Genomic DNA, 57671 nt, shown 5'->3' on the forward strand with positions numbered 1-57671 from the left:
CGAGCCGGGCCCGCGGGACGATCAGCCGGGTGAGCGCGGCGCAGGTCTGGCCGTTGTTGAGCAGGCAGCCGCGCAGCGAGGCCGCCACGGCCTGCTCGAGGTCGGCGTCGTCGAGCACCACGCTCGCGGACTTGCCGCCGAGCTCGAGGGTCACCCGGGTGATGCCGGGCGCGGCCAGCTCGGCGATCCGGGCGCCGGTGCGGGTGGACCCGGTGAAGCTGACGATCCCGACCCGCGGGTCGGTCACCAGTGCCTCGCCGGCCTCCGGACCCGTGCCGACGACCAGGTTGGCGACCCCGGCCGGTACGCCGGCCTCGGCCAGCATCTCGAAGAAGGCGATGCTGGTCAGCGGCGCCACCTCCGAGGGTTTCAGCACCGCCGTGCAGCCGGCGGCGAGGGCCGGGACGAGCTTGGTGGCGAGCTGGTAGAGCGGGTAGTTCCATGCGGTGATCGCGCCCGCGACCCCGATCGGTTCCTTGAGCACCAGGGAGGTGCCGACCCGCTCCTCGAAGGCGAAGGACTCGAGGGTGGAGGCGACGTCGCGGATCGTCGCCGCGACCAGGTGGCCGTGCACGGTGCTGGCCATCCGGGCCGGGGTCCCGACCTCCAGCGCGGCGACCGAGCCGAGCTCCTCGGCGCGCTTGGTCACCAGGTCGGCGGTGGTGCGCAGCACCTCGGCGCGGTCGGCCACGCTCGTCGCGGCCCAGCCCGGCCACGCCGCGTCGGCCGCCGCACAGGCCCGGTCCACGTCCGGGGCCCCGGCGCCACGGAAGCGCGCCAGCACGCTCCCGTCGGCGGCGTTGCCCACCTCGAGCTCCGCGCCGCCGCCCTCCGCCCATGCCCCGTCGACGTACGTCGCCCGCACCTGCTGCATCCGGTCCCCTCACCTCTCGTCGCGTGACACCTCTTGCCATGTCGCAATATGTCATCTAGGAATAGTTCAACCTAATACATTCACGTTGGTCAAGGGGCATGCGATGGAGACCAGGGACCGGATCCACCTCGACGGCGAGTGGGTCGAGACCCACGGCACCGAGCGTCTGGAGCTGGTGGACCCCCGCTCGGGCGAGGTGCACGCGGTCGTGCGCCTCGCGGACGCCCAGGACGTGGATCGCGCGGTCGCGGGCGCGCGCCGGGTCCTCGACGAAGGGCCGGAGTGGCCGGTCGCCGCACGGGTCGCGGCACTGCGTGCGCTGCACGACCGGATCGCCGAGCGCGCCGAGGTCTTCGCCGAGACCATCTCCGCGGAGATGGGCTCGCCGGACGCCTTCGCCCGGCAGGTCCAGGTCGGCATGCCACTGGCGACCCTGGCCACCACCGTCGACGTGCTTGAGGGCTACGCCTTCGACGAGGCGCTCGGTGACTCCACCATCGCGCGCGAGCCGGTGGGGGTGGTCGCGGCCATCACGCCGTGGAACTTCCCGCTCCACCAGGCGCTGGCCAAGGTGGGCGCCGCCTTGGCCGCCGGATGCCCGGTGGTGTTCAAGCCCGCCGAGACCACGCCGCTCACGGCCTACCTGCTGGTCGAGGCGGCACGGGACGCCGGCGTACCGCCCGGGTGGCTGCAGCTGCTCCCGGGGCGCGGCGACGTGGTCGGCGCCGCGCTCGCCGAGCATCCCGGTGTCGACATGGTGTCGTTCACCGGTTCCACGGCGGTCGGACGGGCGATCCAGCGGGCCGCGGCCGGCACCGTCAAGCGCGTCGCGCTGGAGCTCGGCGGCAAGTCCCCCAGCGTCCTGCTCGACGACCTCGATGCCGAGGCGTTCGCCGTCGCGGTGCGCACCAGCGTGGGCTTCTGCCTGATGAACACCGGCCAGACCTGCGCGGCGTGGACCCGGCTGGTCGTGCCGGAGGAGCGCTACGACGAGGCGGTGGCGGTTGCCACCGCGACCGCCGCGGCGTTCGTGCCGGGCGAGAACCTCGGCCCGCTGGCCTCCGGCATCCAGTGGGACCGGGTGCTGGCCCACCTGGCACGCGCCGTCGAGGAGGGCGCGGAGGTCGTCCACGGCGATCCCGCCCCGGTCCGGCCGGAGCGCGGTTTCCACCTCGGGCCGGTCGTCCTCGGCCGGGTCACCCCGGAGATGGCGGTCGGCCGCGAGGAGGTCTTCGGCCCCGTGCTGGCCGTGCAGGCCCACCGCGGCGACGACGACGCCGTGCGGCTCGCCAACGCCACCGACTACGGGCTCTCGGCCGGAGTCTTCGCTGCCGACCCCGACCGCGCCTTCGCCGTCGCCCGCCGGATCCGCTCGGGGACCGTGCACGTGAACGGCATCAACAGCAACCGGCTCGCGCCGTTCGGCGGCTACAAGCAGTCCGGCCTCGGCCGCGAGTACGGCCGCTTCGGCCTCGAGGAGTTCCTCGAGGTCAAGTCGATCCAGCCGCCACCGCGCGGCTGACCGCCCACCACCCCGGAGGATCCCTTGGCCCTCGACGCCGCCACCACCGCCCTTCTCCAGCAGCTCGCCGCCGCCGGCGGGCCGCCCATGCACGAGGTCTCCCCCGCCGCCGCCCGCGCGCGGATGGCGGGCCTCGCCGCGCTCTACCCGCCCGGCCCGGAGCCGGCGCGCGCCGAGGACGTGTCGGTGCCGACGCGTGCGGGCTCGCTGCCCGTCCGCGTCCTGGCGCCCGCGTCCCCGCGCGGCGTCCTGCTCTACCTGCACGGAGGCGGGTGGGTCGTGGGCTCGCCCGCGGAGCACGAGACCCTCGGGCGCGAGCTCGCCCAGCGCACCGGGTGCACGGTCGTGCTCGGCAGCTACCGGCTGGCACCGGAGAGCCCGTGGCCGGCCGCCGTCGAGGACGCCTGGGACCTGCTGGCCTGGGTGGACACGAACCGCGCCGACCTCGCCGGTCCCGGCGCGCCGCTGGTCGTCGCCGGGGACAGCGCCGGGGGCAACCTCGCCACGATCGTGGCCCGGCACGCGCGTGACAGCGGGGGCCCGTCGATCGCCGCGCAGGTCCTGGTCTACCCGGTCGTCGACCACGACTTCGACAACGGCTCCTACACCGACCCGGCCAACCAGCTCGCGCTCAACCGCGACACCCTGCGCTGGTTCTGGGACCACTACGTCCCCGAGGAGCACCGCGACCACCCCGACGTCTCGCCGGCCCGGGCCGCGGACCTGGCGGGACTGCCGCCCGCCGTCGTGCTGAGCGCGGAGCACGACGTGCTGCGCGACGAGGGCGAGGCGTACGCCGAGGCCCTGCGCGCGGCCGGCGTACCGGCCTCGTGCCGGCGTTTCGAGGGGCAGATGCACGGCTTCTTCACGATGGTCGGCCTGCTCCCCGCCTCCACCGAGGCGCTGGACCACGTCGCCACCGAGCTCGACCGGCACCTCGCCGGGACCCGCCCCGCCCAACCCACCGAGGAGCCCGCATGAGCGCCGCCGATCCCCTCGAGACCGACCCCACCCGCGTCGACGCGGTCGTCGTCGGTGCCGGCTTCGCCGGCCTCTACGCGCTGCACCGCCTGCGCGGACAGGGCCTGTCGGTGCGTGTCGTCGAGGCGGGCTCAGACGTCGGCGGGACCTGGTACTGGAACCGCTACCCGGGCGCCCGCTGCGACATCGAGAGCGTCTTCTACTCCTACAGCTTCGACGCCGACCTGGCCCGGGAGTGGGAGTGGTCGGAGCGCTACGCCGCGCAGCCCGAGATCCTCGCCTACCTCCAGCACGTCCCGGACCGCTTCGACCTGCGTCGCGACATCACCCTGGACACCCGCGTGGTCTCGGCCCACCTCGACGAGCCGGCCGGCCGCTGGACGGTCACGACGGACGCCGGCGAGCGCCTCTCGGCGACCTATCTCGTGCTCGCGGTGGGGCTGCTCTCCAGCACCAACCTGCCTCAGATCGAGGGCCGCGGGGAGTTCGCCGGACGCACGTTCCACACCGGCGCGTGGCCGCACGAGCCGGTCGACTTCAGCGGACGCCGTGTCGGCGTCATCGGCACCGGCTCCTCCGGCATCCAGCTGATCCCGCTGGTGGCCGACCAGGCCGAGCACCTGACGGTCTTCCAGCGCACGCCCAACTTCAGCCTCCCCGCCAAGAACGGCGCGCCGGACCCCGAGACGGTGGCGCGGCTGCGCGAGGACCACGAGAGCGTGAAGCAGGAGCTGCGCACCTCGTCGTACGGCATCCTGCTCGAGCCGCCGACCCAGAGCGCCCTGGAGGTGCCCGAGGAGGAGCGCGAGGAGAAGTACCGCCGGCGCTGGGAGGAGGGCACGCTCACCGGGATCCTGCAGGCCTACAACGACCTGGTCCGCAACGAGGAGTCCAACCACACCGCCGCGGAGTTCGTGCGCCGCAAGATCGCGGAGTTGGTGCACGACCCGCAGGTGGCCGAGGACCTCACCCCGCGCGGCTACGCCTACGGCACCAAGCGGCCCTGCCTGGACACCGGCTACTACGCGACGTTCAACCGTGACGACGTCACGCTGGTGAACCTGCGCCGCACCCCCATCGAGCGGATCACCCGCACCGGGGTGGTCGTGGACGGCGTGGAGCACGAGCTCGACGACCTCGTCTACGCCACCGGGTACGACGCGATGACCGGCCCGCTGCTGGCCATCGACATCCGCGGGCGCGACGGGGGCAGCCTGCGCGAGGCGTGGAGCGACGGCCCGCACAGCTATCTGGGGGTCGCGGTGTCCGGCTTCCCGAACATGTTCACGCTCACCGGGCCCGGCAGCCCCTCGGCGCTGAGCAACGCGGTCGTCTCGATCGAGCAGCACGTCGAGTGGGTGGCCGACCTGATCGCGCACCTGCGCGCGCAGGGCACGCCGCTGGTGGAGGCCGACGAGGGCGCGCAGAAGGAGTGGACCGAGCACGTGCAGCTCGCCGGGAACGCCACGCTCTACCCGCGCACCGACTCCTGGTACATGGGCGCCAACGTCCCGGGCAAGCCGCGGGTGTTCCTGCCCTACATCGGCGGGGTGGGCAACTACCGGGCCCACTGCGACCGCGTCGCCCGCGACGGCTACCCCGGGCTGCTGATCGGCTGATCGCACGGCGCACGCGACAAGCGCCCGCCCCGTCACCGGGGCGGGCGCTTCGACGTGTGCGGCGGGCTCAGCCCAACCAGGCCTCGTCGAGCAGGACGATGGAGTTGGCGGCGCCCTTGACGCCGTGCACCTCGTCGCTCCAGGCGGTCAGCTCGGCCATCGGCATCCAGGCCAGGAACGGCACGCTGTCGTTCCAGGCCTTCTGGATCTTCACGACCGCGGCCTTCTGGGCCTCCTCGTCGGCGGCCCCCTGGAACTCCTCCAGCGCGGCGTCCATCTCGGGCGTGGTCGGCATGCCGTAGGTCTGGGTGCCGGTGCTGTGCAGGGAGGCGTAGAGCTTGGAGAACGGGTCGCCCTCTCGGTAGTTGATCCCCCAGCCGGCCAGGTCGTAGTCACGCTCCGCGGCCAGGCGGGTGATGAGGTCGGTCACGGTCGGGACCATCTCGATCTCGACCTCGAAGCCCACTGCCTCCAGGCTCGCCTTGACGACCTGCGCGGTGTCGCGGGCCGCCGAGGTCTGGGCGTCGAGGTAGGTGATCGCGCCGTCGTAACCGTCAGCCTTGGCCTCCTCGAGCAGCTCGCGCGCGGCGTCCTGGTCGGGCTCGATACCGGTCATCTCCTCGGAGTACCAGCGGGAGTACTCCGGGAAGAGCAGCGTGCTGGCCATGCCGTGCCCGTCGTACACGCGCTGGCGCACCAGGTCGGGAGCGAGCGCCAGCTGGATCGCCTGGCGCACGCGGACGTCGGCGCCCGGTCGGCCCTCCATGCCATTGATCAGCGCGGTGTCGCTGACCGCGACCAGGTTGGAGTAGCCACGGGTGCCATCCTCGAGGACGGCATCCACCACGTCAGGGTCGCGGAAGAACGCCAGGTCGAGGCTTCCGTTGTTGAAGGAGTCCTCGACCGTGGCCTGATCGCCAAGGTAGACGAAGCGGACCTCGTCGAGGTGGGCCCGGCCGTTCCAGTAGTCCTCGTTGGCCTCGACCAGCACCTCCTCGGCGGGACGCTGGTGGACGAGGGTGAACGGGCCGGCGCCGACGGGCTTGAAGCCCTCGCCGACCGGGCCGGAGGACTTGGCCACGATCATGCCGGGACCCGAGGCGAGCATCGCCGGGAACATGGCCCACGGCTTGTTGAGCGAGTAGACGAGCGTGCGCTGGTCGGCGACCTCGATGCCGGCGACGTTGTCGTTCCACAGCGCCGCCTCCGGCGCCGGCGCCGCGGCGTACCGCTCCTGGCTGGCCTTGACCGCCGCGGCGTCCAGCGGCGTGCCGTCGGAGAAGCTCACCCCGTCGCGCAGGGTCAGCGTCCACTCGGTGTTGTCACCGTTGGCCTCGATCGCCTCCGCGAGCTGCGGGACGAACTCCCGGGTGTCGGTGTCGTAGCGCAGCAGCACGTCATAGAGGGCCGCCATCTCGGCGCCGCCCGTGGTCACCGCGGCGATGGAGACCGCCGGGTCGAGGCTGCGGGGCTCGGAGTACAACGCATAGCTGATCTGGCCCCCGGTCTTCGGTTCGCCACCGGCGTCCTCCCCGCCGACCATGCCCTCGGTGTACTCGAACCGACCCCCGGCCTCGGTGTCACCACCGCCGCCGTCGTCCGAGCTGTCGCTCGCACAGCCAGCCACCAGTGCCAGGGCCGCCACCAGCACCACTGCGGGCCGCAGCGCGTTCCTGCGTCGCTTCATCGCATCCTCCTGGTCGAGCAGCCCCATCTGGAAGGGGTCGCCAGATCTTGGACCATATCGATTAGGAATAGTGCGGGCAAGCATGTAGCGACTAGTTACTCCATCTGCGAGCGGAGGTCAGCGCGGCCCCGGCCGGTCGCCGCGCACCAACTGGCCCGGGAGCTCACCGGTCGCCTCACCGTCGGTGTAGGTCTCCACTCCGGAGACGAACGTGTGGCGGTAGCCGTCGGCGCGCTGCAGCAGACGCCGCCCACCGGCGGGCAGGTCGTGGTGCATCTCGGGCTTGTGCAGGTGCATGCCGTCGAGGTCGACCACGAGCAGGTCGGCCTTGTGCCCGGGCGTGAGCAGGCCGCGGTCCAGCAGCCCGACAGCCTCGGCGGTGGCCCTGGCCTGCCGCGCCACCATCATCTCGACCGGGAAGGTGCCACGGTCGCGCACCCAGTGCTGGAGCAGCGTGGTCGGGAACGAGCCGTCACAGATGGTGCCGACGTGGGCCCCGCCGTCGGAGAGCCCGGGGATCGTGAACTCGTGGCCGAGCATCTCGGCGCAGCCGTCGAGGGACCCGTCGACGTAGTTGGTGAACGGCAGGTAGAACATGCCGCGTCCCCCGTCGGACACCAGGATCTCGTAGGCCAGCTCCAACGGGCTGATCCCGCGCGCGGCCGCCCGGTTGGCGATCGTCGAGGCCGGGTCCGGCTCGTAGTCCGGCGGATCGGTGAGCTCGAACATGATCTCGAAGCGGTCCAGCAGCGCGCCGCCGATGATGTTCTCGGCGTCCACGATGCCGAGTCGGAGGATCTCCTCGCGCAGCGCCGGCTCCTGCATCGCCCGGGCCTGCTCGGCGATCGGCAGGTGCGAGATCCGCAGCCAGGCGGGGTTCGCCGCGAACGGGTTGAGGGTGCAGTCCAGGCCCATGAGGATGCCGATGCCGCGCGCCGCCACCTGGGCACGCAGTCGCAGCCCGTCGGCGTTGGCCCGCTCGAGGAACGCCAGCGCCTTGCGGAACCGGTCGGGGTAGGACGGGCTCTGTCCCAGCGAGAACGACATCGGCCGGCCGGCGGCCGACGCCATCGAGGCGATCAGGTCGAAGTCGGTCTCGATGGTGTCGTCGTCCCAGTCGGTCACCAGCTGCAGCACGCCGCGCCCGGTCTGTCCGACCGCACGGGAGATCGCGACCAGCTCCTCGCGCCCGGCGGCGTACGACGGGGTCAGCTCGCCGGCCCGGGTCTTGTGGTTGAGCGTCCGCGAGGTGGTGAAGCCGAGCGCCCCGGCCTCGATCGCCTCGGCGGCCAGCTTGGCCATCAGCGCGACCTCCTCGTCGGTGGCCAGCGCGTGGGCGGCCGCCCGGTCGCCCATCGCCCGCACCCGCAGCGCGGCGTGCGGCACCTGGGCGGCGAAGTCGAGGTCGTGGGGCCGCCGCTCCAACGCATCGAGGTACTCGGGGAAGGACTGCCAGTCCCACGCCAGCCCCTCGGTGAGCGCGACGCCGGGGATGTCCTCCACGCCCTCCATGAGCGCGATCAGCCGACCGTGGTCGGCGGGCACGGCGGGCGCGAAGCCGACGCCGCAGTTGCCCATCACCACGGTGGTCACGCCGTGCCACGACGAGGGCTGGAGCCGGCTGTCCCAGGTGGCCTGCCCGTCGTAGTGGGTGTGCACGTCGACGAAGCCGGGCATCACCAGCGCGCCGTCGGCGTCCACCTCACGGTGCCCGCGGCCGGAGACCCGCCCCACCTCGACCACCACGCCGTCGCGCACCGCGACGTCGGCGGTGAACGGCTGCGAGCCGGTCCCGTCGACGACGGTGCCGCCGCGTACCACCAGGTCGTGCTCGTTGCCCGTCATCCCTCGTCCTCCGGTCGGTAGCGCAGCAGCGTGACGCCGCTGTCGGGGTCGTCGTGGAACACCGGCGCGACGCGCATGCCGACCCGCAGGTCGGCCGGGTCGACGTCGACCAGCTCGGTGCTCACCCGTGGGCCCTCGTCCCACTCCACGACGGCGAGCAGCTGCGGCACCGCGTCGGCCCAGGGCGGGGCGGTCGGGCGCTGCGCCACCGTGAAGGTGTGCAGGGTCCCGCGGCCCGAGATCTCACGCCACTCCAGGTCGTCGGCGAGCGTGCCCGGCGCCAGGAGACGGGGGTAGAACACCCACTGCTGCCCGGAAGGCGAGAACTGGATCCGGATCCGGTGCTCGCGCAGGGCGTCCCAGTAGGGCTGGGAGACCGGCGTCGGCTCGGGCAGCGGGCGCGGCTCGGCCGGCGCGGTCCCGGCGGGTGTCTGGGTCATCGCTCACTCCCCCTGCAGGAGCAGGGCGACCTGCTCGCTCATGATGCCGCCGTTGCCGGTGACGAACGCCGTGTGGCAGTCCGCGACCTGGGCCTGGTCCGCGCGTCCCATCACCTGGCGCGCGGCGTCGACGACGTGGTGCATGCCGCCGGCCATGCCGGCCTGGCCGAAGGACAGCTGGCCGCCGGCGGTGTTGACCGGCAGGTCGCCGCGGAAGGTGAGGTCGTGCTCGGTCACCCACTGCATGCCCTTGCCCTTGGGGCAGAACCCGGCATCCTCCAGGCTCATCAGCACCGTGATCGTGTAGCAGTCGTAGATCGAGGCCATGTCGACGTCGGCGCGCTCGAGCCCGGCCATCGCGAACGCCCGATCCGCGGCACGGGCGATCGGGGTGCGCACCAGGTCCTCGGCGTACGTCGGGGTCTTGAACGCCACGTGCTCGCCGAAGCCCGTGATCCGCACCGGGCGGTTGCGCGAGCGCCGGGCGAGGTCGGCGTTGGCCACCAGCACCGCGGCACCGCCCTGCACCCGCATCACCACCTCGAGCATGTGGATCGGGTCGGCGATGACCGGGCTGGCGAGCACGTCCTCGACGGTGAGCGGCTTGCCGTGGAAGACAGCACCCGGGTGAGCCGCGGCGTTGGTCCGCTGATCGACTGCGATCTTGGCGGTGGCACGCGGGTCGTAGCCGAACTCGGCGGCGTAGCGCTGCGCGATCTGCGCGTACGGCGCGTTCTGCCCGACGTTGCCGTAGGGGATCTCGAACTCGGCCTGGGGCGAGCCGTACTTGCCGCTGGACGCGCCGTACCAGGGCGGGGTCGCGGGGGCCCCCGCGCGCGTCGAGCGCGGCAGGATCATCGAGCCCGGGACGACGCACAGCACCGCGTCGCAGATGCCGAGCTCGACCGCGGCCGCCGCACGCCAGACCATGCCCGCGGACGTCGCGCCGCCGAGGTCGACGCGCTCGCCGAAGTCGAGCGGCAGGCCGAGGTACTCCGAGAGCGTCGCGGGCGCGAACATGTCGGACTCCTGCACCCCGTGGGTGACCAGGCCGTTGACCACCGACGCGGGCAGCCCGGCGTCGTCGAGCACCATCCGGGCCAGCCGGGCGTACTGGTCGAGGCTGAACATCGCGGGACCGCTCTGCTTCTTCTCCGCGGGCAGCTCGGCGATGCCGACGATCGCGGCCTCGCCGCGCAGCCCGCTCACGCGCCACTCCCGCGCAGCGGCAGGGACACGGTGGCACTGCCCGGCATCAAGACGTCCTCGCCGCGGCGACCGGCGAGCTCGAGCTCGACGAGGCCGCGGCCGTCCTCGACCCGGGTCGCGGTGACCCGACCGCCGAACGTGAGCGTCTGGCCGGGGAACGCGACGGCCCGGTTCTGCGCGGCGAACCTCACCAGCCGCCCGGCGCCGCCGATCCAGTCGGTGACCGCGCGGGCCAGGAGCGCGGACTGCAACGGCCCCTGGACCAGCACGTCGTCGTAGCCCTCGCGCTCGCGTGCCCAGTCCTTGTCGTAGTGGATGCGGTGCCCGTTGTAGGTCGCGGCGCTGAAGAAGAACATCTGGGTCTCGTCGACCACGACCTCCAGGGCCGGGACCTCGTCGCCCACGGCGACGTCCTCGACGTGCAGCTGACCTGCACCCGCTCCGGTGCTCGGGCTGTCGCTCACGCTGGTGCTCACTCCTGTGCTCCTCACGGGCGCGCGATCATCGAGGTGGTGGCCTCGGCCACCAGCTCGTTGCGCTGGTCGGTGTAGGTCGTGCGCCAGGTGACGAGCACGAACGGGCCGCTGCGACCCTGCTTCTGCACGATCGACTCCACCCGGCGCTCCATCGTCACGACGTCGCCGTGCCCGCAGTAGCGGTGGAACGTCGTGCTCTCCCCGCCGGCCATCCGCCGCGGGGCGTCCGGGAACGCCAGGTCGCCGGACGAGGCCCCGGAGGAGCCGTCGGCTCGCAGCCGCTCGAGCGGGGTGACACCCAGGACGGCGTACTGGAGGTAGAGCGGGGGTGCGACCACGTCGTCGTAGCCGTGCGCGCGGGCATGGTCGGCGTCGAACCACAGCGGGTTGTCCTCCCCCACCGCGACCGCCCACCGCTGCCAGTCGCGGCGCACGACCTCGCCGCTCGCGCGGGCCACCACCTGGCCCACCTGGGCCGCGGCCTCGGGCGGGACCAGGTCCGGCACCTGCCCGGGCTTCTCCGTCTGCTGGGTCATGCGTGTCCTCTCAGGCCAGCTGGTGGTCGGTCACCAGACCGCGGGCCACCAGGTCGTCGTACTCCTCCCGGGACCAGCCCAGGACGCTCAGGTAGACGTGCTCGTTGTCCTCGCCGAAGCCCGGCACGGGCCGGCCGAAGGCGAGGTCCAGGTCGTCGCTGCGCCAGGGGTGGCCCGGATAGCGGTGGGTGCCGATCGCCGGGTGGCTGCGCTCGCGCCACCAGCCACGGGCCTCGAGGTGGGCGTCGGTGAGCAGCTGCGGCTCGCTGACCACCTCCGCCGCGGGCACGCCGACACCCTGGAGGGTCGCGACCACGTCGTCGGCCTCGCGACCGGCGCACCAGTCGGCGAGGGCCGCGCGGATGTCCGCGCTTCGGCTGCGGCGCAGCTCGCCGTCGGCCTCTGCGTCCGGCAGCCGCGGGTCCTCCCCGAGCCCGGGAACGGTGCGCAGGGCCCGCCAGTCGCGGTCGTCGCGGACCGTCACGGCGACCCAGCGGTCGTCCCCGGCCACGCGTACGACGTCCTGCACGGCCCACGGGTCGGCGTTGCCGAGCACCGCCGGGTCGCGGTGGTTGAGCTGGTGGTCGAGGAAGAGCTCGCCCACCTCCGCCATGACGTTCTCGGCCTGGGCGAACTCCACCAGGCCGCCGCGACCGGTGGTCTCGCGATCCCACAGCGCGGCCAGGACCGCGAACCCGACGCCGGCCGGAGCCGCCTCGTCCATGTGGTAGTTCTCGCCGGCCGAGTCGGGGTCCTCGCCCTCGTAGCCGTCCATCGCCGCGATGCCGACCAGGCTGTTGAAGTTCGGCCCGTAGCCCAGGTAGTCGCTCATCGGCCCGCTCATGCCGAGCGGCGGCATCCGGACCACCACCAGGCGCGGGTTCACCTCGAGCAGCCGCTCGTGGCCCAGCCCGAGCTTCTCCAGCACGCCGTTGGAGTTGTTCTCCACCAGCACGTCGCTGACCCGCACCAGGTCGAGGAACGCACGGTGGCCCTCGGCGGTGTCGAGGTTCATGCAGGCCGACAGCTTGTTGCGCGCGTGCCAGTTGAACAGCGCCGAGCGGTCGTAGGGGCGGGCGCCGGGATCCTTGTCGGGGTAGGTGCCGCCGTGGTAGCCGGTCTTCTCGAAGGACGCCTTGGTGACCTTCGCCGAGACCTGGCGGCTCAGCCGGTCGTTGCCCTCCACCCGGATCACCTCCGCGCCGAGGTCGCCCAGCAGCGCGGTCGCCCCGGGCCCGGACCACACGACCGTCAGGTCGATGACGCGGATGCCGGACAGGGGCAGGTCGGACAGGGGCAGATCGGCACGCGTGCTCATGCGAGCACCTCCTGGGTGGGCGCGGTGTCGCCAGCCTCGGCGCGCACCTCGGCGCCGTGCTGGTCCAGCAGCGGAGCAGGCGTGCGCAGGGCGTAGCCGCGCTCCATCCGCCACGGCGGGCCGGCGTACTCCAATCGGCCGGCCCGGGGGTGGTCGGCGGCGACGAACGCGCCGCGCTCGCGGAAGTGCGGGTGGGCCAGCACCTCGGAGACGGAGAGGTAGGCGGTCACCGGGATCCGCGCCGCCTCGGCCGCCTCCATCACCGCGATCTTCGGCCGCACCGCGATCCATCCCGCGACGTGGGCCAGGAACTCCTCGCGGTCCTCGCCGGCCACGGTCTGGCGGTCCAGGAACCGCTCGCGGAACGCGGGGTCCTCGGCGCCGACGAGGTGGACGAAGCGGTTCCAGAAGGCCTGGTTGGTCACGTAGACCATCACGAAGCCGTCGGCCGCCCGGAACGGCCCGGTGAAGGTGGCGCCGTGCCGGTGCGGGCTGCGCGCACCGCGGGGGGCAGTGATCCCGGAGTAGGACGCGGAGAGCAGGTACGACGCGCGCCGGTCGGCGCCCGCGAGCAGCACCTCCTGGCCGGAGACGTCGAGGGTCGCGCCGCGACCGGTGCGTCGGGCGCCGAGCACCGCGGCGAGCGTGGCCTGCCCGGCGCTGCGACCGACCGTGTAGTGCTCGAGCAGCCCGGGCTTGCGCAGCGGCGCGCGGTCCGCCTGCCCGGTGGCGTGCATGGGGCCACCGGCCGCCTGGAGCACCAGGCCGCTGGCCTCGTGGTCGCGCCGCGGACCGGTCTGGCCGAACGCGCTGATCCGGGTGAGCACCAGGCGGGGGTTGGCCGCGCGCAGGACGTCGGGCCCAAGGCCGAGCCGCTCGAGGTGGCCGGGGCGGAACGACTCCACGACCGCGTGGGCGTCGCGCACCAGGCCGAGCAGCAGCTCGCGGTCGACGGGATCGTGCAGGTCCAGGGCGACCGATCGCTTGTTGGTGTTGAGGTGCAGAAAGAGCGCGCTGCGCTCGGGGTCGGGACGGTCGTCGGGGAACGGGCCCCAGCGCCGGGTGAGGCTGCCCTCCCCGGGCTTCTCGACCTTGACGACGTCGGCACCGAAGTCGGCGAAGAGCTTGGTGGCGTATTCGCCCGCCACCCAGCGCGAGAGGTCGAGCACCCGCACCCCGGAGAGCACCTGCTTCGCTGGGTCGACCCCTGTCGTGTCAGCCACGGGTGATCTCCTCCTCCAGCCAGCGGGCGGCGACGTCCGGCCCGCCGCCGAGCGCCCCGAGCAGCCGGGCCCGCTCCGACCACAGGTGCAGGTCGGTCTCCACGACGTAGCCCATGCCGCCGTGCAGCTGGTGGCCATCGAGCGTCGCGCGTCGGTACGCCGTGGCGGCGTGCAGCACCGCGACCGCCGTCTCCCGGACGGCCGGTCGGCCGCGGCCGTGCCAGAAGACCGCGCTCCGGGCGGCCAGCCGGGCCGCCTGGACCGCGATGTGCACGTCGGCCACGAGGTGCTGGGCCGCCTGGAAGGACGCGATGGCCCGGCCGAACTGCTCACGGCCCCGGACGTGACCCACGGTGCGCTCGAGCACCGCGTCCGCGCCGGCGGCCATGTCGACGCATTGCAGCGCCCGGACGAGCAGCGCGACGCGGCGCACCCCGTCCGCGGCGAGGCCGACCCCCTCGGGCCCGGTCAGCACGTCCGCCGCCGGCACCACGACGTGGTCGAGGTCCAGCTGCTGAAGCCGGTCGGCGTCGCTGGTCGGCAGCGCGGTTCGCGTGATCCCCGGGGCCCGCGGATCGAGCAGCACCCCGACCAGCCGGTCCGGCTCGCCGTACGACGCGAGGGTGGCGGTGGCCAGCACCCGGTGGGCGAGGTCGGCGTCGAGGACGTGGTCGAGGCGACCGCTCACCGCGACCCGGTCCCCGCCGATCGGCTCCGCGCGCAGCGTCGGGCGCACGTCGGCGGCGTCGTAGGGGCTCCCCAGCGCCACGGCGCCGCGCAGCTCACCACGGCACAGCGGGGCGAGCACACGTGCCTGCTGCTCCGCACTGCCCAGGGCGGCGACCGCGAGGCCGAGGTGGAGGGTGCTGAGCACGACCGTGGGGCACAGCGCGCGCCCGGCCTCGGCGTACACGACGGCCAGGTCGTCGAGCGTGCCACCGGCGCCGCCGACGTCCTCGGCGAACGGCAGCGCGAGCACCTCCGCGGCGACCAGCGACTCCCACAGCTTCTCCGGGACCCGGTCTCCGCCGGGCTCGCGCAGCGCGCGGACCAGGTCGGGCGGGCAGTGGGTGGCGAACAGCTCACGGAGGCTGGCGGCGAGGTCACGCTCCTGCGTGGTGCGGACGAGCTTCACGGTTTCCTCTCTCAGCGACCGTAGGACGGCATGGCGTGCCCGCGCTGGGCGATGACGTCGCGCAGCACCTCGTTGGTGCCGGCGCCGAAGCGCAGGAGCGGGGCGATGCGGTAGAGCCGCTCGAAGCGGCCGTCGTCGGGGGCGGCCGTGGTGCGGTGGCCGAGCAGGCCGTCGGGGCCGAGCAGGTCGAGCGCGACCTCGGCGATGCGCTGGCGCAGCTCGCTGGTGAAGACCTTCTCGACGCTCACCTCGATGCTCGGGATGATGCCCTCGTCGAGCAGCGAGGCGGCCTCGAAGCCCATCAGGGTGGCCACCTCGACGTCGGCGTCCAGCAACGCGAGCCGGCGGCGTACGGCGGGGTCGTGCGCCGGCACCGCGCCGTCACGCCGGGGGCGGCGGGCGAGCTCGAGGAGGTCGTCGACCGCGCGGCGCAGGTCGCCGGCGTTGGTGAGGGCGCCGCGCTCGAGGTCCAGCGCGCCGGTGATGTAGAGCCAGCCCTTGTTGACCTCGCCGATCAGGTGGGAGGCGGGCACCCGGACGTCGTCGAAGAACGCCTCGTTGGTGCGGTAGCCCGACCAGGCGGTGAGCGGGCGGATGGTGACCCCCGGGTGGTCGATCGGCACGATGATCACGGAGATGCCGCGGTGCTTGGGGGCGTCGGGGTCGGTGCGGACGCACAGCCACTCGTGGGTGGAGCGCTGGGCACCGCTGTTCCAGGTCTTGGCGCCGTTGATCACCCACTCGCCGTCCTCCATGGTCCCCTCGAGCACCGCGCGGGTGCGCAGGCTCGCCAGGTCGGTGCCGGCGCCGGGCTCGGAGTAGCCCACGGCGCAGACCATCTCGCCGCGCGCGATCGGCGGCAGGAACTCCGCCTTGTTGCGCTCGGTGCCGTGGCGCATGATCATCGGCGCCACCGAGGTGACGGTGAGGTCGGGGCCCGGGACGCCCCAGTACTCGAACTCGCTGACCAGCAGGTGCTGGTAGATCGGGCCCAGGCCGAGACCACCGTGCTCGACCGGCCAGTTCAGGCCGAACCAGCCCTTCTCGCCGATCTTGCGGCGGAACGCCATGAGCTCGCCGTCGCGCTTCTCCAGGTCGTGCTCGGCCAGCTCGGCTCGCAGCGCCGGGGTGACGTGCTCGCGCAGGAACGCCCGGACCTCCTCCTGCCACGCACGCTGCTCGGTGTCGAGCTCGAAGTCCACCGGCGGGCCACCCTTCGTCCATTTGATCCGAACTATTCCTGTTCGGCATATGCAGTCAACGACATCGCCGGGGTGGTGTCAACGGCGGTCTCACGCCGGGTGGCGACGGACCGCAGTGGTCGACGGCTCTGGTCGCCGACGGGCCTCAGCCGGCGTCGGGGGCGAACGGTCGTGGCGCCGGCGGCAGGTCGCTCACCCTGCCGGTCCACCGCGGGGCCCGTCGCTCGCGGAAGGCGCGCACGCCCTCGCGGACGTCGTCGTGGCCCATCAGCCGGCGGTGCCAGGCGGTCTCGAGGCGCTCGACCTCCGCGGCGTCGAGGTCGAAGGCGGCCCAGAGCAGCTGCTTGCTCGCGGCCACGGACTGCGGCGCGGTGTGGGTGGCCACGTCGCGGGCCCAGGCGAGGGCGGCGGGGAGCACCTCCTCGGCGGGCAGCACGCGGCTGCCGAGCCCGAGATCCAGCGCCCGGTGCCCGTCGAAGGTCGCCCCGGAGAGCAGCACCTCCGCGGCACGGGAGACCCCGATCATCCGGGGCAGCACCCAGTGCGACCACGCGTCGCCGAGCAGGCCGCGGCGCGCCTGCACCACGCCGTACGACGCGTCGGCAGCGAGGAAGCGCACGTCGCACTGCAGCGCCAGAGTGAGCCCGATCCCCAGCGCGTGGCCGTTGACCGCGGCGATCACCGGTTTGCGCACCGCGAACGCCGGGAAGCGCACCCCGGCAGCGCTGAAGCCGGCGTCGGTGCCGGCGAAGGTGGACTCCCCCGCGCTCAGGTCGGCGCCGGCGCAGAACGCGGGCGGGGTGCCGGTGAGCACGACCGCGCGGATCTCGTCGTCGGCGTCGCAGCGCTCATACGCCGCGGCCAGCTCGCGGCCGGTCGCGGCGTCGAACGCGTTGCGCTTCTCGGGCGCGTGCAGGGTGAGCGTGGCGACCCCGTCGGCGACATCGACCAGGACGCTGCTCGCGCTCACGGCAGGTAGCCCGTGTGCACGACCGGCTCGGGACGGGCCGACGGCCGGGCCAGGCGGAGCCCGGCCAGCAGGGCGTTGCGCAGCTCGCGCGGGTCGATCACCTCGTCGTACGTCGCGGACGCAGCCAGGCGCCACGGCCCGGCTGCCTCGTTGGCGAGCAGGGCCTCGCGGGTCTCGGCGTCCGCACCCGACGTGGCGCCGCCGACCGCGGCCGGGATGCCGCCGAGCATCGCGCCGGGGAAGGCCAGCGAGAGCGTCTGGCCGCCGAAGGCGTTCTGGCCCATCACCGAGCTGCCGAACCCGAAGGCCTTGCGCACCGTGACGTGCAGCTTGGGCACCTCGGCGCGGTGCTGGGCGGCGAACATCCGCGCCGCGGCGCGCAGGATGCCGGCCTTCTCCGAGGCGCTGCCCGCGAGCACGCCGGGGTTGTCGGCCAGCTGGAGCAGCGGGAGGTGGAACGCGGCCGCGCGCTCGACGAAGCGCGCGCCCTTCTCGGCGGCCGCGACGTCGATCGCCCCGGCCAGCACCTCGGGCTGGTTGGCGACCACGGCGACCGGGCGGCCGCCGAGGCGTCCCAGCGCGGTGATCAGCGACCGGCCATGGCGGGCGCCGATCTCCAGCAGCGACCCGGCGTCGAGCAGCTCCTCGAGCAGCAGGTGCATGTCGTAGGGCCGGCGCGGATTGGGCGGGACCACGTCGAGCACCCGCTCCAGCAGCCGCTCGCCGGTGTCCGGCCCGGAGGTCGTGGGCGGGTTCTCCCAGGCGTTGGCGGGCAGGTAGGACAGCCAGCGGCGCACTGCGCGCAGCGCCGCGTGCACGTCGGGCGCCACCTCGTGCACGACCCCGCTGGCCTCGGCGTGCACCGCGGCGCCGCCGAGCTCCTCCTTGGTGACCACCTCGCCGAGCGAGGCCTTCACCAGCGGCGGGCCGGCGGTGAACAGCGAGCCGTCGCCCTCGACCAGCACGACATGGTCGGCCAGCGGAGCGGCGAGGGCACCGTGCCCGGCGGACGGTCCGGTCACGACGACAGCGGTGGGGACCAGCCCGGCCAGCTCGACCAGGGCCTGCAGGTCGTTCGGAGCGGGGCGGTGCACGGCGAGCGCGTTGGTCGCCCGGTGCCCGGCCCCCTCGAGCACCAGCACCAGCGGCACCCGCTCCTGGCGGGCCAGCGCGGCGAGGCGGGCGCGCTTGGTGGCCCCCGCCGTACCGATCGAGCCACCGGCGACCGTGAAGTCCTCGACCCCGACCAGCACCGGGCGCCCGTCGATGAGTCCGGAGCCGGCGACGAACGCGTCCGCCGGGGTGGAGCCGTCCCCGGCGAGGGTGCCGAGCTCGGCGAAGGTGTCGGGGTCGAGCAGCGCCGCGACCCGGGCCCGGGCGTCCAGGCGCCCCGCACGGCGTACCCGCTCGAGCTTGTCCGGGCCACCCATCGACCGCGCGGCCGTACGCCGCCGCGCCAGGTCCGCCAGCAGCGGCTCCCACTCGTCGCGGTGCCCGGACGGGCTCATGACACCCGCACCTCGCGTCGCATCACCTTGCCGGTGGCGTTGCGCGGCAGCGCCTCGGAGGTCAGCGTCCAGCGGGTGGGGACCTTGTAGCGCGCGATCAGCGACTGCACGTGCTCGCGCAGGTCCTCGGCGGTGGTCGCCGAGCCCTCGTCGAGCACGACGACGGCGGCCACCTCCTCGCCCCAGTCGGGGTGCTCCACGCCGAGCACGATGCTCTCGCGGACCTCGGGGTGGGCGTCGAGGGCGTTCTCGACCTCGGCCGGGTAGACGTTCTCCCCGCCGCGCAGGATCAGGTCGGAGCGGCGGCTGGAGATGTGCAGCTGTCCGTCGTGCATCGTGCCGAGGTCGCCGGTGCGGAAGAACCCGTCGGGGGCGGTGACCGCGGCCGTGGCCTCGGGGTCGTGCCAGTAGCCGGTCATCACCAGCGGGCCGCGCAGGCAGACCTCGCCCTCGACGCCGTCGGGCACCCGGCGGTTCTCGGCGTCGCGGACCTCGACCTCCATGGTCGGCACCGGCCGGCCGACGGTCTCGGGGTCGGCGACCAGGTCGGCGGCGCTGGCCAGGGTCGCGGCGCTCGAGGACTCGGTGAGCCCGTACGTCGTGCCGAGCGAGCGGCCGGCGACCGGCAGCACCTCGCGCACCCGCTGCTTGAGCGCCGGCGCGGAGGGCGCGCTGTTGACGGTGAAGGTGCGCAGCGAGGACAGGTCGTAGCCGTCGAGGCCGTGCCTGTCGGCGTGCTCGATCAGGCGGCTGGCCATGGTCGGCACCGCGCCCCAGTTGGTGACCTTCTCGGCCTCGACGAGGCGCAGCACCCGGTCGATGTCGAACTTGCCGAGGTGGATGACCGCGGTGTCGCCGACGGCCAGGCGGATCACCGCGATGTTGTGCAGCGCCGCGATGTGGAACAGCGGGGTCGCGAGCAGCCAGCGGCGCGGTGGCGGCGCCATGCCGAGCTCGGCGGCGACCGCGTCGTTGAGCAGGTGGAACCAGACCGCGGCCACCACGTTGCGGTGCGAGTGAGTGGCGCCCTTGGGCCGACCGGTGGTGCCGCTGGTGAACAGCACGACGGCCGGGTCGTCCTCGGTGACCAGCGTGTCGAGGTCGGCGGGCAGCGTCGCCCCGGCGTACCGCTCGATGAGGGCCGGCAGGTCCTCCTCGATCGAGACCACCGGCAGGCCCGGGTCGCCGACCAGCGCACGGCGCGGCGCGTCCGCGACCAGCACGGTCGGCTCGGTGCGCTCGAGTCCGTAGCGGATCTCCGGTCCCGCCCACAGCGAGTTCATGCCCACCACGACCGCGCCCAGGGCCTGCGCGGCCCAGAACGTCACGATCCACTCCGGGGAGTTCGCGGCGCAGATCGCGACCCGGTCGCCGCGCCCGACGCCGTGCTCGGTGCGCAGCGCGGCCGCGAGCGCGGCGACGGCGTCGAGGTGCTCGGCGAAGCTCATCCGGGAGCGCTCGGTGACGAGGTACTCCGCGTCCCCGTGCCGCGCGGAGTCGAGCAGCAGCCGGCCGAGGCTTCGCTGGCGGTTCGCGAAGACCTGGAGCTGCTGGCCACGGACCTCCTCGAGGCGGATCTCGAAGGGCTGGCCGGGCGCGGTGAGCCGGGCGAGGGCGTCGTCTCGGGTGATCATCGGCGCCGGCTCCGCTCACTGGTGGTGTGCGGCGTGCGGACGGCGTCCGCGATGACGGGGGTACGCATGAGGGCTCCTCGGGACGGCTCGGACGCTCGGACGCTAGCCGCGACCCGCGTCACACGGCGAGGGCTTCCCGCTCACCGAAAACGCCTGGCGCTCCTCCGTCCGCGGGCGGTGCTCCCGAGTCTGACGGCGGGCGCCGACACCGGCCCTCAGCGCGAGGGCGCGAACAGCGCCACCGCGACCTCGACCTCCTCGGGGCCGGCGGAGAGGCCGGCGACCTCGGCGACGCCCTCGAAGGACACCAGGCTCCCCGCCGGGAGCGGGCGCCCGTCCGCGATCATCGCGCCGGCGAGGACCACGGCGTACCCCGCCTGCCCAGCCGGGAGGTCGACGAGACACAGCGGCTCGCCGGGTGCCAGGCGTACGCCGTAGGCCCGCGCACCACGGCCGCTGCCGCCCAGCTCTACCAGTCCCGCGCCGACGGCTACCCGCTCGTCGAGGAGGACGGTGAAGTGCTCTCCGCAGCCCGCCAGCCGGCGTCGCTTCTCCCGCTCCTCGGGCATGTAGTTGATGCCAGTGGTCGGGTCGCGGCGCAGGGTCAGGTAGGAGATCCCGACCTCCGGGTCCGTGCAGATCGGACCGTAGGAGGCGTAGGCATCGGTGTAGTGCACGACGCCCGGCACGGCGCGGTCGCGCCCGATCGTCCCCGCACCGCCGACCACGACCTGGAACTGGTCGACCTCGTGGAAGTGCGCGCGCAGCTCGCCCGCCTGCTGCTCGACCAGGTAGGCCTGCTCCCCCGACTGCTTCGCGGCGTGGCTGCCGAGGTAGTCGCGCATGAGGTAGCCCGCCCCGTCGGGGCCGTAGGTCACGGACTGGATCTCGCTGGGTGTGATCGTGCGCATGTGCCTGTGTGCCACACCGTCGCACCGCCCTGTCGGCGGTTCCCGTCCAGCGGAACCGGCACGCCCTTGGCTGATGGCGGTGCTCCGCAGTCAGCCCGTGGCTGCGGAGCACCGCCATCACGCAAGGACCGGTGTGCGGGCAGGTAGCGTTCCGGCCGTGAGTCAACCAAGCAGTGTCGCGCCCATCGACGTGCGCGTCGCGGCGGGGACCGGGGCGATCGTGCTGCTCGGGCTGGCAGCGCTCGTCGCCGTCACCTCCGCCGCCCCGGACGCCGGCGTGGTCGCGCCGGTGCCGTCGACGACGGCGTGGGTGCTGGGCGCGGTGACGCTGCTGCTCCAGGCAGCCGCGCTCCTGTGGCGTCGTACGGCGCCGCGCGCGACCCTCCTCGCGACTGCGCTCGGCATGCTCCTGTGTGGCGTCTGGGGGCTCGGCGACGCGATCGGCCTGGCCCAGCCGGCCGTCCTGATCGCGGCGTACACCCTCGGGGTCGAGCGGCCGCTGTCGCGCGACACCGTGCCCACCTTCGCCCTCGCGGCGCTGCTCACCGGCGCCGGGACGACCGTCGCCGGGCTGTTTGGCGGCGAGGAGCTGGCGGCCGCGGTGGGGTTCGGGATGCTGCAGGGCGTCTCGACGGTCGGGGTCCCGCTCGTCGTCGCGATCGTGGTCTCGACGCGGCGCGAGATCCGGCAGGCGCGCGCCAGCCGCACCGAGGCGCTCGAGCGCGAGCACGGGGCGCTCGTGCAGGCGGCCGTCGCCCGCGAGCGCACCGCGATGGCCCGCGAGCTGCACGACATCGCCGCCCACCACCTCTCCGGCATCGCGGTGATGACCGCCGCGATCGGCACCCAGATCGACTCCGACCCGGCCGGCGCCAAGGCCGCGGTCGCGCAGGTGCGCCAGCAGAGCACTGCCGTGCTGCGCGACCTGCGCAGCCTGGTCGGGCTGCTGCGTGAGGACGACCAGGAGGGAGGTCCCGACCGGGTGCGCCCGGAGTCGCTCGCCGGCATCGCCGCGCTGGTCGAGGACGTCACCGGCGCCGGTCGCGACGTCGGGCTGACAGTCCTCTCCGGCGGCCGGCCGCTCGGCGACGGGGTCGGGCCGCTCGCCCAGCTCGCGGCGTACCGGATGGCCCAGGAGGCGCTCGCCAACGCCGCTCGCCACGCCCCCGGGGCCCGCGCCGAGGTCGTCATCGACGACCGTGACCCCGACGCCGTCGAGGTGACCGTCCACAACGAGCGACCCACCGCGGCTCCGCCACCGGAGGGACGCGACGGGTTCGGCATCCTCGGTATGCGCGAGCGGGCCGAGCTCACCGGCGCCAGCCTGGCCGTCGGGCCCACGACCGACGGCGGCTGGCAGGTCGCCCTGGAGATACCGCGCGACCACCGCCTCGAGGGAAGCACGAGGGAACACGCATGATCCGGGTCGTGGTCGCCGATGACCAGCCGCTGGTGCGCGCCGGCCTGCGCACCCTGCTGGGCGCCGAGCCCGACCTCGAGGTGGTCGCGGTCGCCGCCGACGGGCGCGAGGCGGTCGAGGCCGCCCGGACCCTGCGCCCCGACGTGGTCTGCATGGACATCCGGATGCCCGGGCAGGACGGCATCAGCGCCACCCGCGAGCTGTGCGGCCCCGGCGTCGAGGACCCGATCCCGGTGCTGGTGCTCACGACGTTCGACATCGACGACTATCTCTTCGGCGCCCTCGAGGCCGGCGCGTCCGGGTTCCTGCTCAAGGACGCCGAGCCCGAGGTGCTGGTCGCCGCCGTGCGCACCGTCGCCCGCGGCAACGGCACGCTCGACGACGCGCTCACCAAGCGGGTCCTGCGCGAGGTGGTCACCCGTCGCGAGATCGTCCCGGTCACCGCCGGCCGCGCCTCCGAGCTGCTCACCGCCCGCGAGCACGACATCCTGCTGCTGCTCGCCCAGGGGCTGTCCAACGACGAGATCGCCGCCCAGCTGGTGCTCGAGACCTCCACGGTGAAGTCGCACCTGGCCCGGATGATGCCCAAGCTCGGCGTACGCTCCCGCCTCCAGGCCGCGGTCTGGGCCTACCAGAACAAGGTCGTCGCGGTCCCGGACTGAGCCGGGCGGGGCCGCTTACATCGAAGGATGCAACCTCGAGATCTCCCTCTCAGGCCGCTCGCGGCCGGCCGCCGGAATTCCTAGGTTCATGGGTGTCCCCATTCCGCGACCGAGGGAAGCCCGATGACCGTCCCCACGCCCACCCGCACCGTCCAGCCGCCGCTCCCCGGCGCCTCCACCACCGCCGCGCTGCGGCTCCTCGACGTGCACAAGCAGTACGCCGGGGCGCCGGAGCCCGTCCATGCCCTGCGCGGCGTCTCCCTCACCCTGGAGACCGGCTCGTTCACCGCCGTCATGGGGCCCTCGGGCTCCGGGAAGTCCACCCTGCTGCACTGCGCGGCCGGCCTCGACATCCCCACGAGCGGCCGGGTCCTCGTCGGCGAGCGCGACATCAGCGTGCTCTCCCCCGACGACCTCACCCGGTTCCGCCGCGACCAGGTCGGCTTCGTCTTCCAGTCCTACAACCTCATCCCGCACCTCAGCGTCGCCGACAACGTCCGGCTGCCGATGATCCTGGCCGGGCGTGAACCCGACCCGGCCTGGCAGGACGAGCTGCTCCGCGCCGTGGGTCTGGACGGCATGGCGCAGCGACGGCCCGGTGAGCTCTCCGGTGGCCAGGCCCAGCGGGTCGCGATCGCACGGGCGCTGTTCTCACGCCCGACAGTGGTCTTCGCCGACGAGCCGACCGGCGCCCTGGACGCGCGCACCGGCGCCGCGGTCCTGGCGCTGCTGCGCGAGACCGCCCAGCGGCTCGGGCAGACGGTCGTCATGGTGACCCACGACGCCCAGGTCGCCGCGACCGCGGAGCAGGTGCTGTTCCTGTCCGACGGTCGACTCGTCGACCGCTTGAGCGACCCGACCGCGCAGAGCGTCGCGGACCGCATGCTGGGCCTGGAACGGTGAGCGCGATGTGGCCCCTCGCCCGCTCCGGCGCCCGCGCGCACGTCCCCAGCCTGGTCGCGCCGTTCCTGGTCCTCGCCCTCGCGGCGGTCCTGGTCTCGGGCACCGGCGTCCTCGTCGAGTCCGGCCTGCGCTCCCCCGGCGAGGCCGAGTTCCTGGTCGCGCTCGCGCTCTCCTTCGCCGGCACCGCGCTGCTCCTCGTGGTCTTCGTGGTCTCCGCGACCGTCTCCCTCGCGCTGCAGCAGCGTCAGCGGGACTTCGCACTGCTGCGTGCGGTCGGTGCCACGCGCAGCCAGGTCCGCGGCCTGGTCGCTCGCGAGGTCGGCCTGGTGGCGGTGATCGCCACGCCGATCGGCGCGGTCGCCGGGCTCCTCGGCGTACGCGCCCTGACCCCGCAGCTGCGCGACGCCGGCATGGTCGAGCCCGGCTTCGCGATGTCCCTCTCGCCGCTGCCGGTGCTCGCCGCCGTGCTGTTCCTGCTGCCGGTGAGCTACCTCGCCGCTCGGGTCGCGACCCGAGGCACCCTGCGCGCCTCGCCCACCGCCGCCGTCACCCAGAGCGTGGTCGAGCCCACCGGCATCGGGCGCACCCGGCGTACCGCCGCCGTGGTCGTGGCCGCGCTGGGCCTCGCGTCGGCGCTCAGCCCGGCGATCGTGCCCGGGGCCCTCGGCAGCGCCACCGCCGCCGTCTCCGCCTTCCTGCTCATCGGCGCGGCGGCGCTCGCGGGACCGGCGCTGGTCGAGTGGCTGGTGCAGCGCACCGGGGTCCGGCACGGCGGCGCAGCCACCCAGCTCGCGCTCACCAACTCCCGCGGCTTCGCGCGGCGGCTCACGACGGTCGTCGTACCCCTCGCGCTCGCGCTCGGGGTCGGCACCGTGCAGGCCACGCTCGACGACACCCTTGCGGCCGCCGGGGCTCGCGAGCTGGAGGACGGGCTGCACGCCGACCTGATCGTCACCGGCACCGACCTCGACGCGGATCGGCTCGCCGCCATCGCCGCCGTCCCCGGCGTCGAGGTGACCACGCCGCTCGCCTCCGTGCCCGTCCAGGTGCGCACCGACGACGAGGGCGAGTGGCTCGGCTCGCTCGCCTGGGAGCCGACCCAGATGCGGACCCTGCCCGCCGGCGACGTCGAGGAGACCTTCGACCCGCAGGTGAGCGACGGGACCCTGGCCGACCTGGAACGCGAGGACACCATCGCGATCAGCCGCGACGCCCGACTCGAGACCGGCAAGGGGATGGGCGAGCGGATCGCGTTGCGCTGGGACGGCGGCGACCTGACCTGGGCCACCGTCGTGGCGGTCTACGACCGCGGCCTGGGCTTCGGCGGCTACCTCGTCGGTCAGGGCACGCCGGCCGCCCACGGCCTCGACGTCGCCCCCGACACCGTCCTGCTGCGCACCAGCGACCCCGCCGCGCGCGCCGCGGTCGCCGACCTGGGCCTCAGCGTCACCGACGAGGAGCAGTACGTCGCCGCCGCGGGCGCCGCGAGCGACGAGGCGCGCGACCTCTCCACCCTGCTCCTGCTCCTGCTGCTGGTGTTCGTCGCCGTGGCGGCCGCCAACGCGCTGGTCCTGGCGACGGCCGGGCGCCGCGCGGAGCTGCTGCTGCTCTGGCGCACCGGCGCCACCCGGCGCCAGCTGGTGACGATGGCCGGCGTCGAGGCCCTGCTCATCGGGTTGGTCGCGTGGCTGGTCGGCACCGCGACCGTCGTCCCGGCCGTCATCGGTGCCAGCGTGGGGCTGCTCGGACTCGCCGTGCCGCCGCTCGCCCTCACGACGTACGCCGCGCTGAGCGCCGCGGTGCTGCTCATCCCGCTGCTGACGGTCGTGCCGGTGGTGGCCCGCATCGCGCTCGCCCGGCAGGAGCCCGCGCTCGCCTGAGTGCCGTGGCTCAGGCCTCGAGCCGCTCCGGGTGGTCGACGAGCAGAGCCGCGACCGCCCGGGCGGCGCCCGGGGTCGCGGAATCGCCCGGTCGGAGCCGCCTCGCGAGGTCCCCGGAGTACGCCACTTCGAGGGCCTCCGCGAGCGCGTCCGCGTGCTCGCCCGCGACCGGTTCGGCGAGGTGGCGCAGCCGGCGGCGCAGCGACTCGGTCTCCATGCGCAGCGCCTCGGCGAGGACCGGCGGCGGGTCGGCGTACGCGGCTGCGGTCCCGAGGAAGGCGCACCACCGCGCTCCGCTCGCCCGGGCGCGGAACTCCTCCAGGGCGTCGAAGATCGCCAGCAGCCGGCCCCGGCCGTCCGTCGCTCGCTCGATCGCTGTGTCCCACACCTCCAGCCACTCGCGGTGGCGACGCTGGAGTGCCGCGGCGACCAGCGCGTCCCGGCTCCCGTAGGCGCGATACAGCGTCGCCGGCGACACCCCCGCCCGCTGGAGGATCCGGTCGACCGGCGCCTGCGTGTCGCCGGCCGCGAAGACCAGCTCGTCGGTCGCGTCGAGGAGCCGGGTCCGGGTGGTCTCGCGGGTGCCCATGCCCCGGACTATAGGCTCGCCAAGTGAAACGATCGTTATCGTTATCTGCTGTCCCCGTGGCGGACGAGCCGACCGGGCGGCGGTCCGGACGCGAGCTTGCCCTGGTCGTCGCCGGGACCTGCCTGATCGCGGGCACCTACGGGCTGGTCCGGCTCGCCTACGGGCTGTTCCTGCCCGACATCTCGGCCTCGCTCCCGCTCGGCTCGGCGCTGGCCGGGTACGTCTCCTCCGGTGCTTCCGCGGCGTACTGCGCGGGCGCGCTGGTCGGGCTGCTGGCGGGCGACCGGCCGCGCCCCCTCGTGCTCGCGGCCCTGGCAACCGCGGCCCTCGGCGCGCTCGGGATGGCGCTCGCGCCCGGCCTGTGGCTGTTTGTGCCGGCGGCGGTCCTCGCCTCCGCCGGTGCCGGCTTCGCTTCCCCCGGACTGGTGGGAGTGGTGGCGCGCAACATCGCCGCTGAGCGGGTGGCTCGAGCCCAGGCCACCGTCAACGCCGGCACCGGACCGGGCCTGGTCGCCGCCGGACTGCTCGCGCTGCTCGTCTCGCAGTGGCGCCTGGGGTTCACGATCAGCGCCGTGCTCACCGCCGTGGCCGGGCTTTGCGTCCTGGCACTGGACCGCCCGACGTCCGGAGGGGCCCCGCGCCGTACCTCGGGAGATCGGCGGTGGCTGCTGACGCTGCGCCGCCCGGCCCTCGGCGCACTGCTGCTCGGCGCGGCGTCGAGCACCGTGTGGACCTACGGACGCACCCACCTGGTCGACTCCGGGGCCAGCGAGTCCGCGTCCGTCGTCGCCTGGATCGCCCTGGGCGTGGGCGGCAGCGCAACGGTGCTGACCACCCGCCGGCTCGGCTCACTGCCGGCCCGGCGCGCCTGGTGGCTGACGACGGCGAGCGCCGCGGTGGCCACGGCGGCGCTTTTCGCCCCCGACCGTCTCGCTGTCGCCGTCGCCGCGTGCGCGCTCTTCGGATGGGGGTTCGTCGCGGCGAGCTCGGCGCTGATCGCCTGGGTCGCCGAGCTGGCTCCCGACCACGCCGCCCCGGGCACGTCGGCGGTCTTCATCGCCCTCGTGGTCGGCCAGGCGATCGGCTCCGCGGTCACCGGCGGGCTCAGCGCCACTCTCGGCCTTCCGGGTACGTTCCTGCTGGCCGCCGGCGCCACCGTGCTCGCCGCCGGGTGCGGGTGGGATCTGCGCGTCGGTCGACGCGATCCCGTCGGGGTGGCGCGCTGAGCGCCACGAGGTCGCCTTCGGGGTGCGCACAACTGCGCAATTGCTGGAAAAAACACCGCTGCCGCTGCGAACACGGTGTTTTTCCCAGCAATTGCGCCGAAAGACACCTCCTCGAGGCACCCCCCCCCGAGGCCGGGAGCGCGGGCTCGCCGGCGAGCGCGTGCTCACCCCTTGGCGACGACCTGACGCCGGTCGCCCGGCAGCTTGGTGACCAGCGTGAGGGCGACGGAGACCAGCGCGATGATGCCGATCGTGGTGTAGCCGAGGGTGTAGTTCGGGTCGTCGCCGTCGCCGAACAGCGCCGAGATGAGGATCGGGCCGAGCACGCCGCCGAGGCTCCAGCCGATGAGCATCAGCCCGTAGATCCCGCCGGCGTTCTTGACGCCGAAGAAGTCCCCCGCGGTGGCGGGCATCGTGCCGAAGCCGCCGCCGTAGCAGAGGTAGATCACCGCGGCCAGCACGAACCACAGCGCCTGGTTGCTCGCGTGCGGCAGCACGATCAGGCACACGCCCTGCAGCGCCAGCATCGCCGCGAACGCCGGCATCCGCCCGGTGTAGTCCGAGGCGGCCGCCCAGACGATGCGGCCACCGCCGTTGAAGATCGCCAGCACGCCGACGACCGTCGCCGCTGCCGCGCCGCTGTATCCCGCGATGCCCTCCGCGCTCCCGGCCGCCTGGGAGATGAGCGCGATGCCGGCGGCGACGTTCAGCGTCAGGATCGCGGTCAGCAGGTACCACTGCGGGGTGCGCAGCGCTTCCTTCTCGCTGTAGTCCTTGGCCGCCTCAGCGCTGGCGGCACCGGTCTCCTGCTCGTGCCCGGGCACGACGTACCCCTCCGGCGGGTTGCGGAAGAACGACGCGCCGACCAGCGACATCACCAGGTAGGCGAGCCCCAGCCAGAGGAACGCCTTGGAGGGCTGGTCCTCGTCCATGCCGATCAGCCAGCTCGCGACCGGGGACGTCAGCACCGCGCCGAAGCCGAAGCCGCCGACCGCGAGCCCGGTGATCAGGCCCTTCTTGTCGGGGAACCACTTCTGCAGCATCGCGATCGGCACGATGTAGGCGACACCAAGACCGAAACCGCTGATCACGCCATAGCTCAGCACCAGCAGCCACAGGTCCTCGGAGCCGCGGGAGAACGACGCCAGCATGATGCCGACCGCGTAGATCACGCCACCGGCGAGCGCCACGACGCGCGGCCCGCGGCGGTCCTGCATCCGCCCACCGAGGTAGCTGCCGATGAAGATCATCGCGATCGTCACCGTGAACGGCAGCGAGGACTCGACCTTGGACAGCTGCCACGGCTCGGCGTCCTGGTAGGCCTTCGCGAAGACCGACCAGGCATAGACCGCGCCGATGGAGAACTGCAGCAGGAGCCCGGCACCGACCAGCACCCATCTGCTGGCCGACGGGGTCTGCGCACTGCTGTCGGCGCTCTTCGTGGCCGCTGGATCGTGGATCTCGCTCATGACGGACCTCCCGCTCGCTCGTCGTCGCAGTACCCCGGCCGCGGGGATCCGAACCCGCTGCACGCCGGCCCATCCCGCCGGGTACCGCTCGACCATGGACGAGAAGGACACGGCCGCCGCCCTGCTCGAGCGGCACGGCAGGACGTACGCCGAGGACGCGGGGATCAACCTCGCCGACGAGCCGGCCCCGCTGTGGCAGCTGCTCGTGCTCAGCCTCCTGCTGTCCGCGCGGATCCGCTCCGAGATCGCCGTCGCCGCCGCGCGCGAGCTCTTCGCAGCCGGGTGCACGACTCCCCCGCGCACGCGCGACACCCCGCGATCGCGGCTCATCGCCGCCCTCGGCCGAGCCGGGTACCGCCGCTACGACGAGCGCACGGCGACCCAGCTCGCCGAGCTCGCCAACACCGTCCTGGACCGGTACGCCGGGGACCTGCGGCGCCTGCACGAGCAGAGCGACGACCTCGGGCGGGACCTGCAGCAGTTCAAGGGGATCGGCCCCGCGGGCGCGGCGATCTTCTGCCGCGAGGTGCAGGGCGTCTGGCCCGACCTCGCACCGTACGTCGACGAGCTGACCGCCAAGGGAGCAGCCCGGCTCGGGCTGCCGACCTCCCCCGAGGCGTTGGCCGGTCTGGTCGAGCGCCGGGACCTGTCCCGGCTGGTCGCGGGTTGCGTGCGGGCCGCGCGCGACAAGAAGATCGTCGACGACGTGCGGGGGGCCGGTCGGGAGCAGCAGGACAGCTGAGGAGCTCGACAGGCTCGACCAACGAAGGCGGCTCGACCATCGGGTGGGCGGTCAGCGCTCCCGGCGTTCGCGCTCCTCGCGGTCGCGGCGGGCGTCGTCGGCGAGGTCGCGGCGGATGCCCTCGGCGCGGCTGCGCTCGAAGAGCAGGATCGCCGCCACGACACCGGCGGTGAGCAGGATCGTCAGGATCAGTCCGAACAGGGTCATGGTCAGTGGCTGGCCTTGCCGCCCTTGCGGCCGGCCTCCTTCTTCTGCGCGGTCGTGCCGCCCTGCTTGCTGTTGCCGCCCTTGCCGGACTGTTCGCCCCCGTGCTTGGAGGAGTCCTCGGCGTTGGCGATCTTCGCGGCGCGCTCCTTCGACATGCCCTTGTCCTTGAGCGCCTCGTACTGCTTCTCGTTCTTGATGTTTCCCGAGCTCCCCGAACTGCCGGCCATCTCTGCTCACCTCCGCGTCGATGCAGGTACGGCGCTCGCGGTACCCGGCCGCCCCTCGCACAATGCGCGACAGCGTCGGCGCCCGCGGCTACCGTGCAGGGACCGCGAAGGGAGTCCGGCATGACCGATCGGCCCGTGCTTGTGCTCAACGCCGGCTCCTCCTCGCTGAAGTACCAGGTGCTGCGTCCCAGGACCGGCGAGTCGCTGCTCGGCGGCCACCTCGAGCGGCTGCACCACGACGACTTCGGCGCCGCTTTGGTCCGCGTCGCCGAGGAGCTCGAAGGCGCCGGCCTGGGCGTCGACAACCTCGCGGCCGTCGGACACCGCGTGGTCCACGGCGGCTCCCGCTTCGTGGTGCCGACGCTGGTCGACGACGCCGTCCTGGCGGGCCTCGAGGAGCTCGTGCCGCTGGCGCCACTGCACAACCCACCGGCCATCGAGGGGATGCGCCACTCGCGCGAGGTTTACCCCGCCCTCGCCCAGGTCGCCGTCTTCGACACCGCCTACTTCGCCGACCTGCCCGTCGAGGCAGCGACGTACGCCCTCGACCGGGAGCTCGCGGCGAGCCACGGCATCCGGCGCTACGGCGCGCACGGCATCAGCCACCACTACGTCGCCGGCGAGGTCGCGGCCTTCCTCGGCCGCCCGCTCGCCGAGCTCGACCAGATCGTGCTGCACCTCGGCAACGGCGCCTCGGCCACCGCGATCCGGGGCGGGCGCCCGGTGGAGACCTCGATGGGGATGACCCCGCTCGAGGGGCTGGTGATGGGCACCCGCGGCGGTGACCTGGACCCCGGCGTGCTGCTGCACCTGCTGCGCGTCGGCGGCCTCGACGTGGATGAGCTCGACGACCTGCTGCACCACCGCTCCGGCCTGCGCGGGATGTGCGGCCTGCAGGACTTCCGCGACCTCGAGCCGGCCCTCGACGCCGGCGACGAGGCGGCCACGACCGCGTATGCCGTCTACTGCCACCGGCTGCGCAAGTACCTCGGCGCCTACCTCGCCGTGCTCGGCGGCGCCGACGTCATCACCTTCACCGCGGGTGCCGGTGAGCACGTCCCCCGGCTGCGCGCGGACGTGCTCACCGGCCTCGAGCGCCTCGGGATCCGCCTCGACCCCGTCCTCAACTCCGCCGCCGTGGGCCCCGCCCGGATCTCCGATGATGACTCCGAGGTGGCAGTGCTCGTCGTCCCCACCCACGAGGAGCTCTCGATCGCGCGACAGGTCGTCGAGGTGCTGGCGGGCTGACTCCCCTCAGTGCTGCTCGGCGAGGACCTCGGGACGGGCGGTGGTCGAGGGCGAGGCGCCCCGGGCAGGAGCGGCCCCCGGGGTCCAGGACCAGTCGCGGACCTCCGGCAGGTCCTCGCCGTACTCTCGCGTCCACAGGTGGGCCCGGCGGCGGGTGTCGACCATCCGCTGACGCAGGGTGGCGGCGCGCTGCCCCAGCGAGGGCACCCGGTCGATGACGTCCATGACCAGGTGGAAGCGGTCCAGGTCGTTCATCATCACCATGTCGAACGGCGTGGTGGTGGTGCCCTCCTCCTTGTAGCCGCGCACGTGCAGGTTCGCGTGGTTGGTGCGGCGGTAGGTCAGCCGGTGGATGAGCCAGGGGTAGCCGTGGTAGGCGAACACCACCGGCTTGTCGGCGGTGAAGACGGTGTCGAAGTCGCGCGCGGACAGCCCGTGCGGGTGCTCGGTGTCGTCCTGCAGGCGCATCAGGTCCACGACGTTGACGAAGCGCACCTTCAGCTCGGGCAGGTACTCGCGCAGGATCGAGGTGGCCGCCAGCGCCTCCACGGTCGGTACGTCGCCGGCGCAGGCGATCACCACGTCGGGGTCGCCGTCGTCGCTGGAGGCCCAGTCCCAGATGCCGAGCCCCCGCGCGCAGTGCAGGTCCGCGGCGTCGGCGTCGAGCCAGTCGAAGGTCGGCTGCTTGCCCGCGACCACGACGTTGACGTAGTGGGTGGTCTCGAGGCAGTGCCGCATCGTCGAGAGCAGGGTGTTGGTGTCCGGCGGCAGGTAGACCCGCACGACCTCGGCCTTCTTGTTCACGACGTGGTCGATGAACCCGGGGTCCTGGTGGGAGAAGCCGTTGTGGTCCTGGCGCCACACGTGCGAGGTGAGCAGGTAGTTGAGCGAGGAGATCGGCGGGCGCCAGGTCATCGTGCGGGTGGTCTTGAGCCACTTCGCGTGCTGGTTGAGCATCGAGTCGACAAGGTGGATGAACGCCTCGTAGCAGCTGAACAGCCCGTGGCGCCCGGTCAGCAGGTAGCCCTCCAGCCAGCCCTGGCAGGTGTGCTCGGAGAGCAGCTCGACCACCCGGCCGTGGTGGCCGAGGTGCTCGTCGCTGTCGCGGATCTCCCCGGCGAAGACCTTGTCGGTGACCTCGTAGACCGCGTCGAGCCGGTTGGAGGCGGTCTCGTCGGGCCCGAAGACCCGGAAGTTGTCAGGGTTCTGGCGCACCACCTCCACGAGGTAGCGGCCCAGCACCCGGGTGGGCTCGTGGACCGAGGCCCCGGGGTGTGCGACGTCGACCGCGGACCCGCGGAAGTCCGGCAGGCGCAGCGGTCGGCGCAGCAGGCCGCCGTTGGCGTGCGGGTTCGCGCTCATCCGCCGGTTGCCCCGCGGTGCCAGCGCCTGCAGCCGCGGGACCGGGCGGCCCTCAGCGTCGAAGAGCTCGTCGGGGCGGTAGGAACGCAGCCACGACTCGAGGATCGCGCGGTGCTCGGCGTTGTCGCGGGTGCCCGACAGCGGCACCTGGTGGGCGCGCCAGGTGCCCTCGACCTGCACCCCGTCCACGGTGTGCGGGCCGGTCCAGCCCTTCGGGGTCACCAGCAGCACCATCGGCCAGGGCCGGCGCTCCAGGTCGCCGTCCTCACGCGCCGCGCGCTGGATCTCGGTGATCCGGTCGTGCGCCTGGTCCAGCGCCGCGGCGAGCTGACGATGTACGTCGGCGGGGTCGTCGCCCTCGACCGTGAGCACCTCGTGGCCGTAGCCGCGCAGCAGCGCGAGCAGCTCCTCGCGCGGGATCCGTGCCGGGACGGTCGGGTTGGCGATCTTGTAGCCGTTGAGGTGCAGGACGGGCAGTACGGCGCCGTCGTGCACCGGGTCGACGAACTTGTTGGCGTGCCACGACGCGGCCAGCGGGCCGGTCTCGAACTCTCCGTCCCCGACCACGGCGGTGACCACGAGGTCGGGGTTGTCCATCGCCGCGCCGTACGCGTGGGAGAGGACGTAGCCGAGCTCGCCGCCCTCGTGGATCGAGCCGGGGGTCTCCGGCGCCACGTGGCTGGGCACCCCGCCCGGGAACGAGAACTGGCGGAACAGCTGGCGCATCCCCTCGGCGTCCTCGCTGACCTGCGGGTACACCTCGCTGTAGGTGCCCTCCAGCCACGCGTTCGCGATCGCGGCCGGCCCGCCGTGCCCGGGGCCGGCGAGGAAGATCATGTCGACGTCGCGCTCGCGGATCAGCCGGTTGAGGTGGGTCCACAGCAGGTTGAGACCCGGGGTGGTCCCCCAGTGGCCGAGCAGGCGCGGCTTGATGTCCTCGCGGGTCAGCGGCGTCCTCAGGAGCGGGTCGTCCATCAGGTAGATCTGGCCGACGGACAGGTAGTTCGCCGCCCGCCACCACGCGTCGAGGTCCGCGAGCTGGTCGTCGTCGAGGGCGTGCTCGGTCATGGGGCTCTCCTGTGCTGGTGAGGAGGTGCTGGCCGACAGGGCTGGTGTGCACGCTAGGGCGGATCGGCCGGGAGCGGAACCGCCTCCTGCGCCGCCGCGGGCGGCAGCAGGCCGCAGCGAGCCTCCGCTCGGCGTCGGCAGGCGTACGGTGAGGAGCGCGCACCCCGGCGACGAGGGAGGGGCCGTGGCCACGACGACACCCGACCCGGACGCCGCGATCCGCATCGAGGGCCTGGTCAAGAGGTTCGGGTCGTTCACCGCCCTGGACCACTTGGACCTGCGGGTTGGGCGGGGCGAGGTGCACGGCTTCCTCGGTCCGAACGGCGCTGGCAAGTCCACGACGATCCGGGTGCTGCTCGGGCTGCTGCGGGCCGACGCGGGCACGGTCGAGCTGCTGGGCGGCGACCCGTGGCGCGACGTGGTCGCGCTGCACCGCCGGCTGGCCTACGTGCCGGGTGACGTGGTGCTCTGGCCTGGTCTGTCCGGCGGCGAGGCGATCGACCTGCTCGGGAACCTGCGCGGCGGGCTCGACCCGGCGCGGCGCGATCGGCTCATCGAGCGCTTCGAGCTGGACCCGACCAAGCGCGGCCGGCAGTACTCCAAGGGCAACCGGCAGAAGGTCGCGATCGTCGCCGCCCTCGCCGCCGACGTCGAGCTCCTCATCCTCGACGAGCCGACCTCGGGCCTCGACCCGCTGATGGAGGCGGTGTTCCAGGACGAGGTCGGCGCGGAGAAGGCCCGAGGACGCACCATCCTGCTGTCGAGCCACATCATGAGCGAGGTCGAGGCGCTCGCCGACCGGGTGAGCATCATCCGCCAGGGCACCATCGCCCAGACCGGGACACTGGCCGACCTGCGTGGTCAGGCGCGGGTCGCGATCAGCGCCACCCTCGGCCGTCCACCCGCGGACCCGTCCGGTCTCGGCGCGCTGGACGGCGTGCTCCACGACGCCGTGCTCGACGCGCGGCACCGCCTCACCGCCAGCGTCGAGCCGGACCGGATCAACGAGGCGATGGCCGCGCTGGTGGCCTACGACCTGTCCGCGCTCACCGTGTCGCCGGCGTCGTTGGAGGATCTCTTCCTGCGCCACTACGACGCAGGGGACGCCGAGCCGTGAGCGCGGCGCTGACCGGGACCCGTCCGCTGCTGAAGGTGTCGTTGCGACAGGACGCCCGCCACATCGCCCCGTGGGTGGCCGGGATCTCGGCGCTCTCCGCGTCCTCGATCCTGGCCTACGCCTGGATCTTTCCCGATGCCTCCGACCGCGAGCAGCTCGCCCGGACGCTGGGGGTCAACCCCGCCCTCGCCCTCATCTTCGGCCCGGCCCGTGACCTGAGGACCGCGGACGGGTTCAACAGCTGGCGCGCCGGCATGCTGGGGGCGTTCTTCGCCGCACTGATGGCGATCCTGATCGTCGTGCGCAACAGCCGCGCCCAGGAGGACTCGGGGCAGGCGGAGCTGGTCGCCTCGGGCGTCATGGCGCGGGGCACCCGGCTCGCGGTCGCCGTGCTGATGGCGAGCACCGCCTCGGTCGCCCTCGGTGTGGTCTGCTTCGCGGTGACCCTCGCCTGCGGAGGCGGGGTGAGCGCCACGCTGATCCTGTCGGCGACGTTCACCGCCTCGGGGCTGATGTTCACCGGCGTCGCTGCGGTCGCTGCGCAGCTGGGCTCGGACGCCCACGCTGCGTCGAGCATCGCGATCGGCACCCTCGGTGTCTGCTACGTGGCGCGCGGCTACGTCGACTCCTCGGACCCCGACGGCGACGCCACCTGGCTCACGCCGTTGGGCTGGTTGTCGCAGACCCGGCCGGGCACGGAGGACAACCCGTGGCCGCTGCTCCTCGCCCTGGTCCTCGCGATCGCGCTCGTGGCCGTCGCGTTCGTGCTGCAGCAGCACCGCGACTTCGCGCAGGGGATGCTCTCGCAACGGCCGGGACCGGCTCGTGCCGGGTTGGCCGGCAGCGTCTGGGGGCTGGCGCTGCGGCTCAACGTCGGCGCCCTGGCCACCTGGCTGATCGCCTTCGTCGCCCTGGGCTTCGTCTTCGGCAACCTGGCCACCTCGGTCGGCGACGTCGCCGCAGACAGCCCGGCACTGGCAGACATCGTCGCCTCGGGCGGCGGCGCCGGCGTCGACCTCACGTCGGCGTTCATCACCACGATCCTGCAGATCATCGCCATCGTCGCCGCCATCACCGGGGTGCAGGTCGCGCAGCGCATCCACGGCGAGGAGGTCGCGCACCGCGTCGAGCCGCTCCTGGCCGGGTCGTTGCGGCGTACGACGTTCCTCGCCAGCCACGTCACCATCGCCCTGGTGGGGTCAGCGATCGCAATGCTCGTCGCCGGCACCACGCTCGCGCTGGTGGCCTCCACCCGGGACGACACGGTCGCCTTCCGCGACGTCGTGGCGCAGGCGGCGGTGACCGTTCCGGGGGTCTGGGCCCTGGTGGCCCTGGCCCTCGCCTTCGTCGGGGCCGAGCCCTCGCGTCGCCTCGTGGGCTGGCTCGGGGTCGTGGCGACCTTCGGGCTCACGCTGCTGGGCCCGACGTTCAAGCTGCCCGACTGCGCCCTCGACATCAGCCCACTGCGCCACGTCCCCGACGTCACGGCCGACTCCCCCGACTGGGCCGGCCTCACCGGGCTGGGCGTGGTCGTCGTCGCGCTGCTCGCCGTCGGCTTCGCGGGGTTCCGGCGCCGCGACGTCGCCTGAGCCGACCACGCGGCCGCGCGAGTGGCGCCTAGGCCCGCGACCCGTAGTAGTAGCCGACGAACGCGACGCCGACGCAGACCACCAGCACGCCGACGCCGTAGGCCAGCGCCAGGCCGTACTGCTTCTGCCGCACGAGCTGCACCGCCTCGTAGCTGGCGGTGCTGAAGGTCGTGTACCCGCCCAGCGGTCCCACAGCGAGGATCGCGCGCACGTCGGTGTCCTCCATCCGCCCGGCCACCAGGCCAGTCAGCAGACCGAGGACGAAGGCGCCGCTGACGTTGATGATCGTGGTCGCCCAAGGGAACGACGACCCCTTCGTCCGGGACCCGATCAGGCCGTCGAGCACATAGCGCAGCGCAGCGCCGACGCCGCCGGTGAGCACGAGCAGCAAGTAGAGCGGCAGGGTCACCGCTCCACCTCCTCACTCGGTGCCGGGTGCCGCTGGATCCGGGCCCCAGCCACGATGCCCGCGATCGTGGCCGCGGCCCCGACGACCACGGTGCCGCATGCGTAGGCCAGCGCCATTCCGATCCGGCCGTTGTCGAGCAGCACGGCGGTGTCGGTCGCCAAGGCACTGTACGTGGTGAGGCCGCCACAGAAGCCTGCGCCGAGCAGCGCCTTGAGGCGCACGGTGTCCATCGGCCTGGGAACGGTGCGGCTGAGCCCCTCGTAGAGGAACCCGAGCAGGAAGGCGCCGATCACGTTCACGACCGGGATCATCACCGGGATCCCGTCGAGGTCCGGGATCTCCCGCGACAGCACCTCGCGGCACCCCGCACCGATGCCGCCGCCGACCAGCACCAGACCGATCGACGCCGGTTGGAAGTGCGCCGGACGCCTGCGTCGCCGGCCGCCGGAGTCCCCGGGCGTGCTGGTGGTGTCGAGCATCAGGCGACCGTACTGGCGTGCGCCGGGGCGACACCCTCGAGGGCACCCGGAGAGACCAGTTCGAGCAGCGCCAGCACCGTCTGGTTGATCCGGGTCAGCTCGCGCATGACGTCGTCCATCAGCCGGTCCGTCGGGCCGCTACCGCTCATTTCGAAGGACGCGACCTCGAGCACGAGCGGGCCGGGGAGCCGCCCGTCCAGGGCGGTGGTGAGCGCGGCGATGTTCGTGCTCGTGGACCGGGCCATCCCGCGCCAGTCCTGGTCGTGCGGCCCCACCCCCGTCACGATCGCCCGCTCGGCGGCACGCACGAGACGGCGCGCGTGGCTGGTCAGCGCCCACACCGCAGTGAGGCGGCCCTCGATGCCCTCGGGTCCGAGCGCCCCGGGCGCGTGCCGCAGCGGTTCGGCCGTCGCCACCACCGTGCGGACGTCCTGGCTGGCGGTGAGCACCCGTTGCCTCAGCTCCGGGAGCGCGGTCGGGGGCGCCCCGGCGAGCCGCCCCATGCTGGCGGTGACGATCGCATCGATGTCGCGGGCCAGGACGCTGACGTTCTCGTCGAGCACCGTCCGGGTCCGCGTCGGCAGGACGACGTAGGCCACCACGAGAGCGATGACGGCGCCGAGAAGCGTCTCCGCCACCCGCTGCGCGAGCGCCAAGGTGGTCAGGTTGCCGAGGTACTCGTAGAGCAGCGCGAAGATCATGGTCGTCCAGAACGTCGCGACCGCCGGACTCACCTGGCGGTAGTAGACGGAGGCGAACACGGCGAGGGCCAGCAGCGGCATGATGACGGGGGCGATCGCAGCCTCGGACAGCGCGATCCCGAAGCCCACGGCTGCGCCGACCACGGTGCCCGCGACCCGCCGCGCGCCCTTCACGAACGTGTCCCCGTCGGTGTCGCCGAGCACCTGGAACGCCGACAGCGTCGCCCAGTACTGATGGGTGGTGGAGACCAGCCAGCCGACCAGCAGCGAGGCCGCGCTCGCGACCCCGGCCTGGACGGCCCGCCGCACCGCCGGCGCCAGCAGTCCGCTCCCCCGGCCTGCGTCGGGCGCTGCTGCCACACCGGTGTCGCCCGCGGCGGGAATGGTGGTGGTGTCGGCGACCTCCTGGCGTTCCTCCTCGCGCTCCTCCTCGGCCTGTGCGGTCGCGGCCACCTCGGCGACCGGCGGGTCCATCGCGGCGATCGCCGCGTCACGCAACCGCACGGCCGAACGGTGCAGCTCGTCGACGGACTCGAAGACCAGGCGCGCCGCACGCGGCCATGCTGCGGGCGGGTCGGCGTCCACCCACGGCGCCAGCCCGCTCGGCGCCCGTCTCCCCCCGTCCGAGCCGGGCAGCGAGGCCACCGTCAGCTCGGCCAGATGGGCCTGGAGCAGATCGACACGGCCGGCGAGGCGGGCACGCGCCTCCAACGAGACCGTGACGCCGGCGAGGCCGCGAGCCGACGCGACCAGGCTCATCAGGGCGAGCTCGGAATCGAAGAGCCGGAGCCGCAGGGCCACGGCGCGCCCGGCCGGCATCCCGGCCGTGGCCTCTCCCTGCCGGAGCTGACCGCCGACGAACGTCGCGTGAGCACGCAGCTGCTGGAGCTCGACCTCGACGTGCGTGCGCACCGCGCGGTCCCAGCGCGCCCAGGAGACAGCATCCAGCAGTGCGTCCATCGAGGAGACCATGCGTCGGGCGTAGCCCTCGAGGCCCTGACGCAGGACCACCGGCGGCCGCTCGGGGATGAGGACGTGGTTGAAGACGAACGCCGCCCCGACGCCGACCACCGCGGCCGCGACGTAGGCGAGGACGTCGGAGGGCTCGAGGCGCAGGATCAGCGCGAAGTAGTAGCCCATGAACGACACCTGCCCCAGCGTCGACCAGCGTGGCCCGAAGCGTCTGGCCGCCACGGCGAGGGTCGCCACCGCCACCACGAGCACACCGGTGAGCCAGACGGAGTCCGAGACGAGCGCTCCGAGCAGCACCAGCGCCGAGATGGGCACCGCGACGACGAGGCTGGTGATCCGCCGATCCCGCTGGGTCTGGCCCACGGCCGCGCCCGAGCTCAGCATCGCCACGAAACCGCCGAAGACCGCCGGCTCGACGGATGTCCGGTCGAGCCCGTCGAAGACCGCGTACAGCGCCCCCGCGGAGGCGACCGCGGCAAGCATCGCACGCGTGGCCGCGCGGAGGCGGGCGTTGCCGGGGTCGGTCAGGGACAGGAACCGGGCCGCGAACAGCTGGCGACGCGTCGGGGGCTCACGGCTGGCCCGCACCGACAGCAGGCGCGGGTCGATGTCCGGGACCGTCCCCGTCTGCACGCTGCTCAGGGCGACGCTGTCCTCGGCCTGGAGCATGGAGACGGGCCGGTCGCTGACGATCACCGGCTGGTAGTCGAGGTCGTCGCTCACGGCGAGGGTCATGCGTTGCGCGCGGAACTCGAACGGCAGCCACTGGCGGTAGCGCTGGTAGGCGTCGTCGAGGTCCGCGAGCGGGTCGATGCGCGCCAGCTGGCCCATCGCGGCGTTCAGCTCGACGAACCGCGTCACCCACAGGTCCCGCGTGTCACGCTCCGGGTGGCCCACGATGCGCTCGAACTCCTCGCGGCTCACGACCTCCGGGACCGCCACGTTGCGCCAGGTGGCCATCCGCTCGAGGTAGTCCTCGAACTCCAGGAACTGGAAGGTCAGCGGTACCAGTCCCGGCTCGGTGGCGGCCGGGTGGCCGGTCGGGAGCCCCCACCGCAGCGCACTCAGTGTCCCCGCGAGCATCCGGACGGCGTACGGCAGCGCGAACTGGTCCTGCCCGCTCTGGAAGTAGTACGCCGAGTGGTGGAACCGCAGTCCGTCGACGTAGGAGGAGAACGAGCCCGCGATGCCGTCGAGGTGGCCATCGAGACCGCTGGGCTCGCCCTCACGGAAGAACGGCGCCAGGCTCGCGACCGGTGACCCCGCCCCACGCTCGGCGGTGAAGAAATACCGGCACAGGGCACTGAGGTCGCTGATCACCGAGAACACGCCGAGCAGGAAGGTCAGGATCAGCGACAGCAGGAGGACCCCGCTCAGGGTCTCGGCGATGCTGAGGAAGCGCAGCAGGTCGGTCTCGGCGGTGAGGGCGGAGCCGCCCACTGTCGAGAGCTGCGCGGCGCTGAAGTAGAGAGCATCGAAGAGGGTCAGGCCGGCGTCGGTGCCCGAGACCGAGAAGGCGCTGCGCGACATCTGGCCGTAATAGATGAGGCCGAACCCGACGATGATCCCGAGCAGCCAGGCGATGATGATCACCACCATGTGCACCCACGTGACCTGGCGCAGGACGGCGCGCCGCCAGCGCCGCGACATGCGGCGCGTGAACAGGCGCACGACGAGCCAGACGCCCCGGCTCAGTCGCCCGGAGATGAAGCCGTCCTCGTCGAAGTCCAGCGCCGTGAGGACGACGTCGAGCAGCGCCGCCGTGAGGACGACGATCCCGAGAAGAAGCCACAGGTTGTCCATCAACCCGGCTAACCGCTCGTCGAGGGTGGCTCGCTGGCGAGCGGAGACGACATAGCCCCATTACCACACAGAGGTGTCGGCCTGGCCAGAGCCTGCCGAATCTGGGGCGCGGGTATCAGGGCCGGGGTTTTCCTGTATCTGGGCCCCCTCGGGCGGGGGAGGACAAGGGCCCTCCCCCGGGGCGGGACTTCGGCCCTACCTGCCCCATCGGCTCTCGGCGAGGGTGTTCGTGATATTCGACACTCCGTCACCGGCTGTGCTGGCGGTCCCCAACCCGGAAGGTCGTCGAGGCCATGAACCTGACCCCTCGAGAGATCGACAAGCTCTACGTCTACCAGGTCGCGGACCTCGCCCGGCGTCGTCGGGAGCGGGGCACGAAGCTCATGCCCTGACCACGAGGGTGCACGTGCGCTCGCCCCCCCCAGCACATCGCCGACGGCACCGGCGAGTCGATGCTGCGCTCTCTGCTCACCAACGTCTCCGAGGTGGTGCTGGTCAACAGCGTCCGGTCGGGCGCACTGATCCTGATCGGGCTCTTCGTCGCCTCCTGGAAGGTCGGGCTCGCGGCCGCCATGGGCAGCGTGATCGGCACGCTGTGCGCCTGGGCGATGGGCGAGAGCTCGGCGACCATCGACCAGGGACTCTCCGGCTATTCCGGCGTCCTGACCGCCATCGCGCTGGCCGCGGTGTTCCTGGTCGGCAACGCCGCCGCCTGGGCCTACGCCGTCCTGCTCGTCATCGCTGCCTACATCCCCGCACTGCGGCGGCCATGAGCACGCCGCGCGGGGACACCCACTCCCGCCCGGCACCCGGCCTCCGCGCCGCACCAGGAAGGCACTGACGTGCAGCTCTCACTGGACCGGATCCACGTCCAGGGCCGCCGCGGCCCGCTGCTCCGGCTCGACCACCTCGAGGTGGAGACCGGCGAGTGCGTGCTGCTGGCCGGTGAGCCCGGCCAGGGCCACACCGCCCTCGCGCTGGCACTGACCGGTCGGTTGGCGCCGGACGCCGGCCGGGTCCGGCTGCTGCGCGACGACGGCACGCAGACCGCCCAGCGCAAGGAGCTGCGCCGACGCAGCGCCGTGGTCGACCTCCCCGCGGTCTCCGAGCCCGTCGAGGCGGTGCGCGTCGGGACCGTCGTCGCCGAGGACCTCTCCCTCGCGCGACGCACCGTCTGGCCCGGGGTGCCGGTCAAGTGGCTCTCGGCGCACCGGCTGGCCTCGCTGGAGCGCAACCGGGTGGACACCCTGCCCGGCCCGGTGCGCACCGCCCTGCTCACCGCCCTGGCCGCCGAGCGCAAGGGCGTGCGGTTCCTCGTGCTCTCGCTGCCCGACCGGCACGGCGGCGACCCCTCGCAGTGGTGGTCGATCGCGCAGGCCTACGCCGCCGTCGGCTACGGCGTGCTCGTGCAGTGCGGGCTGTCCTCGGCGCGCGACCTCGGGATGAGGCTGCCCCCGCCGGAGCACGGCAGCGACCAGCACACGACGCCGCTGGAGGCGCTGCGGGTCCGGCCGCAGCGCGAGCCCCGCGACTCCGACGGCGGCACGCCACCACCGGCGTCGGCGCTCGTCGACACCATCTGGCTCTTCGGCGCTCCACCGACCGGCGAGCCGCACCCGGGGCCTCCGGCTCCGCAGCGGAGGGAGCAGGAGCCATGATCGTCGTCCGGCTGGCCATCACCGAGCTGCGACGGATCACGGCCGGGGTGCTGCCCAAGATGGCCGTCCTGGCCATGATCGTGATCCCGTCGCTGTACGCCGGCCTCTACGTCTACGCCAACGAGGACCCCTACGACTCCCTCGAGCGGGTGCCGGCCGCGCTGGTCGTCCAGGACCAGGGCGCGCAGCTGCGCAACTCGGCCACCGGCGAGACCGAGCAGGTGAACTACGGCGACGACGTCGCCCGCCGACTGCTCGACGGATCCGGTGGGTTCGGCTGGGTCGAGACGACCCAGAAGGAGGCCGAGGAGGGCGTCGACACCGGGCGCTACGACGCGGCGCTCATCATCGGGCCGCGCTTCTCCGCCGATCTGGTCTCCACCTCGCGGTTCAAGCCGCGCAAGGCCAGCCTGGACCTGCTGACGAACGACGCGACCAACTACCTGGCCACCACCATCGCCACGACGATCGCCGACGACGTGCGCACGACGATCGCCCAGCAGGTCGGCACCAAGGCGGCCAGCCGGTTCCTCCAGGGTCTCGGGGTGGTCCACACCGATCTCACCCGCGGCGTGCGAGGCGCGCAGCGGCTGGTCGACGGGACCACCCGGCTCTCCCGGGGCACCGTCGAGCTCGTCGAGGGCACGGCTCGCCTGGCCGGCGGCGCCGAGCAGGCGGCCAGCGGCGCAGCCCGCCTCTCGGAGGGGACGAACCGACTCTCGGAGGGGGCGGAGCGTCTCCAACAGGGCACCGCCACCTTGGCCTCGGGCCTGCAGACGCTGCGATCGCGGACCGCGACGTTGCCGGCCGACACCGCCCGGCTGGCGAGCGGCGCGCAACGGGTGGCCGACGGCAACCGTCAGGTCGCGACCATCGGGCGCGAGGCGGCCGCCGTCTCGCGGGTGGTCGTCGACCAGCTGCGCGCCGCCCGCAGGTCGCTGGCCGACGCGCTCGCGGTGCTCGTCCAGGACGGCCTGCTCACCCGGACCGCGGCGGACCAGCTGCTCAACCAGCTCAGCGTGACCGCGATCCCGGTGGACCGCGTGAACACCCGGATCCAGCGCGCCGCCGCCCAGCTGGACCGGCTCAGCCGCGGGTCCGCCGAGGTCGCGTCCGGCGCGCGCCGGCTGGCCGCGGCCGCGCCCACCCTCGTCGAGGGCATCGAGCGAGCTGCGTCCGGCGGCAGCGAGGTCGCCTCCGGCAGCACCACGCTGGCCAGTGGCGCACGCACGCTGGCCGACGACACCGGCCGTCTGGTGGCCGGTGCCGACGAGCTGTCCGCCGGCGCGAACCGGCTCGCGTCCTCGAGCGCGACCCTGCGCGACGGGGGCGCGCGGCTGGAGTCCGGCACGACCGAGCTGCGCAACGGCCTGGCCCGCGGGCTGCGCAAGGTCCCCGACCTCGACGAGCGGACGGAGCGGCGTACGGCGCAGACCATCGGCGACCCCGTCGGCGTCCGCGACGACACGCTCGCGCGTGCCGGGTCCTACGGCGCCGGCCTCGCCCCGTTCTTCATGTCCCTCGCCGTGTGGATCGGCGCCTACATGCTCTTCCTGCTGGTCCGTCCGCTCTCGGTGCGCTCGCTGGCGGCCGACGGCCCCTCGGCCCGCACCGCGCTCGGGGGCCTGGTGCCACCGGCGGTCGTCGCGGCCTTCCAGACCGCCGTGATGTTCGCGATCGTCCGCTTCGGCCTCGACATCGACCCGGCGCACGAGCTCGCCACAGCCGCCGTGCTGCTGGTCGCGTCGGTGACCTTCGTGGCCATCATCCAGGCGCTCAACGCCTGGCTGGGCACGGTCGGTGAGTTCATCGGGCTGGTGCTGATGCTCGTGCAGCTGGTCACCGCGGGCGGCACCTTCCCGTGGGAGACGATCCCCGAGCCGTTGCGCTCGATGCACTGGTTCCTGCCGATGACCTACGCCGTCGACAGCCTGCGCCAGACGCTGTACGGCGGGGAGCTCGCGATCGTGGCGCGCAACCTCGGGGTGCTGCTCGGCGTCTGCCTCATCGCCCTGCTCGCGACCGCGCTCGCCGCGCGACGACAGAAGGTCTGGACGCCCAACCGGCTCCAGCCGGAGCTCGTCCTGTGAACCGCCCCGCGGGCGCCGGCGAGCCCGGGCAGCCGCGCGCGCGGCTCGACGGCGTCCTGCTAGACGTCAAGCTCGCCTTCCCGCCGGTGCGTCCCGGTCTCGTCAGCCGGGCACCGCTCACCGATGAGGTGCGTGGCAGCGGCGCCATCGCCGTCGGGGTCACGGCCCCCGCCGGCTACGGCAAGTCGACGCTGCTGATCGAGTGGGCGAACCGCGAACGCCGCCGGGTCGGCTGGATCTCGCTCGACCGGCTCGACGACGACGCGGGCAGGCTGCTGTTCCTCCTGGCCTCGGCCTACGAGCGGGCGATGCCCGAGCAGGCCGGCCTGGCCGCCGCGGTCAAGGGCCTGGGAGCGGCCGCGCTCGCGCGGGGTGCCCCCTACGTCGCGGCCGCCCTCAGCCGGGCGCCGACGCCCTTCGTGCTCCTGGTCGACGACCTGCACGAGCTCCGTGCGCCCGCCTGTCACGACGTCCTGGGCGTCGTGCTCGCCGCCGTCCCGCCCGGCTCCCAGGTCGTGACCGCCAGCCGCCACCAGCAACCGCACCTGCCCTTGCTCCGCGCGGCCGGCGACGCCGTGGAGCTCACCGCGGCCGACCTCGCCCTCGATGCCGGCGGGGCGGAGCAGATCTTCGCCGCCGCGGACGTCGACCTGACACCCGAGCAGGCGATCGCGGTGACGCAGCGGACCGAGGGCTGGCCGGTGGGGCTGCGCCTCGCCTCCCTGATCGCCCACGAGGTGCGCAGCGACGACTGGGAGCTCTCGGGCGAGGACCCCTTCATCGCCGACTACCTCCAGCTCGCCGTGTTCCGCCGCCTGGACCCCGCGGTGCGGGAGTTCCTCCGGCGCACCGCGATCCTCGACCGGCTCCACGGGCCGCTCTGCGATGCCGTCCTGGAGCAGGTGGGTGCCACGAGCCTGCTGCGGGAGCTCGAGGCGTCGAGCTCCTTCCTGACGCCCCTGGACAGGAGGCGGGACTGGTACCGCCACCACGCCCTCTTCCGCGACTTCCTCCTCGCCGAGCTGCGCCGCACGGAGCCGGAGCTGATCGAGAAGCTGCACCTGCGCGCGGCCGACTGGTTCGAGGCCCACGGGTCCCCGGGAATGGCGGTCGAGCACCTCCTGGCAACCCGTCAGCGGGACAGGTGCGCCCAGCTCGTGGCCGAGCTGGCACTTCAGACGTACGGCGACGGGCAGATCTCCGTGGTCCGGCGCTGGCTCGCCGCGCTCGGCGACGCGACGATCGAGGCCTACCCACCGCTGGCGGTCCTCGCCGCCCGGCTGGCGGCGATGGAGGGCGAGACCGCCGGCGCGGAGCGGTGGGCGAGCGTCGCTGAGCGGAGCTCCTTCGACCTGACGCCGACGGACGGATCGGCGTCCCTGGCGTCGTCGCGATCGATGCTGCGCGCCCTGATGTGTGCCGCCGGCCCCGCACAGATGCGTGCGGACGCCGACCTCGCAGCACGGGCGGAACCGGAGTGGAGCCCGTGGCGTCCCACGGCGCTGTGCCTCCTCGCCGAGGCACAGCTGCTCCTCGACCACCCGGCGCGGGCAACGAGGTCCTTCGAGGAGGCGTCAGCGGCGGGCCGCCGGACCGGCAACACCGAGGCAGTGGTGCTCAGCGAGGCGGGTCTGGCCCTCATCGACATGGACGAGGGGCGGTGGGACGACGCGGCCGCCCACGTCGAGCGCGCCCAACGCACCGTCGAGCTCCACCAGCTGGAGGACTACGCGATCAGTCTGCTGCCCTGTGCGGCTGCGGCGCGTCTCGCCCTGCACCGCGCGGAGCCGGTGGCGGCCGACCGCCAGCTCACCCGCGCCATGCGCTCCCGAGCGGCCTCCACCTTCGCGATGCCCTGCCTGGCGACACGGGGCAGGCTCCAGCTCGCGAAGGTCTACTGGGCCCGCGGTGACCATGCCAGCACCCGGCACCTCCTGCGCGAGATCGACGACGTGCTGCGGCACCGACCCGAGCTCGGCACGCTGGTCGGCCAGGTCGAGGACTTCCGCACGCTGACGACGACCTCGACCACCCGGGCGATCCGACACGAGGTGCCGCTCACCCCGGCCGAGCTCCGGCTCCTGCCCTACCTCCAGACGCACCTCAAGATCGCTGACATCGCCGAGCGCCTGCGGGTCTCCCGCAACACCGTCGCCTCCGAGGTGGCTGCCATCTATCGCAAGCTGGGGGTGTCCTCCCGGGGCGAGGCGGTCACCCGGGCGACCCTCCTCGGCCTTCTCGGCGAATGAGCCGCGGGTCGCCCGCGACCGTTCACGCCTGCGGAAGGTCGTCGGTGTCGAGGCCCAGGGCCAGCGCCAGCGCCGGGGCTGCCGCCACCACGCGCACCCGCCCGACGACCGGGAGCAGCTCGACCAGGACGTCGACGATCTCCTCGACACTGGCCCCGGCGCTCAGCGCGTCGTCGGCGAGCTGACCGTACGACGGCCCGGCTCCCCCGCCGATCGCCACGAGCGCGGCGAGACGGGCCAGGCTCACGGTCTTGGCGTCGAGCGGGCGTCCGGATCGGGCACCGGCGCTGGCCCTCCCCTCGGCGTCGGCCGGCAGCTGGTCGAAGGCCAACCGGCGAAGCCGCTCTCGTGGGTCCATGGATGTGCTCGTCTCCGGTCAGGACGATGGCCGCGAGGCCCGCGCCCACCATCGGCTGCCGGGTTCGCCGTACATCTCCGGGTCGCGCTCTCGGCTGCCCCGGCTAGTTGGACGGTGTCGGGATGGTCTCCTCGGTGCCGAGGTCGTCGAGCTCGTCGCGGAGCTCGTCGGCCTTGTCCGGGCAGTAGGTGTCGACGACGGTGAGGTCGTACGCGACGACGCTCGGGTCCAGCACGACGCGGCGCAGGTGCAGCGCGTTGTTGCCGAACTGCGACAGCGACAGTTGTTGCTGAAGCTCCCCGACGTTCTCGCAGCTCACCCCGCCGTCGGTGCCGTAGAGCTGGGTCGCGGTGTCCTCGTCGATGGGGACCAGGCCCTCGTCGGCGAGGTTCTCGTTCAGCTGGGCGGCGAGCTCCTTGGCCCGGTCGCTGTCGGGGTCGGACGCGGTCCCCGCGGACGAGCAGGCGGTCAGCGCGACGCCGGCCGCGACGACCAGGGCGGCTGCGTGGAGACGGTTCGTGGTCATCGCGATCAGGCCTCCTGGACCGGCGCGTCGTGGGTGTGGTCAGCGGAAGGCTCGACCTTCCACTCGGGCTTGCGGAGCTTGTAGAGCACCAGCGGCCAGATCCCGAGGAGCACGATGCCGGCCACGAGGATCAGGATGTAGATGCTCTGGGGCGTCGAGTCCGCGTTGCCCGACGGCTCGACGAACCCGAGGATGAAGGCGGCGAGGCTCGCCACGAAGCCGACCGATCCGACCAGGGTCATCGCCGGGGTGCGGAAGCCGCGCTTCACGTCGGGGTGGCTGCGCCGCAGCTTCATGGCTGCCAGGAACATGATCATGTACATGATCAGGTAGATCTGCACGGCCATCGCGGTGAGGATCCAGAACACCGACTGCACCGAGGGCAGCACCGCGAACAGCACCGCCAGGACCGTGACGATCAGGCCCTGCACCAGCATGATCGGGACCTGCATCCCCCGGTTGTTGGTCTTCTGCAGGCTCGGCGGGAGGTAGCCCTCCTTGCCCACCATGAGCAGGCCCTTGCTCGGGCCAGGGATCCAGGTCACCACGGAGGCGAGGATCCCGATGACGATCAGCAGGGCCATCACGGTCGTCGCCCAGGGGATCCCGAGATGTCCGAAGAAGACGTCGAAGGCCTGCAGCACGCCCTGGGTCAGGTTGACGCTGGAGCCCGGAACGCCCACGGAGATGGCGAGGGTCGGCAGGATGAACACGAAGAGGATGACGACGACCGAGAGCACGATCGCCTTCGGGAACTCCCGGGCGGGCCGGCGCATCTCGTTCACGTGCACGGCGTTCATCTCCATGCCCGCGTAGGAGAGGAAGTTGCTCACGATCAGGACGACACTGGCCAGCCCGGTGAACTTCGGGAACCAGTTCGCGTCGTCGATCGACTGCAGGTTCGACGTCCCGCCATCGGCCATGAACACGACGGCGAAGATGATCAGGGCCGCGGCCGGAACGAGCGTGCCGACCAGGAACCCCCAGGTGCCCACCTTGGCGAAGGCGTCGACACCGCGGGTCGCGATCAGCGTCGAGAGCCAGTAGACGGCGAGGATGACGATCCCGGTGAAGAGGCCGGAGTTGGCCAGCTTCGGGTCGAACACGTAGGCCAGCGCCGAGGCGAAGAACGCCAGCTGCGCCGGGTACCACGCGACGTTCTGCATCCACTGCTGCCAGATCGCGATGAACCCGACCCGGTCGCCGTAGGCCTCCTTCACCCAGACGAAGACCCCGCCCTTCCAGCCACTGGCGAGCTCGGCCGCGACGAGAGCGACCGGCACCATGAAGAGGATCGCGGGGAGGATGTAGAGGAAGATCGATGCCCACCCGTAGGGGGCCATCGCCGGGAGGCCGCGCACGCTGGCGACCGCCGTGGCGATGAGGATGGCCATCGAGGTCCAGCTGATGAACGACTTTCCGGGCGTCTGTCCCTGTGCCTGTGATCCCGGCCCCTCGGGCTGTTGGTCCTGAGCGTGCGACATGACCCCCGCCTTCCGCTGGTGTGGTCCGGGTTACGACGCTACGGCGGGGTCGCGGGAAGGGTCATCACTCACGATGAGTGACGTCACAGGGCGAGCACGCGGACTGAGGCTCGACGCCCGCTCCCCGGTAGGTTCAGCGGGTGTCCGACACCCGTCCCCGCCGTACGTTCGCCGTCATCAGCCATCCTGACGCCGGCAAGTCCACTCTCACCGAGGCGCTCGCGCTGCACGCGCGGGTCATCACCGAGGCCGGTGCGGTCCACGGCAAGGGCGACCGGCGGGCCACTGTCTCGGACTGGATGGCGATGGAGAAGGCCCGCGGCATCTCGATCACCTCGGCGGCCCTGCAGTTCGTCTACCGCGACCACGTGATCAACCTGGTCGACACCCCCGGTCACAGCGACTTCTCCGAGGACACCTACCGGGTGCTCTCGGCCGTCGACTCCGCGGTGATGCTGGTCGACGCCGGCAAGGGGCTGGAGCCGCAGACGCTCAAGCTCTTCCAGGTCTGCGCGCTGCGCGGCATCCCGGTCATCACCGTCATCAACAAGTGGGACCGGCCCGGCCTCTCCCCGCTGGAGCTGATGGACGAGATCGAGCGACGCATCAAGCTGCGCCCGACCCCGCTGACCTGGCCGGTCGGCGAGGCCGGCGACTTCCGCGGCGTGCTGGACCGGCGTACCGGGGAGTTCGTGAAGTACACCCGCACCGCCGGCGGCGCGACGATCGCGCCGGAGCGGCGGATGTCCTCCGACGAGGTCGGCGAGGAGGACGCCGCCGTCTGGGCAGACGCGGTCGAGGAGCACGAGCTGCTCGAGCTCGACGGCGCCGACCACGACCAGGAGCGGTTCCTCTCCGGCGCGACCACGCCGGTCATGTTCGCCTCCGCGCTGCAGAACTTCGGCGTCGCCCAGCTGCTCGACCTGCTCCTCGACCTCGCCCCCGGCCCGAGCGCCACCGCCGGCGTCGACGGCACCGTGCGCGAGGTCGACGACGAGTTCAGCGCCTTCGTCTTCAAGGTGCAGTCGGGCATGAACCAGGCGCACCGCGACCGCCTCGCCTACGCCCGCGTCGTCTCGGGCCGCTTCGAGCGCGGCATGGTCGTCACCCACGCCGCGACCGGCCGCCCGTTCGCGACCAAGTACGCCCAGTCGGTCTTCGGACGCGACACCGCCTCGGTCGACCACGCCGCCCCCGGCGACATCATCGGGTTCGTCAACGCCCAGGCGCTGCGCGTCGGCGACACGGTCTACGTCGGCGACCCGATCGAGTACCCGCCGGTCCCCAGCTTCGCCCCCGAGCACTTCATGGCCGCCAGCGCCGGCGACATCGGTCGCTACAAGCAGTTCCGCCGCGGCATCGAGCAGCTCGACCAGGAAGGCGTCGTGCAGGTGCTGCGCTCGGACCTGCGCGGCGACCAGAGCCCGGTGCTCGCCGCCGTCGGCCCGCTGCAGTTCGAGGTCGTCGAGGACCGGATGAAGAACGAGTTCAACTCCCCCATCCGCTTCTCCCGCCTCGACTACCAGGTCGCCCGCATCACCGACGCGGACGGCGCCCTGGCGCTGCGCGGCAAGCGCGGCGTGGAGGTGCTCCAGCGCACCGACGGCACCCACCTGGCCCTCTTCGTGGACCAGTGGCGCGCCAACGTGACCGCGCGGGACAACCCCGACATCCGCCTCGAGGCGCTCCCGGCCGGCGGGAGCTGAGCAGGCCCCGGGGCCGTGTGCGGGGCCGGTCCCGGTCCGCACAGCGGAACCCAGGTCACGGCACGGTCACATTACGTCCGAATCGGGAATAACATATATCCTTCTATGCATTGACGGCCCTACCTTCCGCGTGGGGATGCGGTACGACGCCGCATCACGACCATCGGAGGATGTTTGTGAAGAAGAACAAGCGGGCTCTCTTCGCCGGACTGCTGGCCGCGGGCACGATGCTCAGCGGACTGGTCGGCATGGCGCCGACGGCGCAGGCCGCGGAGCAGGCGTGCAACAACTACAGCTCGTCGACCAGCAGGTGCGTCAACACCCAGCTCGTGATCGACGGCACCAGCCACAGCGTCGACTGGTACCTGCCGAACTCCACGGCCTCGGCGCTGATGGTGCTCAACCACGGGTTCACCCGCGGCTGCGGCCACCTGCGCGGCACCAGCAAGGCGATCGCCGAGAAGGGCGTGATGGTGCTCTGCGTCAACGGCGACATGACCGCCGGCAACCCCGAGCTCGCCAGCGACCTGGGCGACCTGATGACCGCGCGCACCTTCGCCCCGCCGGCCGGCAAGGCGCTGCCGAGCCGGTACATCGTCGGCGGGCACTCCGCCGGTGGTCACTTCGCGAGCGCGCTGGGCGCCCGCCTCGACGCCAACGGCTACGGCAATCTCGCCGGCGCGGTCCTGTTCGACCCCGTCGCCGCCGGCGGCTTCACCGCCAACCTGCAGGCGATCTCCGACGGCGGCAACCGGCAGGTGCTGGCCGTGACCGCCCGCCCGAGCCTGACCAACAGCTTCAACAACGCCCACGAGGCGCTGATCGGGCTGGCCAACCCCTACGTCGGGCTCCAGCTCGTGTGGGAGAAGTACACCCTGGGCGTGCCGGTCGGCGGCAGCTGCCACATCGACGTCGAGGGCGAGAACACCGACATCATCGGCATCGCCGGCGCCGGCTGCTCGGCCAACAGCACCCAGACCGCGCGGCTGCGTGACTTCGGCTCCACGTGGGCCAAGGACCTCGCGACCGGCACCCGCACCGCGGCGTACTACTGCACCGACGCGGCGGTCGTCTCCACCTGCGGGGCCAAGGTGAAGGACCTCGTCGACCGCAGCCTGCCGCTCGCCGCGCCGATCCGCTGACCCTCGTCACCTGCCTGCCGCTGCGGCGCAGGCACTCCCCCCACCTAAGGACGACCATGTCACGACTTCGCGCCCTACCGACGCGCGCACTCTCGGCCCTGGTGCTCACCGCCCTCCTCGGGCTGGCGGCGCCGAGCACGGCCACCGCGGAAACCGCATCCCCGATCACGCCCGCGGCCGTCTCGACCTACCAGTCGCAGATCACCAACGACGGCACCAGCGTCTACTACCCGACGAACGCCACCGGCGAGCTGCCGGTCGCGCTGCTGCTCCAGGGCGGCAAGGTGCACCGCCAGCACTACAGCCAGTACGCCGCGGCGGTCGCGTCGTACGGCTTCGTGGTGGTGACCCCCAACCACCGCCGGCTGAACTTCTTCGACACCGACTACTACACCTCGACCAGCCAGGTCGGGGAGACGCTGTCGTGGATGGCGACCGAGAACGCGAAGGCGTCCTCGCCGCTGCACGGGCGCATCGACACCGACACGATGGTCCTGCTCGGCCACTCCTTCGGAGGTGCGACCGGGCTGTCCATCGCCGAGGACACGTGCTCCATCCCGTTCTGCACGACCCTCTCCTTCGACCTGCCGGCGGCGGTGAAGGCGGGCTCGTTCTACGGGACCAACAACGCGATCCTGGGGATCTACCCGAGCATCGACAACCAGATCCCGGTGCAGCTCGTGCAGGGGCAGTCCGACGGCATGGCCGAGCCGGCGCAGGCCGAGAAGACCTACGCCAAGATCGCGAACGGGCGCAAGCAGATCGTCCGGGTCTCCGGTGCCAACCACTACGGCATCACCAACGTCCAGAACCCCAGCGGGGCGGAGGCGGAGACCAGCGCCCAGACCAGCACCCAGGCCGCGAGCATCGCCACCTCTGCCCGGTGGTCGGCGCTCTGGCTGCGGGCCCAGCTCGGCGACAGTGCCGCGGCGACGTACGTCTACACGACGGGCGACGCGGCGGACCCCAGCGTCACGGTCACCAGCGTCCGCTGACGCTCTGACCCGGACGGGCCGCCACCCCGGTGGCGGTCCGTCCGTGGTCGGTGCGAGACGCTGACGCCCGTGCCCGACGCCGACACCGCCCTGCACGTCCTGCGGACCCGGTTCGGGCACGACGCGTTCCGCGGCCAGCAGGCCGCGATCGTCGAGACCGTCGTCGCCGGGCGCGACGCCCTGGTCCTGATGCCGACCGGCGGCGGCAAGTCGCTGTGCTACCAGGTCCCCGCGCTCGTGCGACCTGGCACCGGCGTCGTGGTCTCGCCGTTGATCGCGCTCATGCACGACCAGGTCGCGGCCCTGGGCGCGCTCGGGATCCGCGCGGCGTTCTGGAACTCATCCCTCGGCCCGACCGCTCGCCGCGAGGTCACCCGTGCGTACGCCGCCGGCGAGCTCGACCTGCTCTACCTCTCTCCCGAGCGGCTCGCCGCGCCGGGCACGCTCGACCTGCTGGCCCGGGCGCCGATCAGCGTGATCGCGATCGACGAGGCTCACTGCGTGGCCTCGTGGGGCCACGACTTCCGCCCCGACTACCTGACGATCTCCCGCCTCACCGCGCGGTTCCCCGACGTGCCGCGGATCGCCCTCACGGCCACGGCCACCGCGGCGACCGCCGCCGAGATCGCCGAGCGGCTGGACCTGCGACTCGGCCCGGCCGGTGAGGGCCGGTTCGTGGCGTCCTTCGACCGGCCCAACATCGAGTACCGGATCGTGGCCAAGGACGCGGAGCCGCGGCGCCAGCTGCTCGACCTGCTCGCCCGCGAGCACGTCGGCGACTCCGGCATCGTCTACTGCCTCACCCGGCGCTCGGTCGAGGAGACCGCCGCCTTCCTCTCCGCGCACGGCATCGAGGCGCTCGCCTACCACGCAGGGATGCCGACGGAGGTCCGCAGCGCCGCCCAGGCCCGGTTCCAGCACGAGCCGCTCGTCGTGGTCGCGACCATCGCCTTCGGCATGGGCATCGACAAGCCCGACGTGCGCTTCGTGGCCCACCTGGACCTGCCGAAGTCGATCGAGGGCTACTACCAGGAGACCGGCCGCGCCGGGCGCGACGGTCGCCCGGCCACCGCCTGGCTCGCCTACGGGACCAGCGACGTGGCCCAGCTGCGCCGCTTCATCGCGCGCTCGCCCGGCGGCGTGGCGCAGCGCCGGGTGCAGGCCGCGAACCTGGAGTCGATGCTCGCGCTGTGCGAGACCCTGCAGTGCCGCCGCGGGCAGCTGCTGGCCTACTTCGCCCAGCCGGCACCCGAGCGCTGCGGGAGGTGCGACACCTGCACCGCCCCGCCCGCGGCGTACGACGCCACGGCTGCTGCCCAGGCCCTGCTCGGCGCCGTCGCGGAGCTCGCCCAGGACCGGCGGGTGGTCGACACCGCCGGTCTGCTCGAGCACCTGGGCGAGGTGGAGGTGCCCGCGGAGCGGCTGCGCGCCGTCGTACGACAGCTGCTCACACAGGGCCACCTTGCCTGCGACGTCCGGGGCCGGCAGACGCTGCACCTGAGCCCGACCTCGGCGCCGGTGCTGCGCGGGGAGGTCCGGGTGGAGCTGCGCCGCGACCAGCCGGTCGCTGCGGCCCCGGCACCGCGGGCCACCCGGGCGCGGAAGCGACGCGCGACCGCGACGCGCTCGCGTCGTCGTACCGCCCGCGGCCGCACGCGTACGCCGACCCGCACCGCCGCTCCGGTCGTCCTCGGCGACCTCGACGCCGCGGCCCGGGACCGCTTCGACGCGTTGCACGCGTGGCGCCGCGAGCAGGCCACGGCCCTTGGTCTGCAGCCGTTCCTCATCCTCCAGGACCGCACGTTGGTCTCGATCGCCGAGCGCAACCCGCGCGACGCCGAGCAGCTGCTCGACGTCGCCGGGATCGGGCCGAAGAAGCTCGAGCGCTGGGGCGGGCCGGTGCTCGAGGTGCTCGGCCGGCGCTGAGCCTGCCCCTCTTTCCGCTTGCCTTTCACCCAGCGAACGCCGCCGTCCCTGATCTCGGGGAGGTCCGCGGTCACCGCTGACCCTGCTCGAGGACCGCCCTTCGATGGTGGGAGGCGTCGTCCGGCGCCGAGGAGAGGAGATTGGAAGGGGTTCCCATGCACACCACGATCAGAACCGCCGCCGTCGTGTCCACGTCGCTGGCGGCCGTCGTCGCGGGGGCGCTGCTCGGCGCCGGTCCGGCTGCCGCAGTCGTCCCGACCGACACCGTCATCGACTTCACCGGCGACGCCCCCGGAACCAAGGCCCCCGGCTTCGTGAGCGTGGCGACGCCGGACGTCAACTTCCGCGAGACCGGTGGGGGACCGGTCTATGTCGACGACTTCTCGACGTTGAGCAACGGCCAGGCGATCGTCGCCCTGTTCACGCCCACGGCCGGGCTCGACATCCGACTGACCCGCCCGACCACGGGCATCGCGATGGCCTTCGGCAACGACAACCCCGAGCGCGTCAACACCACCTCGAAGGCGCGGCTCCAGGTCTTCCGAGGCCAGTCCCAAGTCGGGGTGGTCGACGTCAATGTCAACGCCAACTCCACGATGGACCAGGTGATCAGGTACGCCGACGCGCGCGTCTTCGACCGAGCGGTCCTCACCTACGTCACCGCGGACGGTGTGCCCGTCGAGCTCCAGGAGGTCGTCGACGACATCACCGTCGCCCCGCGCTGCACGCGGGTGGGCGGCGCCGGCAACAACGTCCTCGTCGGCACCAACGGGCGCGACGTGCTGTGCGGCGATGCCGGCGCCGACGTGATCCGAGGCGGTGGCGGCGCGGACCTGGTGTACGGCGGGCCGGGCTCCGACACCATCTTGGCCGGCGACGACGGCGACTGGGTGAACGGTGGCGACGGCGCGGACAACATCCGGGGCGAGGACGGCGCCGACATCCTGCGCGGCTTCTCCGGGCGCGACCGGATCTCCGGTGGGACCGGAGGCGACGTGCTCGTGGGCGGCACCAGCCGCGACCGCTGCGACGGCGGCTCCGGCCGTGACGTCGGGCAGAGCTGCGAGGTCAGGCGGAGCATCCCCTGACCCTGTGGTCACCGGCGGCGGCGGCATCGGCGCCCGAGCGGCGGGGTGGGCCCGTGCTCGCCGTACTCACGGAGGTCTGAACCCCTCCTCGGAGGGGTAGGACCCTGGCATGCCTCATCCCCTCCATGTCCCTGCCCGCGCCTCCCTCCGACGGGCGGCGGCCACCACGGTCGTGGCGTCCGTCCTGGGCGCCGGCACCCTGCTCGCCTCTCCCGCCCAGGCGGCCTGGACGAGCGGCGCGCTCGTGCACGGCGGGAACGTCCTGGTCTGCAAGGTCCCCCTCGACGGCGGGGACCTGCGGGTTCGCGTGCGCCTCGACAACCGCAAGGCCGAGCACACCCACATCGGCCTGCTCTACCGCTACCGCGGCGGGAAGGAGACCTACGTCAAGGTGCGCGCCGCTGCCGGCAAGCAGTCCGCCACGAAGTCCCTGCGCCTGACCCGCGGGGACGTCGTCGGCTCCGGCATCTCGGAGGTCGGTGTGGGCGGCCTCGGCGGCACGATGACGCGCGCGAGCATCCCCCGCTGCTGAGCGTCGGTCGTGCGGGGGACCTCCCCGGCGCGGCGCTGGCCGCCGCGGCGGTGCGGGGGCGTCCGTAACCGCGCAATTGCTGGGAAAAGCACCTCCGCCGGCCGGCGGAGTCCATCGGTCGAAGCAACGCCGAGTGATGGTGGTGTTGCGATGGGCAGGCGGTACGTGCCGTACGAGGTTCGTGAGGAGTTCTTCGCGTTGGTCTGTGGTGGGTTCGCGCTGCAGGCTGCCGCGGATCGGGTCGGTGTGTCGCATCGAACCGCGACGTACTGGTGGCGATCCTCGGGGCTTGTGAGCCCAGTCATCCAATTCGGTGCGATCGGTGGCCTGCCCGGAAGCGCTCCCGTAGGAGTGCCAGGGATACGCAATCCCGAAGAAGGCCCACGCCGACGGCGGGCGTTGAGCAGCGAGGACCGTGCGGTGATCGCGGCAGGGTTGCGTGCAGGGTGGGCGTTGACCCGGATCGCGACACTGATCGGGCGCGACAAGTCGGTGGTCTCTCGCGAGGTCGCGCGCAACCGCGGCCCCGACGGCTCCTACTGGGCCCCGATCGCGCATCGTGTCGCGCACGAACGGCGACGCCGACCCAAGGCGTTCAAGCTGATCGAGAACCCCGGGCTGTGTCGTCGGATCGAGACCTGGATGGACGACGGGTGGTCGCCAGGACTGATCGCGTCGATGCTGCGCCACGCCCACCCCGGTCACGATCCAGCAGCGAGGATGGCCCGTGTGTCGCACGAGACGATCTACCGGG

The 57671-nt window shown here is 73.1% G+C and carries 50 protein-coding genes (2 of these 50 only partly in view); 24 read left to right on the forward strand and 26 right to left on the reverse strand.

Going from position 1 to position 57671, the window contains the following annotated elements; all coding sequences use genetic code 11:
- A protein-coding gene (locus tag GFH29_RS12600; RefSeq protein WP_153324130.1) for an aldehyde dehydrogenase family protein crosses the window boundary here: on the reverse strand, positions 1-874 show its 5' portion. The gene continues 542 nt to the left of window position 1, outside the view; the window shows 874 of its 1416 coding nt (coding positions 1-874); its start codon is at positions 872-874; its stop codon lies beyond the left edge, outside the window.
- Positions 875-977: 103 nt separating this feature from the next.
- Here GFH29_RS12600 and GFH29_RS12605 point away from each other — a divergent pair, with 103 nt between their 5' ends.
- The 3 genes from GFH29_RS12605 to GFH29_RS12615 are packed head-to-tail and all read left to right on the forward strand — an operon-like array spanning position 978 to position 4996.
- The gene (locus GFH29_RS12605; RefSeq protein ID WP_153324132.1) at positions 978-2396 is read left to right on the forward strand and encodes an aldehyde dehydrogenase family protein; all 1419 of its coding nucleotides are present in this window, start codon (positions 978-980) and stop codon (positions 2394-2396) included.
- A 24-nt stretch (positions 2397-2420) separates the two neighbouring features.
- Positions 2421-3377, forward strand: coding sequence for an alpha/beta hydrolase (locus GFH29_RS12610; protein WP_153324134.1), 957 nt, complete (start codon positions 2421-2423; stop codon positions 3375-3377).
- On the forward strand, positions 3374-4996 hold the full coding sequence (locus tag GFH29_RS12615) for a flavin-containing monooxygenase (protein ID WP_153324136.1): 1623 nt from the start codon (positions 3374-3376) through the stop codon (positions 4994-4996). Before GFH29_RS12610 ends, GFH29_RS12615 begins: the two co-directional genes overlap by 4 nt.
- 67 nt (positions 4997-5063) lie before the next feature.
- Here the strand turns inward: GFH29_RS12615 and GFH29_RS12620 are convergent, their stop codons facing one another.
- The 14 genes from GFH29_RS12620 to GFH29_RS12685 form a co-directional block, all read right to left on the reverse strand.
- Positions 5064-6683, reverse strand: coding sequence for an ABC transporter substrate-binding protein (locus GFH29_RS12620; RefSeq protein WP_153324138.1), 1620 nt, complete (start codon positions 6681-6683; stop codon positions 5064-5066).
- Positions 6684-6800: 117 nt separating this feature from the next.
- Positions 6801-8528, reverse strand: coding sequence for an N-acyl-D-amino-acid deacylase family protein (locus GFH29_RS12625; protein WP_153324139.1), 1728 nt, complete (start codon positions 8526-8528; stop codon positions 6801-6803).
- Positions 8525-8968, reverse strand: a complete 444-nt coding sequence (locus GFH29_RS12630) for a Zn-ribbon domain-containing OB-fold protein (RefSeq protein ID WP_153324141.1) — start codon at positions 8966-8968, stop codon at positions 8525-8527. The genes GFH29_RS12625 and GFH29_RS12630 overlap by 4 nt, the downstream gene beginning before the upstream one ends.
- Before the next feature lie 3 nt (positions 8969-8971).
- Entirely contained in the window at positions 8972-10177 is a 1206-nt protein-coding gene (locus GFH29_RS12635) for a thiolase family protein (protein WP_153324143.1), read from the reverse strand.
- Complete coding sequence (locus GFH29_RS12640; RefSeq protein ID WP_228387467.1) at positions 10174-10653, reverse strand: MaoC family dehydratase; 480 nt, start codon at positions 10651-10653, stop codon at positions 10174-10176. The genes GFH29_RS12635 and GFH29_RS12640 overlap by 4 nt, the downstream gene beginning before the upstream one ends.
- Positions 10654-10664: 11 nt before the next feature.
- On the reverse strand, positions 10665-11189 hold the full coding sequence (locus GFH29_RS12645) for an FAS1-like dehydratase domain-containing protein (protein ID WP_153324145.1): 525 nt from the start codon (positions 11187-11189) through the stop codon (positions 10665-10667).
- 10 nt (positions 11190-11199) lie between these two features.
- Positions 11200-12507, reverse strand: coding sequence for a CaiB/BaiF CoA transferase family protein (locus tag GFH29_RS12650; protein ID WP_153324146.1), 1308 nt, complete (start codon positions 12505-12507; stop codon positions 11200-11202).
- A complete protein-coding gene (locus tag GFH29_RS12655; RefSeq protein ID WP_153324148.1) occupies positions 12504-13730 on the reverse strand; it encodes a CaiB/BaiF CoA transferase family protein in 1227 nt (408 codons plus the stop codon). Before GFH29_RS12655 ends, GFH29_RS12650 begins: the two co-directional genes overlap by 4 nt.
- Positions 13723-14865 carry an acyl-CoA dehydrogenase family protein gene (locus tag GFH29_RS12660; RefSeq protein ID WP_153324150.1) on the reverse strand — a complete coding sequence of 381 codons (1143 nt, stop codon included), beginning with the start codon at positions 14863-14865 and terminating at the stop codon, positions 13723-13725. The genes GFH29_RS12655 and GFH29_RS12660 overlap by 8 nt, the downstream gene beginning before the upstream one ends.
- 11 nt (positions 14866-14876) lie before the next feature.
- Positions 14877-16067 carry an acyl-CoA dehydrogenase family protein gene (locus GFH29_RS12665; protein WP_153324152.1) on the reverse strand — a complete coding sequence of 397 codons (1191 nt, stop codon included), beginning with the start codon at positions 16065-16067 and terminating at the stop codon, positions 14877-14879.
- 145 nt (positions 16068-16212) lie between these two features.
- Positions 16213-17037 carry an enoyl-CoA hydratase-related protein gene (locus tag GFH29_RS12670; RefSeq protein ID WP_153324154.1) on the reverse strand — a complete coding sequence of 275 codons (825 nt, stop codon included), beginning with the start codon at positions 17035-17037 and terminating at the stop codon, positions 16213-16215.
- Positions 17034-18545, reverse strand: a complete 1512-nt coding sequence (locus GFH29_RS12675) for an acyl-CoA carboxylase subunit beta (RefSeq protein WP_228387468.1) — start codon at positions 18543-18545, stop codon at positions 17034-17036. The genes GFH29_RS12670 and GFH29_RS12675 overlap by 4 nt, the downstream gene beginning before the upstream one ends.
- Entirely contained in the window at positions 18542-20179 is a 1638-nt protein-coding gene (locus GFH29_RS12680; RefSeq protein WP_153324156.1) for a class I adenylate-forming enzyme family protein, read from the reverse strand. The genes GFH29_RS12675 and GFH29_RS12680 overlap by 4 nt, the downstream gene beginning before the upstream one ends.
- Positions 20180-20394: 215 nt before the next feature.
- Positions 20395-21090, reverse strand: coding sequence for a hypothetical protein (locus tag GFH29_RS12685; protein ID WP_153324158.1), 696 nt, complete (start codon positions 21088-21090; stop codon positions 20395-20397).
- Between the two features lie 157 nt (positions 21091-21247).
- Here GFH29_RS12685 and GFH29_RS12690 point away from each other — a divergent pair, with 157 nt between their 5' ends.
- The 4 genes from GFH29_RS12690 to GFH29_RS12705 all read left to right on the forward strand — a co-directional run bounded on the left by GFH29_RS12690 (position 21248) and on the right by GFH29_RS12705 (position 25955).
- On the forward strand, positions 21248-22510 hold the full coding sequence (locus tag GFH29_RS12690) for a sensor histidine kinase (protein WP_153324160.1): 1263 nt from the start codon (positions 21248-21250) through the stop codon (positions 22508-22510).
- Entirely contained in the window at positions 22507-23172 is a 666-nt protein-coding gene (locus GFH29_RS12695) for a response regulator (RefSeq protein ID WP_153324162.1), read from the forward strand. Before GFH29_RS12690 ends, GFH29_RS12695 begins: the two co-directional genes overlap by 4 nt.
- Before the next feature lie 123 nt (positions 23173-23295).
- Positions 23296-24075, forward strand: coding sequence for an ABC transporter ATP-binding protein (locus GFH29_RS12700; protein ID WP_153324164.1), 780 nt, complete (start codon positions 23296-23298; stop codon positions 24073-24075).
- Positions 24076-24080: 5 nt separating this feature from the next.
- Positions 24081-25955 (forward strand): FtsX-like permease family protein, encoded by a 1875-nt coding sequence (locus tag GFH29_RS12705; RefSeq protein WP_153324165.1) that lies wholly within the window; start codon positions 24081-24083, stop codon positions 25953-25955.
- 10 nt (positions 25956-25965) lie between these two features.
- Here GFH29_RS12705 and GFH29_RS12710 read toward each other — a convergent pair whose 3' ends face one another.
- Positions 25966-26544 carry a TetR/AcrR family transcriptional regulator gene (locus GFH29_RS12710; RefSeq protein ID WP_153324167.1) on the reverse strand — a complete coding sequence of 193 codons (579 nt, stop codon included), beginning with the start codon at positions 26542-26544 and terminating at the stop codon, positions 25966-25968.
- 56 nt (positions 26545-26600) lie between these two features.
- Here GFH29_RS12710 and GFH29_RS12715 point away from each other — a divergent pair, with 56 nt between their 5' ends.
- Positions 26601-27770 carry an MFS transporter gene (locus tag GFH29_RS12715; protein WP_153337816.1) on the forward strand — a complete coding sequence of 390 codons (1170 nt, stop codon included), beginning with the start codon at positions 26601-26603 and terminating at the stop codon, positions 27768-27770.
- 164 nt (positions 27771-27934) lie between these two features.
- Here the strand turns inward: GFH29_RS12715 and GFH29_RS12720 are convergent, their stop codons facing one another.
- The gene (locus tag GFH29_RS12720) at positions 27935-29239 is read right to left on the reverse strand and encodes an OFA family MFS transporter (RefSeq protein ID WP_153324171.1); all 1305 of its coding nucleotides are present in this window, start codon (positions 29237-29239) and stop codon (positions 27935-27937) included.
- A gap of 94 nt (positions 29240-29333) precedes the next feature.
- On the opposite strand from GFH29_RS12720, the gene GFH29_RS12725 reads away from it, so the two are divergent.
- Positions 29334-29981, forward strand: coding sequence for an endonuclease (locus tag GFH29_RS12725; RefSeq protein WP_153324173.1), 648 nt, complete (start codon positions 29334-29336; stop codon positions 29979-29981).
- Positions 29982-30032: 51 nt separating this feature from the next.
- On the opposite strand, the gene GFH29_RS12730 is transcribed toward GFH29_RS12725, so the two are convergent.
- Both GFH29_RS12730 and GFH29_RS12735 read right to left on the reverse strand, forming a co-directional pair.
- The gene (locus GFH29_RS12730; protein ID WP_153324175.1) at positions 30033-30188 is read right to left on the reverse strand and encodes a hypothetical protein; all 156 of its coding nucleotides are present in this window, start codon (positions 30186-30188) and stop codon (positions 30033-30035) included.
- Between the two features lie 2 nt (positions 30189-30190).
- On the reverse strand, positions 30191-30415 hold the full coding sequence (locus GFH29_RS12735) for a hypothetical protein (protein ID WP_153324177.1): 225 nt from the start codon (positions 30413-30415) through the stop codon (positions 30191-30193).
- A 120-nt stretch (positions 30416-30535) separates the two neighbouring features.
- Here GFH29_RS12735 and GFH29_RS12740 point away from each other — a divergent pair, with 120 nt between their 5' ends.
- Positions 30536-31663 carry an acetate/propionate family kinase gene (locus tag GFH29_RS12740; protein ID WP_153324179.1) on the forward strand — a complete coding sequence of 376 codons (1128 nt, stop codon included), beginning with the start codon at positions 30536-30538 and terminating at the stop codon, positions 31661-31663.
- Between the two features lie 6 nt (positions 31664-31669).
- Here GFH29_RS12740 and GFH29_RS12745 read toward each other — a convergent pair whose 3' ends face one another.
- The gene (locus GFH29_RS12745; protein WP_153324181.1) at positions 31670-34093 is read right to left on the reverse strand and encodes a phosphoketolase; all 2424 of its coding nucleotides are present in this window, start codon (positions 34091-34093) and stop codon (positions 31670-31672) included.
- A 184-nt stretch (positions 34094-34277) separates the two neighbouring features.
- Between GFH29_RS12745 and GFH29_RS12750 the strand changes: the two genes are divergently transcribed.
- Positions 34278-35210, forward strand: a complete 933-nt coding sequence (locus GFH29_RS12750; RefSeq protein ID WP_228387470.1) for an ABC transporter ATP-binding protein — start codon at positions 34278-34280, stop codon at positions 35208-35210.
- The gene (locus GFH29_RS12755) at positions 35207-36799 is read left to right on the forward strand and encodes an ABC transporter permease (protein ID WP_153324185.1); all 1593 of its coding nucleotides are present in this window, start codon (positions 35207-35209) and stop codon (positions 36797-36799) included. Before GFH29_RS12750 ends, GFH29_RS12755 begins: the two co-directional genes overlap by 4 nt.
- A gap of 28 nt (positions 36800-36827) precedes the next feature.
- Here the strand turns inward: GFH29_RS12755 and crcB are convergent, their stop codons facing one another.
- The 3 genes from crcB to GFH29_RS12770 are packed head-to-tail and all read right to left on the reverse strand — an operon-like array spanning position 36828 to position 41163.
- Positions 36828-37208, reverse strand: coding sequence for a fluoride efflux transporter CrcB (crcB, locus tag GFH29_RS12760; protein WP_153324187.1), 381 nt, complete (start codon positions 37206-37208; stop codon positions 36828-36830).
- Entirely contained in the window at positions 37205-37687 is a 483-nt protein-coding gene (locus tag GFH29_RS12765) for a fluoride efflux transporter FluC (protein ID WP_153324189.1), read from the reverse strand. Before GFH29_RS12765 ends, crcB begins: the two co-directional genes overlap by 4 nt.
- A complete protein-coding gene (locus GFH29_RS12770; protein WP_153324191.1) occupies positions 37687-41163 on the reverse strand; it encodes an FUSC family protein in 3477 nt (1158 codons plus the stop codon). Before GFH29_RS12770 ends, GFH29_RS12765 begins: the two co-directional genes overlap by 1 nt.
- Before the next feature lie 293 nt (positions 41164-41456).
- On the opposite strand from GFH29_RS12770, the gene GFH29_RS12775 reads away from it, so the two are divergent.
- The 5 genes from GFH29_RS12775 to GFH29_RS12795 all read left to right on the forward strand — a co-directional run bounded on the left by GFH29_RS12775 (position 41457) and on the right by GFH29_RS12795 (position 47160).
- Entirely contained in the window at positions 41457-41555 is a 99-nt protein-coding gene (locus tag GFH29_RS12775; protein WP_224769027.1) for an urease subunit gamma, read from the forward strand.
- A 36-nt stretch (positions 41556-41591) separates the two neighbouring features.
- Entirely contained in the window at positions 41592-41936 is a 345-nt protein-coding gene (locus tag GFH29_RS12780; RefSeq protein WP_323368694.1) for an urea transporter, read from the forward strand.
- Positions 41937-42005: 69 nt separating this feature from the next.
- On the forward strand, positions 42006-42821 hold the full coding sequence (locus GFH29_RS12785) for an ATP-binding cassette domain-containing protein (protein ID WP_153324194.1): 816 nt from the start codon (positions 42006-42008) through the stop codon (positions 42819-42821).
- Positions 42818-44911 (forward strand): YhgE/Pip domain-containing protein, encoded by a 2094-nt coding sequence (locus GFH29_RS12790; RefSeq protein ID WP_153324196.1) that lies wholly within the window; start codon positions 42818-42820, stop codon positions 44909-44911. The genes GFH29_RS12785 and GFH29_RS12790 overlap by 4 nt, the downstream gene beginning before the upstream one ends.
- A complete protein-coding gene (locus tag GFH29_RS12795) occupies positions 44908-47160 on the forward strand; it encodes a helix-turn-helix transcriptional regulator (protein WP_153324198.1) in 2253 nt (750 codons plus the stop codon). The genes GFH29_RS12790 and GFH29_RS12795 overlap by 4 nt, the downstream gene beginning before the upstream one ends.
- Before the next feature lie 22 nt (positions 47161-47182).
- On the opposite strand, the gene GFH29_RS12800 is transcribed toward GFH29_RS12795, so the two are convergent.
- The 3 genes from GFH29_RS12800 to GFH29_RS12810 form a co-directional block, all read right to left on the reverse strand.
- The gene (locus GFH29_RS12800) at positions 47183-47518 is read right to left on the reverse strand and encodes a carboxymuconolactone decarboxylase family protein (RefSeq protein WP_153324200.1); all 336 of its coding nucleotides are present in this window, start codon (positions 47516-47518) and stop codon (positions 47183-47185) included.
- 103 nt (positions 47519-47621) lie between these two features.
- Positions 47622-48044 carry a hypothetical protein gene (locus GFH29_RS12805; RefSeq protein WP_153324202.1) on the reverse strand — a complete coding sequence of 141 codons (423 nt, stop codon included), beginning with the start codon at positions 48042-48044 and terminating at the stop codon, positions 47622-47624.
- Positions 48045-48049: 5 nt separating this feature from the next.
- Positions 48050-49528 (reverse strand): APC family permease, encoded by a 1479-nt coding sequence (locus GFH29_RS12810; RefSeq protein ID WP_153324204.1) that lies wholly within the window; start codon positions 49526-49528, stop codon positions 48050-48052.
- A 140-nt stretch (positions 49529-49668) separates the two neighbouring features.
- Here GFH29_RS12810 and GFH29_RS12815 point away from each other — a divergent pair, with 140 nt between their 5' ends.
- The 7 genes from GFH29_RS12815 to GFH29_RS12845 all read left to right on the forward strand — a co-directional run.
- Entirely contained in the window at positions 49669-51234 is a 1566-nt protein-coding gene (locus GFH29_RS12815; protein WP_153324206.1) for a peptide chain release factor 3, read from the forward strand.
- Positions 51235-51410: 176 nt separating this feature from the next.
- Positions 51411-52376, forward strand: a complete 966-nt coding sequence (locus GFH29_RS12820; protein WP_153324208.1) for an alpha/beta hydrolase — start codon at positions 51411-51413, stop codon at positions 52374-52376.
- A gap of 101 nt (positions 52377-52477) precedes the next feature.
- The gene (locus tag GFH29_RS12825) at positions 52478-53371 is read left to right on the forward strand and encodes an alpha/beta hydrolase family protein (protein ID WP_194289106.1); all 894 of its coding nucleotides are present in this window, start codon (positions 52478-52480) and stop codon (positions 53369-53371) included.
- A gap of 69 nt (positions 53372-53440) precedes the next feature.
- Positions 53441-55297, forward strand: coding sequence for a RecQ family ATP-dependent DNA helicase (locus GFH29_RS12830; RefSeq protein WP_228387471.1), 1857 nt, complete (start codon positions 53441-53443; stop codon positions 55295-55297).
- A gap of 155 nt (positions 55298-55452) precedes the next feature.
- On the forward strand, positions 55453-56385 hold the full coding sequence (locus GFH29_RS12835; RefSeq protein WP_153324212.1) for a calcium-binding protein: 933 nt from the start codon (positions 55453-55455) through the stop codon (positions 56383-56385).
- A gap of 109 nt (positions 56386-56494) precedes the next feature.
- The gene (locus GFH29_RS12840; RefSeq protein ID WP_153324214.1) at positions 56495-56917 is read left to right on the forward strand and encodes a hypothetical protein; all 423 of its coding nucleotides are present in this window, start codon (positions 56495-56497) and stop codon (positions 56915-56917) included.
- Between the two features lie 399 nt (positions 56918-57316).
- A protein-coding gene (locus GFH29_RS12845) for an IS30 family transposase (RefSeq protein WP_267128520.1) crosses the window boundary here: on the forward strand, positions 57317-57671 show its 5' end (the start). It continues 644 nt past the right edge of the window; 355 of the gene's 999 nt are visible here — the first part of the coding sequence; its start codon is at positions 57317-57319; its stop codon lies off the right edge, out of view.

Source organism: Nocardioides sp. dk884 (assembly GCF_009557055.1).
Classification (GTDB): Bacteria; Actinomycetota; Actinomycetes; order Propionibacteriales; family Nocardioidaceae; genus Nocardioides.

What these genes read in the sequence shown, in the direction of transcription:
- GFH29_RS12605 (WP_153324132.1), top strand. Translation starts at nt 978, where the DNA reads ATGGAGACCAGGGACCGGATCCACCTCGACGGCGAGTGGGTCGAGACC.
- GFH29_RS12615 (WP_153324136.1), top strand. Translation starts at nt 3,374, where the DNA reads ATGAGCGCCGCCGATCCCCTCGAGACCGACCCCACCCGCGTCGACGCG.
- GFH29_RS12620 (WP_153324138.1), bottom strand. Translation starts at nt 6,683, where the DNA reads ATGAAGCGACGCAGGAACGCGCTGCGGCCCGCAGTGGTGCTGGTGGCG.
- GFH29_RS12625 (WP_153324139.1), bottom strand. Translation starts at nt 8,528, where the DNA reads ATGACGGGCAACGAGCACGACCTGGTGGTACGCGGCGGCACCGTCGTC.
- GFH29_RS12630 (WP_153324141.1), bottom strand. Translation starts at nt 8,968, where the DNA reads ATGACCCAGACACCCGCCGGGACCGCGCCGGCCGAGCCGCGCCCGCTG.
- GFH29_RS12645 (WP_153324145.1), bottom strand. Translation starts at nt 11,189, where the DNA reads ATGACCCAGCAGACGGAGAAGCCCGGGCAGGTGCCGGACCTGGTCCCG.
- GFH29_RS12650 (WP_153324146.1), bottom strand. Translation starts at nt 12,507, where the DNA reads ATGAGCACGCGTGCCGATCTGCCCCTGTCCGACCTGCCCCTGTCCGGC.
- GFH29_RS12675 (WP_228387468.1), bottom strand. Translation starts at nt 18,545, where the DNA reads ATGAGCCCGTCCGGGCACCGCGACGAGTGGGAGCCGCTGCTGGCGGAC.
- GFH29_RS12680 (WP_153324156.1), bottom strand. Translation starts at nt 20,179, where the DNA reads ATGATCACCCGAGACGACGCCCTCGCCCGGCTCACCGCGCCCGGCCAG.
- GFH29_RS12685 (WP_153324158.1), bottom strand. Translation starts at nt 21,090, where the DNA reads ATGCGCACGATCACACCCAGCGAGATCCAGTCCGTGACCTACGGCCCC.
- GFH29_RS12695 (WP_153324162.1), top strand. Translation starts at nt 22,507, where the DNA reads ATGATCCGGGTCGTGGTCGCCGATGACCAGCCGCTGGTGCGCGCCGGC.
- GFH29_RS12700 (WP_153324164.1), top strand. Translation starts at nt 23,296, where the DNA reads ATGACCGTCCCCACGCCCACCCGCACCGTCCAGCCGCCGCTCCCCGGC.
- GFH29_RS12705 (WP_153324165.1), top strand. Translation starts at nt 24,081, where the DNA reads ATGTGGCCCCTCGCCCGCTCCGGCGCCCGCGCGCACGTCCCCAGCCTG.
- GFH29_RS12710 (WP_153324167.1), bottom strand. Translation starts at nt 26,544, where the DNA reads ATGGGCACCCGCGAGACCACCCGGACCCGGCTCCTCGACGCGACCGAC.
- GFH29_RS12720 (WP_153324171.1), bottom strand. Translation starts at nt 29,239, where the DNA reads ATGAGCGAGATCCACGATCCAGCGGCCACGAAGAGCGCCGACAGCAGT.
- GFH29_RS12725 (WP_153324173.1), top strand. Translation starts at nt 29,334, where the DNA reads ATGGACGAGAAGGACACGGCCGCCGCCCTGCTCGAGCGGCACGGCAGG.
- GFH29_RS12730 (WP_153324175.1), bottom strand. Translation starts at nt 30,188, where the DNA reads ATGACCCTGTTCGGACTGATCCTGACGATCCTGCTCACCGCCGGTGTC.
- GFH29_RS12735 (WP_153324177.1), bottom strand. Translation starts at nt 30,415, where the DNA reads ATGGCCGGCAGTTCGGGGAGCTCGGGAAACATCAAGAACGAGAAGCAG.
- GFH29_RS12740 (WP_153324179.1), top strand. Translation starts at nt 30,536, where the DNA reads ATGACCGATCGGCCCGTGCTTGTGCTCAACGCCGGCTCCTCCTCGCTG.
- GFH29_RS12745 (WP_153324181.1), bottom strand. Translation starts at nt 34,093, where the DNA reads ATGACCGAGCACGCCCTCGACGACGACCAGCTCGCGGACCTCGACGCG.
- GFH29_RS12765 (WP_153324189.1), bottom strand. Translation starts at nt 37,687, where the DNA reads ATGCTCGACACCACCAGCACGCCCGGGGACTCCGGCGGCCGGCGACGC.
- GFH29_RS12770 (WP_153324191.1), bottom strand. Translation starts at nt 41,163, where the DNA reads ATGGACAACCTGTGGCTTCTTCTCGGGATCGTCGTCCTCACGGCGGCG.
- GFH29_RS12775 (WP_224769027.1), top strand. Translation starts at nt 41,457, where the DNA reads ATGAACCTGACCCCTCGAGAGATCGACAAGCTCTACGTCTACCAGGTC.
- GFH29_RS12790 (WP_153324196.1), top strand. Translation starts at nt 42,818, where the DNA reads ATGATCGTCGTCCGGCTGGCCATCACCGAGCTGCGACGGATCACGGCC.
- GFH29_RS12800 (WP_153324200.1), bottom strand. Translation starts at nt 47,518, where the DNA reads ATGGACCCACGAGAGCGGCTTCGCCGGTTGGCCTTCGACCAGCTGCCG.
- GFH29_RS12805 (WP_153324202.1), bottom strand. Translation starts at nt 48,044, where the DNA reads ATGACCACGAACCGTCTCCACGCAGCCGCCCTGGTCGTCGCGGCCGGC.
- GFH29_RS12810 (WP_153324204.1), bottom strand. Translation starts at nt 49,528, where the DNA reads ATGTCGCACGCTCAGGACCAACAGCCCGAGGGGCCGGGATCACAGGCA.
- GFH29_RS12835 (WP_153324212.1), top strand. Translation starts at nt 55,453, where the DNA reads ATGCACACCACGATCAGAACCGCCGCCGTCGTGTCCACGTCGCTGGCG.
- GFH29_RS12840 (WP_153324214.1), top strand. Translation starts at nt 56,495, where the DNA reads ATGCCTCATCCCCTCCATGTCCCTGCCCGCGCCTCCCTCCGACGGGCG.